Source organism: Nodosilinea sp. LEGE 06152, assembly GCF_015207525.1.
GTDB lineage: Bacteria > Cyanobacteriota > Cyanobacteriia > Phormidesmidales > Phormidesmidaceae > Nodosilinea.
Genome location: NZ_JADEWR010000005.1, coordinates 57672 through 114729, shown reverse-complemented (window position 1 = coordinate 114729; position 57058 = coordinate 57672). Strand labels below are relative to the sequence as shown.

Here is a 57058-nt window from a genome sequence, read left to right as displayed (position 1 = left end):
ATTTTCAAAAGACCTGGCAAGCCCTGCTGACGGCCCCGCTGAGCTATACCGATGTGTTTTTGGGCGACTGGTTTTGGGCGGCTACCAAGGGCAGCATTGCTGGAACGCTAACCGGACTAGTAGCGGTGATTGCCAACCTCTACGACCTCCCTAGCCTGGTGCTGTCGCTGCCGCTGATCGTGCTGGGCAGCCTGCTGTTTGGGGCCTTTGGCCTGCTGGTGGCCGGGGCGGTCAACAAGGTCGATCAGGTAAATGTGCCAATTTTTCTGGTCATTATCCCCATGTTTACCCTCTGCGGCACCTACTTTCCGCGCGATACGCTGCCGCCGCTGCTGGCTCGCTTTGCTAGCTTTCTGCCCCTGGCGTCGCTGGTAGATCTGCTGCGCTGGCCCCTGGGGTTACCGCCCTGGTGGCCCCTGCTGCTGCTCTGGCTGATCGGCTGGATGGTGGTGATGGCGCGGCTAGCTGCCCTGCGGATCTATCCAAGATTGTTTAGTTAATGCTCGTTCATAAAAGTTTAAGCGTGAGGATGTCTCTTTCAATACTGTAATTTATGGTTGCTGTCCCTAATAGTACTTAGGGATGATTGCCGTAGACTTCGGTCTTGAGTTATGCTCCAGAGCATTAATACGTATGGCGATGAGTCAGTGATGAATTTCGTTGGCGGTTGCATTTCTAAACCAGCTTTGGGAGCAGCATTGGCAGATTTGCTGCCCCCTGCTAAGGTTTTGCTGTCCCAGAACGTTGACGCCAACGAAAAGTTGACTCTTGTGCTGTACAAAGCGCATTTATTGCTCAAAACGATAGCTTGCTTTGTGGCCGATCAGGAGGCAGGCGGTCAAAGGACCGTAACGGTTAAGCAAAGCCTAGACAGCAGTGGTGAACTCGGCAAGCCGTTCATCGACACGGGAACTTTAGCTACAGGTTACACAGCAATCTATTTGAGGCCGCTGACTCCACCATAGCTGTCTCGATCATGACAGCAGGAGAGAGTGCCAGGTAGCCTAATCCAGGTACTTTAAAGCCCTGACGGAGTGCGTTTGAAAATTGGGCTTGAACTCATTTTCTAGCATTCTTTAGACCAAAGCTTTTGTTCTTTGCTGTCTGGGGATACTTGCAAGCCCCAGGTGCTCAAGTCATTTCTGAAGTTGGGGAATATTCTCGCCAGCTTAGCAGGATCAAAATGGCTTAAGGCTCTGTCTCTTGCACTACAGCCCCCTCAACACAAGCTTTTACAGCGGTTCGTTAGGCGACCGGGGATTGCATCTTGTTGGCAGCGTGAACCTTCAAAAATTTGACGACAACAATGAATACTATTCTTGAGCAAAAATTGCCTGAGCAAAAGCCTCGCCCAAACTCTATTTGGGTAAAGCGTAAAACTCGCGTTCTTACCTCACTTCTTGGCCCAATTCCACTCTCGCTTGGCAATCGTCTGCGGTGTCTGTTTTACCGCTCAATTTTGGGCGATTTGGGCGAGGGAGTCTACCTTGGTACGGAGCTAGAACTAGGGGGAGCGAGGGGAATTTTTTTGGGAGCAGGTTCAGCGATAGATAATAGGGTTCGCCTAGATAGCGGTGAACCTAATGGTCGCATTATTTTAAGGCTACAGGTCTTGTTAGACCGCGGCGTTTCCCTCGAAGCATTGGGCGGGAGCCTTGAGATTGGAGAACAAACCTGCATAGGTCCCTATGTTTGTATGGCAGGGCCGGGCAATATTCAGATTGGCAAAAACTGCATGATTGCATCCCACGTCAGCATTTATGCTAACAATCATATTTTTACTGATCTTCATACTCCAATTGGCGATCAAGGCGTTTCCTGGACAGGAATTGTAATTGAAGATGACTGTTGGCTAGGGACTGGTGTAAGAGTGCTAGATGGGGTCACCATTGGTCATGGCAGCGTCGTTGGGGCTGGGGCTGTAGTGACTAAAAGCCTTCCACCTTTTTCAGTTGCAGTAGGTGTTCCGGCTAAGGTTATGTACAAACGGTCTGATGCGACCTCAAAATCAGTAGCCGCATAACCAAAGCTGCCGCCGTGCTCCTAGACTGGCGTTAGGCTGCTAACGGCCATCCGTTTGCAGGATCACTTGCTGCTTGGCGAGTGCTGTGTCTTGCCAACGATGGTGTAGTTAGGTGGCCTTGCAACTCGCTCTAAGGTGTTGAACGACCACTTCAAACTGGGGTGCCTGAGTCTGAATTTTGCCCGGTCGGGTTCTCAGTAAATGGGCAACGGTACAGCCAGCGGTTAAAACAGGTACATAGGATTTATATTTCAGTAGCTCTGTTTTATGTCGTCACCTACATCTCAACCCGGCTGCCCGATTACCAATTTGGTGAGCCAGTGCATTCAAGCCCGCGTTATTACCCAAGCGCAGTATCAGGAGCTAACTACCCTGGTGCTGGCCGATGGCACTGTCGATGAGAGTGAGCGCAAGCAGGTCAACCGCCTGTTTGACGCGATTCAGGTGGGGCGGGTGAAGATTGCTGGTTAGAGAGTGGGTGGGTAAGTTTTACCTGCTATCTACCCGTCTACCCGCCCACACACCTACTCGGTAATTCGTCCGGTCAGGGGCGAACTGGCGATCGCCTTTCCCTGCACCGGAATGCGCCCAGCTCGGTAGGCGAGGCGTCCGGCTAGGGTGGCGAGACCCATGGCGCGGCCCATGGCGACGGGGTCGGCGGCTTTGGCGATCGCGGTGTTAATCAGCAGCGCGTCAGCTCCCATTTCCATCGCTTCGGCGGCTTCGCTGGGGGTGCCAATGCCCGCATCGACAACTACCGGCACCGTGGCATTTTCGATAATGATTTGAATGTTGGCGGCGTTGCGAATGCCCTGACCCGATCCAATCGGTGAGCCCAGGGGCATGACGGTAGCGCAGCCCGCCTCTTCGAGGCGCTTGGCCAGCAGCGGGTCGGCGTTGATGTAGGGCAGCACCGCAAAGCCTTCTTTGACCAGCTGCTCGGCGGCCTCTAGGGTACCAATCGGGTCGGGCAGCAGGTACTTGGCGTCGGGGATGACTTCGAGCTTGACGAAGTTGTTGTCTTCCTGGCCCAGCAGCTTGGCCATTTCGCGGCCCAGGCGAGCCACGCGAACGGCGTCTTCGGCGGTTTTGCAGCCCGCCGTGTTGGGCAGCATCCAAATTTTCGACCAGTCGAGGGCTTCAGCTAATCCCTCGTGGCCGGGGGCGTTGGTCTGCACCCGCCGCACCGCTACGGTGACAATGTTGCAGCCGCTGGCGGCGATGCTCTGGCGCATGGTGGCAAAGTCGTTGTACTTGCCGGTGCCGGTCATCAATCGCGACGAAAAGGTGCGTCCGGCGATCGTCAGGAGGGAATCGCCAGGGACGGGGGCCAGATCGGTATCTAGAGTTGGAGCAGGGGCGGGGGCAACATCGGTGAAGGTCATAACCKKAGGGGGTAAAGAAACGGAAGACGGGGTGGGATAGGACGGCGCAGCGGTATGGAAGCGCCGCCAGGAGAAGGCATCCAGGCGTGGGTCTACCGTGCCCATGACTGTCTGAGCCACCAGCTGAGCGGTGATGGGGGCCAGCAAAATGCCGTTGCGATAGTGGCCAGTGGCCAGGGTAAGGTTGACGGCAGGACCAGGGCCAAGGATGGGCCACTCGTCGGGGGTGGCTGGGCGGTAGCCCCACCAGGTTTCGTCGAGGGTAAAGTCGGCCAGCTGGGGCAGCAGGGCGATCGCATTCCCCAGCAGCTGATTTACTCCCCCGGCGCTGTTGTGTGGCGCAAAGCCCGCGTCCTGGCTGGTGGCCCCCAGCACAATGCGACCATCGCGGCGGGGCACGATATAGATGTCTTCGCCAAACAACACCCGCTGTAGTGGCTGGGGGGTGCCATAGCCAGGGGGCACCCGCAGACTGGCCATTTCGCCCTTTTTGGGAAACACCGGCAGGGGCAGTAGCTCGTGGGTCCAGGCTCCGCTGGCCAGCACCATGTGGTCGGCGCTAAAGTCGCCCGCCTCGGCGGTGCAGACTCGCTCCACCCGGCCCTGGTGCTGCTGTAGGGCGATCGCCCCGGTGCCCTCGTGCAGGCTAACGCCCAGATCGATCGCCGCCTGCCGCAGGGCCTGCACCAGTAGTCGATTGTCAACCTGGCCCTCGTCGGGGTACCAGAATGCGCCCTGAACGGTGTCGCTGAGGCCGGGCTGATAGTAACTCAGGGTGGCTGCACTCAGCCACTCCTGGGTAGGCGGGTCGGGAGCGGTACGGCGTGGAGCCAATATGCCGCAGGGCCAGTAGCCCACCGACAGCCCAGTCAGCGCTTCGAGCTTGCTAACCCAGGTGGGGTAGAGGCCCAGACTGGCAAGGCACAGATTTGCCATGGGGCCAGGGGCTATGCCCTCGGCCTGGGGGGCCAGCATACCAGCGGCGGCATGGCTGGCGGCCTGGGCAAAATTACGGCTGAGCACAGTAACGGTGGCTCCCTGCTGCCGTAGCTCCAGCGCGATCGCCAGACCAATGACGCCGCCGCCCACCACCAGGACGTCGCTTCCCTGATTTACCATGCCGTTCAACTCAAGTGCTCACTGTCATTTTAGGCCACCTGAGTCCGCGACGGTTGCAGTGTGGCTTTATGAGCGATGGGTAAAGCGATCGGTGAGCCGCTACCACAGCGCCGGGATAGAGTCTAACTCAGGGTCAGGAGCCGGGCGAGCCACTTCACCGGGCTGCACCAAACCCGGCTGAATGGGGGCGATATCGCCCGTAGCCGCTGGGAAGGTAGCGGCTCCACCTGGGCGCGGAATCACATTGCCAGAGGCAGGGCTGCCGCCGTTGGCCCCTGCGGTACCGGTAGTGTTTGGAGAAATGGTGGCGCGATTGCTGTTCTGGTCGGTAAAGGTGCTGTTGCCCGTAGCCGAAATGCCGTTAGTGCCCACCTCGCTCTGGCGCTGCACCAGCCGCCCAGCCTGCTCCAGGGGCACGCTACCTAGGTCGCCGCCATTGCTCTCAGCCGTTGTATTGCGCTGGCTAGTCAGTTGTGCTCCCTGGGAGCGATCGCTCAACAGCCGATTGAGCCCGCCAGTTAGCATTACTGCGATCGCCGCCAGAATGCCGCCGATAATAAAGCGATTCATGGCTGTCCTCACCCATACCTACGTTCTATCATCGCGTAAATTGTCCCAATTGACACAAAAAGCCAGTTTTTAGCCCTTTAGGAAGGTTCTATCTCAGCAAAAGTCTCCTTTAGGGTTGAAATTCGGCCCGTTGGGTTTGGTGCTATAAAACTCTAGATTGCTCTATAAATAGCTATCCCTTCGACTTCGCTCAGGGACCGGCTATGGCTGTTTTTATCGTTGGGGGTGCCGCGCTAGCGGCATGGACGATTGGTATTTAGTTGAAACACGCTTAGGCTGGTTGAATAAACACGACTTCCAGCTTCAGGTCGTTGAAGTCATCGAGGGAGTCTTGATCTTCAAAGGCGACTTCGTAGCGGTTTCCGTTGGCGTAGCGCGTGCGCTTAACCCTAACGCCAAAGGCGTCTCGCCAGGGGCTGCGGGCGTTTAGGCGGTTGTCGCCGTCAAAATAGTAGGTAAACACGTCCGCTTCCGGCGGAAACGAATACCAGCGGGTGGGGTCGTTGTTGGTCACTTCCTGCCGCAGTTCCGACTCGGGGGGAAGCTGGTTGATGGGGCGGGGGCCAGCGTTTTCTTGGTAAACCCGCATTCGTTGGCGAAACAGCGCATCGCCACCGTAGATGCGATACCACACCTGATGGGGAGTAGCGATATTGGTGGTGTAGACCGAGTAGGCGGTTGCCGTGGGCATGGTCACAACCTCGTACTCGCGCACCAAATCACGCAGAGGCGGAGCCTGCTGGGCAGGAGTTCGAAGCCCCAGGGGCACAGCCAGAAGCAGCACCACCCCAAGGGCCACAACGAAACCGTAAACTATGCCGCGCCGTTTCATGCTCTCAGCCACCAGGAGGTTTTGCCCAAAGAATAACGCAGTTTTTCGGTTTAGGACGCTAAAAAGGGCTGATAACGTCAGCGTAGACCGATTAAAACATTGGTGAAGTCTTGATAAATCAGGCCTGGTTTTTGATCTCGCCGAGGGCGAACGACTTAACAGGGTTAAATGGGGCAGCTGCGCACAACGCAGGTGCTCTCTAGCTACGGGTTGTGCCGCCTCAGGCGCTGAGAATCTGCCTGCCGGAAGCCTGTCGAGCGCGTCTAGATCGCAACCAATCAGACTACTAACGCAGGGGCAAACCGCGTTTGCTCAACTCAGTCGGAGGTAGCCTAATAAACCTGAGTTCGACCGCTAAAAAGCGGCTTGCGGCAGGGCTTTGAGCTCATAATCTGGGAGTCCCAAAGAGGGCTTGTCGGGGTGGTAGGCGTAGGCAATCAGGCCTGATACCAGATTGACGAGGAAATTGAAGGGACTGCGGTGCCGCGAATGCTCGATCTGGCAGAGGTTCTTGAGTTGGTCGTTGACCGTCTCGATAATGGGACGCTTGCGCAGCAGAATCTTGTTGAGCAGCGGCATTAGTGCGTTTTTCATATTTTTACGGCGTTTGGTTATCAACTCCAGACCCCGCTCAAGGAGCGACTCAAAGAGGGCCTGCGAAACGTACCCTCGGTCTCCAAACAGCTTTCCGACTAGGTCCTGGGTCATATTGGGAACTGGCTTGCGGTCGTCGGTATTGCCTGGCGTTAGCGCAGCGGCCAGCAGTTCACCGTGGTCGTTAATGATGAGGTGTAGCTTGAAGCCGAAGTACCACCCCACCGACGATTTGCCCCAGCCCGCTAGTCCTTTGAAAGTCTTATGAGCCTTAGCCCGCTTGATATGGCAGACAGCTACCGAGGTGGAATCAATGAAACTGATGCCGGTGACCTCGCCAAAACACCGGGTGTTGAGAAAGCTCACTAGTGCCATAAAGCTCCATGGCATCAGCTCGACGAACCGGCTATAGCTCACTAAATTGGGGAAGGCATCTTGCCAGTCGGCCAAGACTTTTTGCTTGTAAAAATCCTTAAACGTCCGGTAGCACGAGCCATGGAAGGCGATGACGATAGTCATCACTTCGCTGATGCTCAACCGCGACTGATAGCTTTTCGGCTGGCCGTCGTACGGCAACCGGGGAACATCTCGCTCACAGAGCCGCTCAAACTCGCGATAAAAGTCGTCAACGTCGCAAAAGATTTGGGTCAAGTCGAGGCGCGCTAGACTCAAAGACATGGCTGAGGTGCTTAGAATTCAACACTTTGAGCGTAACCCTCAGCCTTTCTTTCAGCACTTCACTCGTTGTCGAACTCAGGTCAAACAGGCAAAACCAGATGACCAGGAAGCCATAAAACCAGATGACCAGAAGGTAATGCGGCCAGAAAACCAGGCATCTGATAAACCAGAAAGCCAGATTGAGGATGCCCCAGCACCGGTAAAGCCCGTGGAAGAGAGGCAGGTTAACCTTTGCGTCAAGGTACCAGAGTCCTGGCGCAAGCACTGGGCCATTCAGGCCAAGGTTCAGGATGTCACCATGACCACTGTGATGGTAGAAGCGCTCACCGAGCGCTTCGGTTTGCCAGATAACCAGACAACCAGATAATTAGAAGCCTGGCTTGGGTGAAGATGCGATCGCATACGGTTGATCCGGGTGAGAAACTTAGTCGACATCAAAGTGGTGAAGCGCTCACCGAGCGTTTTGGTTTGCCGGCTAGCCAGAAAACCAGGTAACCAGCAATCTGGTCACCTGGTTTGGGTGAGGGTGCGATCGCATGCGGTTGAGCCAGGGTGGAAAACCTAGTCGGCAACGAAGTTGTGATTTGTGCCCATTTAGTTTGTTTGTATTATCTGACTAGCTGCGCGCGCAGGCAACTATTCGACCCGCTAATCTGCGATCGCCGACCGTTAAGCTGCTGTATCGAGTAATTTCATACTTATTGCGTGGAAGTACTTCTGCAGCCGCCTGGCTTTAAACGATAAAGGTATACAGAAAAGTGTAAGGTGAACAATCTGACTCGGTGTATTATACAGAAAGTTCCTTGAAAGCTTTTGAATAAAGAGATAGACAAACTATTTAGGCCTGTCATCTTACCTACCAAATCTTAAAGAGTATTTACCCATGGGTGTTTTCTAGATTAACTTTGATTTTTTTGGGCACAGAAATTTAGCACCAGAGCGTGGTTGAAGCGAACAAATTGGTGCGACGTTTCGCAGTGTCCTAAGACCTTGTTAGGAAATGTCAGCAGTAATTTCTTTGAAGTTTTCGGCATTAATAGGTTAATACTCGGCACGATCTAGCGTCATTTTCTGAAGCATTAGATTTTCCAGCCTAAGCAGCTCAAGAAACATTTCTTACCAAGATATCTACTAAGCGCGCTGGTTTTTCATAGCCATTTCCAAAGAGAGCTTTGAGTTTATTTCAAGAGGTCTGTCGGTGAAAGTAATGTATTTTGCTGATCTACTAGGAACCTTTGCTTTTTGCGTAACAGGCATAATGGGAGGTATCCATCACAAAATTGATGTGGTTGGGGCTTTTTTTTTGGCTCTTGCCACCGCAATGGGCGGGGGAATCATTAGAGATATGATATTAGGAGTGGAATCAAGCACATTTAATGACCCGTACCATCTAACTACAGTTTTTATTGGTGTTATTTTTACTTATTTATTTATAAACAAGATAAAGGACAGGTATCAAGTTTTTATTTGTCTTGATGCGCTAGGACTGGCCGTTTTTACTGTAATTGGCGTGGAGAAAGCCATTTTATTAGAAGTTCATTTCCTGGGAGCTATTCTTGCAGGTACACTAACTGCGACAGGAGGAGGAGTAATTAGAGATACATTGGTCGGTGAAATTCCTTTTATATTTCATAAAGAGATATATGCAGCCTCGTCTTTATTGGGAGGAATAATGTTTTATCTCGTACACGAGTTTAATTTAATGCCTCTTTCTTTGAATATTTCTCTATCTGCCGCATTAATTTTTGTAATTCGTCTATGGGGCTATAAAAATAATGTACAAATGCCACGCTTTCGTCGCTGAATCTTTTACGGAACTGTGAATAAGTGAAGTAAGCTATTATGCTAATTGATCAACTCTGTACCCAGATTCAGCGACTTGTGCGCGCAGGCAACTACTCAGTACACAAACCTTCAAAAGGCTAATGTGATTTCTACTATATTTGGTCCGAAGTGGACACCTAATGCTTTACAGGACTGGTTCCGCGGTGTCTAAGAACGTAGCCTCGACGTTTCATCGGCAGCAGGGCCGTATTATTGGACGACAGACAACTTATGCTTGAAATCACACACCCCAGTATCACTATATGCCTGTGGCTACGGTAGGGTTGTCTGATCATGGAGGTGGCATCCACTGGCCTTGGCTAACCAGACGAAGATCAGTACCTGTCATGTTGGTGTGGTAGATCCATAGGGGTTGCTGCATCGACGTGCCGGAGATTGCCTGATTGACCAAGATTTGCACCGCCCACCCTGGACGAATATCTATGCCAGAATTGGGGGTCTCTTCACGGGTATTCAAACAGCGATCAAAGAAGCGAGCCTCTGCCCAGAGCAGGTGCAAACTGGAGACGGGAATTCCAGCATCCTCTGCAACTTGGGTAAGGATTCTCTGTTGTACGGCTTCTGATAGACTTTGCAACCCATCGGGTTGGGGTACCCAGGAACCGACCTCGGCCCCCTGCGGGATATAGTAAACCAGCCGGAGTGACTCGGAACGCCCCTCTCCTGCAACAACAACTCGCCACCCAAATACATCAATGCGATGGCAGATGCCACGCAGCGGGCGAGAAGGGCCAGAACCACCGCTACATTCGTTCCAGGTGACAGGCTCAATCGATTCAACCTGGGTATCGATGTCGGCTATTGCATCTGAAGGCATTTCAAGCATCAGTTCAGGGGTGTTGAACCGTTCCCGAGCATCCTCGATCACCGTATTGGTCAGCGTATTAGAAAGGCTACCGATGTCAGTGTGCGATCGCAGGTCCTTCTCAATGGTTGGTCGAGAGGCTGCGATCGCTGGGTGTCCGATCACAGGGAATGAGGGCAAGGGCGGGACATGGGCAAGACCACTGCTGGCGATCGCAACCGATAACCCAAGTGCTCTGTAAACGAACCGTTTAACCTGCATCGCCACACATCCTTCGATAACCACTTTGTCAGGAAATACGACCTGAACCTATTGCTACCGTAAATAGAAACGGTTGCTAAATAGGGGTGGTTGCTAGAACTGCAACCACCCCTGACCTGCCGTTGTTATCGCCTGAGTTAGCCTTTGCCAATCTGCGAAATGTTGGCTGTAGCCCTTTCAACAGCGTGATATTCGGCGTCTAAATCTTCTAAAACAGCTGCCGCTTCCTCAATGTTTCCCGAAGGAGCAAGCTCTTCAAGCTGACGACAAAGCTGACTTAGCCTCAGAATACCCAGAGACGCGCTGCTAGATTTGAGGCCGTGGGCAAGGCGCTGAAGTTCATTGAGATCCTGCTGAAGAACAGCAGTTTTCATAGACTTCAGGAGAGGCGGTGTGTCGGCAAGATAAAAACTAATTAGCTCGGCAATAATTGTTCCATCATCGTCTCCCATTGCCTCACACAGCTTCTCCAAAACGAGGGGGTCAAAGGTTACGGCAGACGGAGCAACCGATGGCTCAGCGGCCGTTTCGTCACAGGAGTCAGACCGTTCTGAAGACGGCTGCAGGGGACGGCACTGACTCAGAACTTGGGCCAGTTCTTCAAGACAAATGGGTTTGCTGATGTAGTCGTGCATGCCAGCATTGAGGCATTTTTCGCGATCGCCCTGCATGGCGTTTGCCGTCATAGCAACGAGGTGAGGACGAGCCTGGGGCAGAAAGATCTGATGAATTCGACTGGCCACTTCTAACCCATCCATCTCGGGCATCTGTACATCTAGGAGAACAACATCGTAGGGCTGTCGCTGCAATGCCTCTAGCACCTCCAATCCATTGCCCACAACGTCTGCCCGATATCCCAAACGCTGCAGCATCAGTAGAGCCAGCTTTTGGTTTACCAAATGATCTTCTGCCAGCAAAATTCGCAGCGCCTGTTTTGAAGCTGATTCAAGCGAAACCTTAGGGTTAGGACACGACTGCGGTATTGAGGGCAGCTGCGACTGGAACAGGTGGGTTAACGTAGCGTGGAGCTGCGCAGGCTTGATGGGCTTGTTGAGAAAGGCAGCAAAGCGGCTTTGATCGGGTTGAGCCAGGTGCTCGGGTTTACCCATTGAGGTCAACATGACCAGCGGCAATTGTGCACAGCCCGGCAGGGATTGAATATGAGCGGCTAGCATTAGACCGTCCATGGTCGGCATCTGCATGTCCAGAATGGCCAGATCGAAGGATTGGTTTTGCTGCAGCATTGCCAAAGCCTCTGCCCCCGATGCTGCGCTCACAGAACGCATTTGCCACCGGTGGGCATACTGGCTCAAAATTTGTCGATTGATGGCACTGTCATCGACAATCAGCACTTTCCTACCGGCTAGAGAACCTGGACTGTTTGAGGGGGCGGGGCGGGGGCTCGCTTCAACGGTGAGGGTGAAGTAGAAAGTCGAGCCTACTCCTGGCTGGCTTTCGACCCACATTTTGCCGCCCATCAGCTCGCTCAACCTGCGGCTAATCGCTAGGCCTAGCCCTGTGCCGCCATACTGGCGAGTTGTAGACGAATCGACCTGGCTAAACGCTTTAAAGAGCCGCTCCTGCTTGTCTTCTGGAATGCCAATGCCCGTATCGCTTACTGCAAATTGAATTTCAAACGTCGGATTAGCCGATTTACGGTGAGCTGTATTGAGGAACAAAGCATCTAGCTGTCGAGCTTTGACAGCTACGACCACGTCTCCTGCTTGAGTGAATTTGATGGCATTGTTGAGCAAATTGACCAGGATCTGCCGCAGTCGAGTAACATCTCCCACGACCAGTTGAGGCACGTTAGAGTCGGTCAAATGGGCCAACTCTAGACCTTTTTGGACCGCCTCTGGAGCCAGCAAATCCAGGGCTTCTTCCAAACAGGTGATCAGATTAAAGGGCTGTTGCTCTAGCTCCAGCTTGCCTGACTCAATTTTTGAAAAGTCTAAAATGTCATTGATGAGAGTTAGCAGTAACTCTCCGCTAGAGCGAATGATTTCAATGTACTCGCGCTGAGTTGCCGTTAGGCCCATATCCAGCAGCAGCCCGGTCATGCCAATGACGGCATTCATGGGGGTGCGTATTTCATGGCTCATGGTGGCCAGAAAATTGCTTTTGGCCTGGTTTGCCCGGTCGGCTACCTGTCTTGCTTGCTCTAGCGCTAGGTTTTGGCTTTGCAGCTCTACCTCAGCCTGTTTGTGGGCCGTAAAGTCACTGACTGTGCCAATGAAGCCGTTGATCTGACCGTCGCTACTAAATAGGGGCATGGCCTGACTAAAGACCCAGGCCACCGAGCCATCCGTTCTCAAATATCTAAACTCCAGGGCAAACTCCTGTTGGGCCTGGAAAGCCTTTTCCCATTCGTCTAGAACTCGCTGTCGATCTTCGGGGTGAACAGCGGCGGCCCACCCATTTCCTAGAGCTGCCTGGGGAGAGAGCTGAGCTACCTGGCACCAGCGATCGTTGACGTAGGTACAGCGTCCCTCAGCGTTGGTAAGAAAAATCCCGACGGGGGCAAAGCGCGACAGCGTGCGGAAGCGCCGTTCGCTATCCTGTAGGGCCTGCTCTGCCTGTTTGCGCTGCATGAACTGACCGATCTGGCTGCCCGCCGCCATCAGCATGGTCATCAAATCGGGGTCTAGGGGCTGAACTTGGGTGCTGAAGAACACCATGACGCCCAGCACGCTACCCCCGTAGATGATAGGAAAGCCAAAGGCGCTGTGCAGCCCTGCTTCGGCGGCGCAGCCTGCTCTGGGGCAGTAGTCTGCCTGAGGTACGTCACTGATCCAGTTAGGCGCTTTTTGCTGCCAAACACGTTGGGGAATGCCAACTCCAGTTGACAGGGGAAACTGCTGGGTAAGGTGGATAAAGTCTTCTAGCGGTGCCTGGTGCTGGCACCAGGTGGAGATACTCTCTAACTGGTTGTTCTGAGTATTTACTCGCCAGAGCTCACCAGTGGCCCAACCGAGGCCGCCGCAAATGGCCTGCAGCATTCTGGCAATCCCAGATTCTAAATGCCCTGCTTTAGCCAGAATACGAGCGATCGCATACTGGGTTTGCAGGCGCTGTTCGGTTCGTTTGCGATCGCTGATGTCGGTAACGCTGCCCTCATAGCCGACAAGCTGCCCTTGGGAGTCATACAGCATGCGGGCGTTTTCTAGTATCCAAATGATATCGCCGTTCTTGCAGTAGACCTGCGACTCGAAATTGGCAACCCAGCCCTTTGCCTGCATTTGACGCACAAACCGCTGGCGCTGGGCAGGCCTGACGTAGAGCTGGTGCTCTATATCAATGACCGTAGCCATCAGCTCCTGCGCTGAGGCGTAGCCCAAAATTTGGGCCATCATCGGGTTGGCCTTGAGGTAGCGCCCCGCCGTAGTCGAGCGGTACAATCCTTCGACCGCATGCTCAAACAGGTCGCGGTACTCGGCTTCAGTCTGCTGCCGTTCGGCCATGGTCTGAGCCAGCTGGTTGAGACTGCGCCGCAGCTTTAGCTGGCTCATAACCTGCTGGGCGATGGCAGACAAAGCTTCTAGCTGTGGCTCCGTCAAATTCTTAGGAATGTGATCGAGCACGCAGAGGGTGCCCAGGGCGTGGCCCTCGTCAGTTACCAGCGGCACCCCGTGATAGCTACGAATATGAGGGTCTCCCAGCACCAGAGGGTTATCGGCAAAGCGCTGATCCCGAAGCGCATCTGGCACCTTAAAGACATCCGGCTCAAGGATGGCATGGGCACAAAAGGCCACATCTCGACTGGTCTCAGTAGCACCCAGACCAACTCTGGACTTAAACCACTGGCGATCGCGATCCACCAAACTAATCAGCGCAATGGGCGTTCCACAAACGTAGGCGGCCAGCTTGGTTAAATCGTCAAAGGCAGCCTCTGCCTCGGTTTCAAGGATGTTGTACCCCATTAGCGCTGCAAGCCGTTGATTTTCATCCGGTGGAAGGGGAGCCTGCATGGTCGAAACCTCTTACGCGTTAGGGGCAGCACAGTTCTATCGTCGCCGCTAGAAACATTCCCTAGCCACGTCATCTCTATAAGACTTCCCGCGATCGCAATAGGCCCAACCTCGCCTTGTCACAGGGATTGCCCCGTCAAGCGCCCATCGCCTTGTGCCCATCGCCCTTTGAAGAACGGTCTAAAACCTCGCCCTGACCTGGCTGCGAAAACTGCGGTTGCTGTAGGTGCTGCCCCCGGTTCCGGCAGCTACCGTGCTAAAGGCATAGCCCAGGTCTACCTCTACCTGGTTAAGTTGCACCGTACAGAGCGCCTCATAGCCGTAGGTGAGTGACCATTCGCCCAGCAACCGCTGCGGCCCCAGAGTCCCTGCGACTCGGCAGGCTAGGTCAGAAAAGACCTGTCCCCGCCAGGCCAGTTCGGCATTGGTAACTAAAAAATCCGGCGGAGAAAAGTAGCCGTTGGTTGCCTCCACATCGCGGCTAAAGCTCCAGTTGAACAGGTTGGCCGCCACTGTAAACTCTCCCAGGCGCTGCTCTAACCGGGTAAAAGACTGCTGCTCCCAGTTGCCGTCGTTAAAGTTGCCGAGCCGGAGCTGGGAAAAGAGGCTGGTATTGGGCGTAATCTGCCAATACAGGTTAGGCCCGTAGCGCCAGGCCGTAATCTGGTTTTGCAGGCTAGTCGCGTTGAATTTGTAAGGCCCCTGGTTGAGGTTGAGCGATAGGGTGGCGCTATTGCCAATGGGAACCGTGGTGCTGGCCGTCAAATTGAGGGCCAAGGGCAGGCGGTCAAAAACATCGACACCCGCGCCCAGAGTGGTTGTAAAGTCGCCCATCTGGCGAGTCCATGCCGCTCTCAGGGGAACATTCAACACCCGATCTACGGCAGGCTGAGTGAAGGAGTTCAGCCCGGTGGAAAAACTGAGGCGATCGCCGTTGGCCAGCCGTCCGGTCACTGTGGGTTCAAAAAAGCGATTACCCTGGTCGAAGTTATTGAAGTCATCCCTAAAATCGACGGTCAGCGTCTCGATCTGCCAAAGCGGCGCTCCTGGCTCCGGTGGTGTGGCCCCTTCACCGGGCGGCGTAGGCGGCGCGGGCGGCACGTACAGACCGGGGTTGAGGTTTTCGGGGGACGAGCCGAGCAGATCTGCGGCCTGAGATGAGTCTGTCTGTAAGGAGCCTGCCGTTGTAGATAGCAGGGTCGGGGGCCTAGACAAGGAAGCAGGCGCTGCTATGGCAGAATCGTCAGGCAAGTCTGCCAGTACCTCCGGCTGAAGGTCTGATTCGCTCCCAAACTCGCCTGCTGGAAGGCTTTGAACAGACTGCGCCCAGCCTGGGCAGAGCCAGACCATCCACAGCAAACTAGATACACCAACGCAGCGAGCGTATCGAGAAATAGGGGCCATAGGATTAGCAACTCGACGGGTGGGCTGCTCCTTAGAGAACCCATTAATTTAATTCAAAAAACCCCCTATACAGAATATTCAACCTGGGTACTCTTGGAAGGGCATTTTAGACCCTTGCTGCGAAAGCAAGGCTGGTCTATCCCATCGGTAATTCGCTTACCCTTGTCATTTTTCCTTTCAGTAGGTCCTTGCCCATGAGCGGTGCCGCAGCAGTTTTAGCAGATCAAGTTCCTCTAAAGCGCAATCGGCGGATGCGGCTGCGCGATCGCACGCTGCTTTTTCGCTATCTAGTGGTCGTCAACCTAATTTTGGGGGGCTGGTACCTCTACTGGCGGGTGACTCAGTCGATTAATGGTGCCGTGCTGTGGCTGGCTATACCGCTGCTGGCCGCCGAGATCTACATGTACTTTGGCGGCGTGCTGTTTTTGGTTGGGCTCTGGCGACCGATTGAGCGCCAGGTGCGATCGCTGGGTCAGCTCATGCCGCCGCTGCCCCGCGATCAGTATCCCACCGTCGATGTCTTCATTACCTGCTACAACGAGCCAGCCGATATCGTAGAGCAGACCGCTCTGGCCGCCCTGGCACTCGACTACCCCGTCACCCAGCTGCGGGTTTACATTCTCGACGATGGCAACTCCCCAGAGCTGCGGCAGCTTTCAGAGCGGCTGTGTCTGACCGACTTACAGTCACCGCCCCTGCAGGCCGCCACCGCCGCGCTAGACGCTCAGCGCAACGCCCTCGTTGCCCGCCTGCACCAGGTTCAGGCGCTGCAGCAAGATATCGCCGAGGTCGAGGCCGCGCTCAGCCACCATCGGCTGCAGGTGCCGTCCCGGCCTGAGGTTCTACCAGAGGTGATGGCCTGGTTTGATCAGGTGCGCCCGGTCGGTGTGCCCGACTCAGTTTGGTTGGGTTGTCAGACAGCTTTAGGGGAAGGGTTTGACAATGTGCTGTGCCACGCCCACCGGCATTTACCCGCCGAAACGCCCATTGATCTGGAGGTAGCCATTCTCAATCACGTGGTGCTCCTGCGCCTGTGGGACCGGGGCAGCCCCTTTGACCTGGAGGGCCATCTGCTGACGCATACGGCCGTTGACGACTGGGCTGAGCGCGGTCGGGGCCTGAACATTTTGCGGCAGACAGTGGATGATTTGGCCTACTTCCGGGGGGCCGATGACCGCAACTGTCTGGTCTTAATCAAGCGGTATGCGCCGCAGCGACAGGAAACCCCTGCTCACGAGAGTGATCCCTATCAGCTGCTGGGCCAGCTCCATAGCCTGCATCAGCTGCTGCTGCTGAACCAGCCAGAGCAGCCCAGCGTTACCGCCATGCTCAAGGCGCAGGTGCAGTCGCTGCAGGCCGACATCGATCGCAAGCATCACCAGCTGGCCGACATGGCCCGCTGCCGCTACATCGCTCGGGTCAAACCCCAGGGTCGTCCCCACCATGCCAAGGCGGGCAACATCAACCACGCGCTGTTTTCGGGGGAGACCCACGGCGATTTTGTGTTGACCTTAGACGCAGACCACATCCCCAAACCCCAGTTTCTCCAGCGGGTGCTGCCCTACTTTTTTGAATTCAACCTGGACCGGGGTCAGTACGATGGCAACCGGGTTGCCTTTGTGCAAACGCCCCAGGCTTTCTATAATTTGCCCCCCGGCGACCCCTTTGGCCACGATGCCCACCTGTTCTACGGCCCCATTCAGCAGGGCAAGGACGGCATGAATTCAGCCTTCTACACCGGCACCAACGCCATCCTGCGGCGGGAGGCCCTGGTCAATATGGGGCTGCAGCACTTTGCGACCGATTTCGCTAAGGATGACCAGCGGCTGGCAGAGTTCGATCTAATCGGCGGGCTCTCCAGCATTAGCATTACCGAGGATATGAATACGGCCATGCGGCTGCATTCGGTAGGCTGGCGCTCGGTCTACCACAGCGAAGTTTTGGCTGAGGGCCTAGCTCCCGACGACCTCAGTTCTACCCTTAAGCAAAAGCTGCGCTGGGCTCAGGGCACCATTCAGGTGATGCTGCGCGACAACCCGCTGCTGAAGCCGGGCCTGTCTTTTTGGCAGCGGCTACAGTACTTCCAAACCATGTACAGCTATTTTGTGGGCTTTTTTATTGCCGTCTTTCTAGCCAGTCCAATCATCTTCTTTTTTACGGGGCTAATTCCGGTAGATAGCTTTGGCCCCCAGTTTGCGCTGCATTTTGTGCCCGCCTACGTGGTCAACCGCCTGACGTTTGTAGCCGCCAGCTGGGGTATTCCGCTGCGAGAGCTGTGGCGCAATGAGCAGTATGCGATCGCACTTTTTCCCCTCTACATTCAGGCGGTGTGGAGCGTGTTCACCGGGCAGCCGATCAAGTTCCAGGTTACGCCCAAGCAGCGCCAGGCCGGGGTTTACCTAGGGCTGGTGCGCGTGCAGCTGGTCTTCTTTGGGCTAACCCTAGCCGGCATGCTCTGGGGCCTGGTGCAGCTCGGGCTGGGGCACTGGTCCGATCCCTGGGTATATCTAATCAATAGCCTTTGGGCACTCTATCACCTGGCATTGCTGTGGGTGATTATTCGCGCGGCCTGGTGGCAGCCCAAAACGCCCATTTAGGCAGGTCTTGTCTCTCTGTTATTCTCGCTGTTGCTAATTTTTTCAAAACCTTTCGAGGAGTCCTATGACAATCGCAGTTAAAACCCTAGAACCTGTTGGCATGCTGGACGGTGCCGCGGCCCACGACCTGAAAAATCAGGTGTTGGATGTCATGCGCCAGGGGGCAGACGGCGTACTGCTCAATCTGGCCGGCATCACCTATATGAATAGCTCTGGCATTGGGGCGCTAGTGTCTACCTTCAAAGCTGTGCGCGAAAATGACAAGCAGCTGTATATCTGTGGGCTAACCGATCAGGTTCGAATGATTTTTGAGCTAACTAAAATGGATCGAGTATTTAATCTCTACGCAGATGTTGCCGATTTTCAGTCGAAAGTGGCCACCGCAAATTAATTAAAGCTAACGTTTGATACCAATCGTCCATGCCGCTAGCGCGGCACCCCCAACGATAAAAACAGCCATAGCCGGTCCCTGAGCGAAGTCGAAGGGATGGCTATTTATAGAGCAATTCCTGTTTGGTTAACCCCCGATACCTCAGGGCGAATGCCATTCGCCCCTACAGTTCGGCCTTTGCGGAATCGGGGTTGTGCGGTCCAAATTAGATCTGATACCAATCACCCATGCCTTTAATGCGGCACCCCCAACAATGAAAATAGCCGTAGCCGTTCCCTAAGCGGAGTCGTTGGTGTTCGCGAAGCGGGTGCTGGGCACTCAGCCACCCCAAAGGGGCTAGGGATGGCTATTTTTAGAGCAACAGCCATGCCGCTAGTGCGGCACCCTCATCGATAAAAAAGCCACAGCCGTTCCCTGAGCGGAGTCGTTGGTGAAGCCGCCCCAAAGGGGCTAGGGATGGCTATTTTCAGGGCAAATCCGAGTCACAAAACCCCGATTCGAAACCGATACCTCGTAGGGAGCATTGCAGTGCAATGCCCCTACAAACCGGGGGGTATACGGACAGAATTTGGTATGAGCCCGGTCCCTGGAACCGTTCTGCCACGTAGAACGGTTCCAGGGACCGGGCTTTAAGTCTGCTATCAACTTTGGGGCAGTGCGATGGGCTGCTGCCCCTGGGCTTGGTAGAGCAGGCTTTCTAGCACGATGGCGTTGGTGTTGACGTTGAGGGCACGGTTGGGGCCGAGGTCAGCATTTTCGTAGCGGCCTGAGAAGTAACCGAGACGAGTATCCGCCAAGGTTTGCACAGCCTGGCGCAGCTGTTGAGTATAGGCTGCTTCTGGAAACAAGGCCGCCCAGGCGAACGCTGCCTTGGTGCTGAGAAAACGCAGGCGATCGTAATTTTGGCCTCGTACATTCACAGCGGCCCAGGGACGACCGTCAGCATAGACGCTGTAATACAGAAAGTAGGGCTGGCGATCGAGGGCATCTTCATTGACTGCGGTGAGAATGCCGGTTTTGCTGTAGCGGTTGGTCTGGGCTTGCAGCAGATTGTTGACCTGGCTGAGTTCAGAGTCGGGCCAGCCTAGCTCTAAGCCCCAGAGCAGGTAGGGGTCGTTAGTTAGGAAATTGCTGGCTCCAGAGGAGCTGCGATTGCGCTGATCGACTTGCAGCGAAACTCCCTCTACCGTCACAGGCTGGGCGGGCGGGCTGTGCAGCGCTTTGTCGGCCTCAATGCCCCACAGCCGCAGACTCTGGGCAGCATACTGCTCATAGCCCAGGCGACCTTCCTGCCAGTATTGCAGGCCGTTGTTACCTGCCCCGCTGCCCCAGAGCCAGCCGTCGTTGACCAGCTTTTGCAGGTCGTAGCGGGCGACTACGGCATCGATGCGGGCCGCATACTCCGGGTAATGGGTTTTGAGAGTGTGCAGGCTCAGCAAATAGCGGCCCATATCCAGGGCCGACCAACCGCTGCTGCCCTGGCGATCGGGGCGGTTGTTGAGGGTTCGCATCTCGGCAGTGGCGGTGCTGTAGGCTTTATTGGGTAAACCTGTAGCCGGTAGGGGCAGGGTTTCGAGGGTCTGCAACAGCCGCTCCATGCGGCTGTGAAACGACTCTTCTGAGATCAAACCCAGCTGGCGACCGGCATGAATGCCAAGCAGGGCACTGCCCTGATCCCAAAGCGTGCTCCAGGCCATGCCGTCCATGCCGTTGACCAGGCCAGTAGACGCGTTCCAGTTCTTCTCAAAGTAAGCCCAGGCCCAGCGGGCAGCCGTCTGGTCGTCAGCCGATAACGCCTGGAGTCGGGGAGTAGACATGGCCGGAGTCACAGGGGCGGGAGTAGCGGCGTCAAGGCGAGAGCTAGCGGCAGGCCGTGATGAGGTCGGAGTTGTGGCGGTCGGGGAGCGGCCAGGCAGACTGCTCCAGTAGGTCCCTGTATTATCTGTAGTCAGACTAATTTGAGTGGCGGGGGAGGTCGGTAAACCCTGCCCCTGAGCACTGCCATTGCGAACGGCTTGCCACCAGGGGGAGGTATAGACTGCGCTGGGCTGGATCAGCGGTGCCGACCCCATATTGCGGTGCAGAATTGCCTGCAAGATCAAGCTGTTGGTGCTGCTGGTAAAGCCCAGGGCAGGGCTGCCGTCGGCCTCATAAATGCCTTCGTAGTAGCCCTGGTTGGGGTCAAAGCGATCGCCCACGGCTTGAGCCAGCGTTTGGCCGTAGGCGCTGTCGGGAAAAAGGGCAGCGTAGGCCAGGGCAACGGCGGTACTGGTAATTCGGCCTGAAGAAGTCGGGCTGCCATCATCGGTAACGGCCTGCCAGGGTTGACCCTTGGCCACTAGCGGGCTGTGGACCACGTAGGGAGCCTGGTTGATCAGGGCTGTGCCCGAGGCGCTGAGGCGGCCCGTTCGCTGATGACGGTTGCCTTCTGCCTGAAACATGGGCTGCAGGAGCGATCGCACCTGTGGCTCCAGGCCAAACTCTAGCCCGTAGAGGACAAAGGGCGTGCTGGTGATGCTTTGCTGGTCGGCCTGAGCGCCAGCGCGCTGGACTGGAACTGCCTGCCCCTCTAGCTCGGTGGTGACGTAGCGATCGCCGGGGGCCGAGCGGCTGGCCTCAAACCCCCATAGCTGAAAGGCGCGGGCCGCATACTCTTCGTAGCCGAGCTGGGTGGCGGGGATGATTTGGATGCGATCGCGGCCTCCCTGGCTCCCGGAAAGCTCTGCCTTGGCGACCTGCCCATCGCGGATTACCCGCAAAAACGACCAGTCCAGCACCGTCTCATCGACGGCATTGGCATACTCCGGGTGGCAGGTCTTAAGCTGATGCAGAGCTGAGAGCAGCCGCCCCACATCCGGCCCAGACCAGCCGTTGCCGTTAGGGTCGTCATTGCCGCCGTAGCTGATGGGTTCTAGGGTAAGCGTGCTATAGGCCCGATGGGGCAGCTCTCCTGCGAACAGAGGCATCTGCCGCAGCGCCCCCAGCAGATGGCGAACGCGCCCATCAAACTGGCCGTTGTCAAGCATGCCTAAGCTCTGGGCCGAGTGCAGCGCAGCGAGGTAACTACCGGCTCCCCAGAGCGTAGCCCCCGCCATGTCGTTGCGGTCTGGAACCAGGCCCGTCGACGTAGCCTGGGCCTCAAAATACTGCCAGGCCCGGCGGGCAGTCTGAGCATCGGATGCGCTCAAAGGCAGGTTCACCCTCGGACAGGCAGAGGGCTGGGGAGAGCCAACCGGGGCAATGGGCGCAACCGAAATTGCAGCCTGTGAAGGCACCGTTGAAGGCTGCTCAGTGGCCCCAGGAGCACCCGGAGTTGCAAATTGGCCGCCCCTGAGAATAGGTTGAGCCCCTCGCGCCTTGTAGTAGAGGATTTCCAGAATTAGTCCGTTGGTGTTACCCGTCAAAATTTCGTTGACTGGCGGCTCCGGAGCAGACAATCCCGATTCGAAAACACCCGCGTAGTAGCCTTGCCCAGAATTGGTGCGGTCTTTAACCGCGTCAAAGATTTTCTGAGCATAGGGATCGTCAGGGTAGAGGTAGCGCCAGCCAAAGGCAGCTTTGGTGCTAAGCGTGCGGAACTGCGGGTAGGGCTCATTTTTCTCGGTAATCACGGCCCAGGGCACGCCGTTAGCGTAGACCGTGTTGTAAAGAAAGTGGGGCGGGCCGTCGATATTGTCTTCTGAAACGGCGGTTAGCAGGCCCGTGTCTTCGTAGCGGCGCTTTTGGACCTCAAACACCCGTCGCCCAAACTCCTCCAGCCCGCCCTGCAAGCCAAACTCAATGGCGTCGAGAATGTAGGACTCACTAACCACGTAGTTATTGGCATTGGTGGTTTGATAGTCCCGCTGATCTACCGGAATTTGCAGGCCATAGATGTCTACCAGCTTGAAGGGTTCGTAGGCCAGAGCCTGGGGCACGTCAAATCCCCACGCATAATAGCCTCGCGCTGCATATTCTTCATACCCCAGTCGGCCTTCCTGCACCTTCAGAGTGCTGTCATCGGGCAGCACGGTTACGCCATAGAGCTGGCCGTCCTGCACCGAGGCCGCTACGTTCCAGCTAGAGACAACGCCCGACAACCAATCACTGTATTGAGGATGGCAGGTGCGCACTACGTCAAAGGCGGCCAGCATGCGGCCCAGATCTAGAGCCGACCAGCCCAGACCGCGCGGAGTGGGGACATTGCCGTAGTTCGTCATCTCGCCCGTGGCGCTGTTGTAGACCTTGTTGGGCAGCGTGCCTTCAAACAGGGGCAGTTGGCTCAGCGTGGTGAGAAATTGATTTAGCCGACCGTCAAATTCAGGCTGATCAATCAACCCCAACCACCGGGCGGCGTTCAGGGCAGTAAGGTAATTACCCAGGTCCCAGAGAGTACTGGATGGGTAGCCTCCAGCTGCGTTGGATAGGCCGGTCTCAGCCTGAACATTGTTCTTAAAGTAGTTCCAGGCCGACTGGGCATAGGCCTGCTCCTCTGGGGTCAGCGGTTGAGTAATGGCGGCACACTGGCCCGGTTCTACCTGGGCCTGGGCGGGACGGGTCCAGCCTAAGGACCACCAAATAGGCAAAAACAGGCTTGCTAGAAACAAGCCTGCCAAGCGCATCCACAACCGTCGTCTAAACTGCGACATAGGTAAATCTGAAGTACAAAATTGAGGTCAAAAGCACTGAGAGGAGCTGCTCAAAGCAGGTTGAAGCGCAGACCTGCTAGAGCAAGGGAGCTATGCCAAAGGCAGCTGTTCAGGGAGAGTTGCCCCCTGGGCTGTATAAGTAGCTTCACTAAAAACATGTGTTGAGCGGTTGTCGGGGGCAGAGAGGCGATCGCCGAGCCACCCTAGTCCCAGGATTAGCCCTGCCGCAGTAGCAACGCCCCCTACAACCGGCAAAACCGCCCAAATCAAAGGAGGTGCTTCGAATTCACTGTCGTTCATGGCATCTCCTGCGGTACTGGCACCCTAGTCTACCCAGGCCCGTGCTCAGCCAAAACGCTGGGACAAAGTCTTTTTAAGTTAGGCTCAGCTCTGGTGGTTCAACTTTGAAGCGCAACAGAATGGGGAACACTAACCTGGCTAATTGGGTAGGTTGCAGGTGGGGCCGAGGGCTGTTCACTCGATGCCCCCTTGGATTCCTCTAGTTCCGGGCAGAAAGATTGAGTACTGGCCAATGTCTACAGTCACACGTTCGACAACCGAAGCTGCCAAGGTCTTGGTCGTAGATGACGACCGGGTCATTCGCACAATCTTAGTCAAGCTGTTGCAGAAGGAAGGCTACCAGGTAGTTGAGGCAGAGACCGGAGGAACTGCCCTGACCCAGTATCAGCAGTTTCTGCCTGACCTGGTGTTGCTCGATGCCCAGATGCCCGGGCTAGATGGCTTTGGCTGCTGCAAAAAAATTCGGCAAATGGCTTTTGGCGAACATGTTCCTATCCTGATGGTGACCGGGCTAGAAGATGATGACTCTGTGGTACGCGCTTTCCACTCTGGGGCTACAGATTATGTCACTAAGCCTATTCGGCCTTCGGTGGTCGTGGGTCGAGCTCGCTATCTGATTCGGGCTGCTCAAGATCGTAAGGCGCTGGTTCAGAGTGAGGAACGCTATCGCTCTCTAGTGACCAACTTACAGGAGGTCGTTTTTCAGCTAGATGAGGCCGGAAATTTAACCTTTCTCAATCCGGTGTGGCACAAATTCACCGGATACAGTGCCGAGGATAGCCTGGGAAAACCCTTTGTCGAGTTTCTGCATCCGGCGGAGCGTAAACTCTATTGGCAACAGTTTCGTCGAGCCTGCAAGTCGTCCACCCAGTGCTATCAACACCGCAGTCGCTGCGTTACGCGTTCTGGAGACTGGCTGTGGGTAGAGATGCAGCTCTGTGCCAATTTAGATGCTACAGGCGCTGTACAGGGAATTGCCGGGCGGCTGACCAATATTAGCGATCGCACCCGTCGTGAGCAGTATCGCCGGTTAGAATACGCCGTCATGCGGGCGATGACTAATCACGCCAATGTCCAGGTGATGATGAGCCACATTCTACAAATTGTCTGCGGTAACCTCAACGTGGAGTTGGGGGAGTTTTGGCAGCTCGACTCATCAGGACAGCTACGCTGCACCCAAACCTGGCATCTCAAAACCGAGCAGCTTACTGATTTTGCCAAAACAACTCAGGCCCTCCAAACTCGCCAGTTTGATGCTGAAGCAGGCGTAGCCGGTAAAATTTGGTCCACTGGAGCTGCCCTTTGGACGGACAAGCTCAACGAGCATGTTCATCAAAGCCGTCAGGAGGCCGTTAGGCAGGCAGGATTTCGTTTAGTTCTAGGATGTCCGGTGAGCCACGGCGATGAGAACCTAGGCGTTTTGATCTTTTTCTCTCAAGATGCTCGACCTGCCAGTCAAGACCTGCTGCGGGGACTGACAATTTTGGCGAATCAAATTAGCCAGCATATTTTGAGGCAGCGGGCTGAACGTGAACTGCAACGCCAAAACCAGATATTACAGCTGGAGCTACAGCGAGCTGCCGACTATGTTGCTTCCCTTTTGCCAGCACCCCATCAGGTCTATCGAAGCCAGAACAAGCAGGCTTCCATCGCTATACATACTCAATTTCAGCCATCTAGCCAGCTTGGTGGCGATGCCTTTGACTACTACTGGCTAGACCCCGACCATCTGGCGTTTTACATTCTAGACGTTGCCGGGCATGGCATTAAGGCTGCTCTGCTGTCGGTATCTGTCCTCAACATTCTGCGCAAGCAGTCCCTTAATCACGCTGATTTTTACCAGCCCGCCACTGTAGTCGCAGCCTTAAACCGCATCTTTCAGATGAATGATAACGGCGAGGACTATTTCACCTTATGGTACGGGGTGTATTGCAGTTCCAAACAACACCTCACGTTTGCATCTGCCGGGCACCCTCCTAGCGTGCTGATCAGCCCTTGCGAATCTCAGGCCAAGATAAGTCACCTCGATAGCGATGGAATTGCAGTAGGTATGCTGCCTGATTTCCCTTTTGCTTCAGGCCAATGTGTCATTCCGCCACACAGTCGCCTATTTCTCTTTAGCGATGGTGCCTACGAAGTGATCAAAGAGGATGGCCAGCCGCTTCTGAGCTTTGAGGGTTGGGCTCACCTCCTCAAGCAGTACTGGCATTCGGGTCAGGATGATTTGTCTATTTTGATGAATCAAGTGCACCGAATTAACGGAAATAAAGCTTTGCAGGATGACGCTTCGGTGATGGAAATTCGGTTTTCCTAGGAGGGCGTTTAAAGCGGGTTAGGGGTGTAGAACATTGGCCCAGACCGGATAGACTCGCGCTGCCGGTTCACCCAGTTGATAAAGCTTTTGCAACGCCTATTGATCGCCTGCTCGTTGGGGGACACTGGCCGCCGTGACTACAACCGCCATCATCAAGCCCAGGGTGTCGACCACTAGGTGGCGCTTTCGCCCTTTGTTACTTTAGCCACGTCACAACCGACGGAGCGATGCACCATCGGTGTGGTAGGAATGCTTTGACTGTCGAGGATCACTTCTGAGTTTTGCGAATGAGTTGGTTGGTAGCTCTAGTGAGGCTAGTGGGACTGGGGGGTGAGTAGGGCTGGGGGGTGGGAGTCAGCGACGAGGTGGCCGTCGCGGAAGGAGATGGTGCGATCGCACTGTCCGGCCACCTCGCGATCGTGGGTCACCATGATCACTGTCATGCCGTCGCGGTTGAGGTCGGCAAAGATATTCATCACGCTTTGGCTGGTTTGGGAGTCGAGGGCTCCGGTGGGTTCGTCGGCGAGCAGGAGTTTGGGGCGGTTGACGATGGCGCGGGCGATCGCAACTCTTTGCTGCTGCCCGCCGGAGAGCTGGCTCGGGCGGTTGTGAAGGCGGTTGCCGAGACCCACTTTTTGCAGGGCGCGGGTAGCACGCGACCGGCGCTTAGCTTTGGGCAGGTTGGCATAGACCATGGGCAGCATCACATTCTCTAGGGCGCTGAGCTGGGGCAGCAGGTAAAACTGTTGAAACACAAAGCCCAGGGTGCGGTTGCGAATTTCGGCCAGGGCATCGGCTCCCAGGCTGTTTACGGGGTGGCCGTCGAGGCGGTAGGTGCCCGCAGTGGGGCGATCGAGGCAGCCAAGAATGGCCATGGCGGTCGATTTGCCCGACCCCGATGGCCCCACAATGGCGCAGTACTCCCCCGCCTCAATGGTGAGGCTGACGGGGTGCAGGGCATGGACCGTGAGTTCGCCGCTGCCGTAGGTTTTGCTGACGCGATCGAGTTCGATGAGGGCCATAGGTTAGCTCCGCAGGGCAACGATGGGGTCGAGCTGGGCGGCGCGGCGGGCGGGCAAAATGCCAAACACCAGGCCAATGCCGCCCGAAACCGAGAAGGAAAGGGCGATCGCTGTCCAGCTCACCGCCGCCTCCAGCGGGCTCAGCAGCGCCACCAGCCCGACGCCGCCAGCGCCAAACATCACGCCCACCAGGCCGCCCGTCACCGCCAAGATCACCGCCTCAATGGTGAACTGGGCCATCAGGTCTGCACCCTTGGCCCCGATCGCCTTGCGCAGACCAATCTCCTGGGTGCGCTCGGTGACCGACACCAGCATGATGTTCATAATACCAATGCCCCCCACCAGCAGCGAAATGCTGGCCGTAAACCCCAGCAGCAGCACCAAAATATCCGACACGCTAGCCGCCGTTGACAGCAGTTCTTGCTGACTCTGCACCGTAAAGTCGTCGGCGCGATCGCGCAGCTCGTGGCGCAGGCGCAGCAGGTTGGTGATCTGGTACTGGGCGGCGCTGGTATCGGCTTCGCTGCGGGCCGACACGGCGATCGTCTGCACCGTGGGGCTGGTTTGGCCTACCTCCAGCCCCGTAATCTGGCTCACCATCGCCTCAATGGGAATATAGACCGCCTCATCCTGGTTCTGGCCAAAGGATGACCCCCGCGTCGCCGCSACCCCCACCACCGTAAAGCCCACCCCATCAATGCGAATCCGTTGGTTGAGCGGGTCTTGACTGCCAAACAAAATCTTCGCTGCCTCGCTGCCCAGCACCGCCACCGTTAGCCCCCCCTGGGCATCTACCGGGTGCAAAAATCGCCCCCGGTCCACCGTCACATTCCGCACCACCGGATAGTCTGCCGTAGTGCCAATCACATTGGCCTGGGTCTCAGCCGCACCCTGGGTCACCCGCAGCCGCTCACTCTTCTCCGGCGACACCGCCCGAATCGCCAAGACTTCGGTAGCGATCGCCTCCGCATCCGCCAGCGTCAGCGTATCGGCCCGCGCTACCCCCGCCTGCGGCCCCCGCTGCGCATCCCCCGGGGTCACGAACAACACATTCGTTCCCAACGCCTCAAACTGCCGCGTCACAAAACTCTGCGCCCCCTGCCCCACCGCCACCATCGCAATTACCGACGCATTGCCAATCACAATCCCCAGCATCGTCAAGCCACTCCGCATCCGGTTAGCGTTCAGGGTCTTGATCGCCATCGTCGCGTTTTCGAGAAGATTGAGAGACATAGGGGGGGATGGGTAGATGGGTGGATGAGTGGGCGGGTGGGAGGGTGGATGGGTGGATGGGTGGGAGGGTGGGAGGGTGGATGGGTGAAGGGGTAGGCGGGTGGGAGGGAGAGGGGGGTGGGGAAGGTTAGAAAGATGAGGCGGGTGAGGGAGGTTAGTTGCAGTTGCTCACAAGCCCATTTGCAGAACAGGAGTTTAAACCGATGATCAGTCCATCCTTTCCGTGGGGTGAAGGGCGGCGGAACGCCTTTCTCGACGGGGGTCTGGGGCCTGCGAAATGGCCCCAGCAGCAGTTCTGGCTTTTGAGCAAAATTGTGCGCCGCCTCAACCCGGCGGCGGCGACGGCGGACTAAACGGCGATCCTCCCCCCTCCTCCATCGGCATATCCAAAAAAACGCGATCGCCCCCCTCCACCCCCGTCAAAATCTGCGTCTTCCCCCCCTGCGTCAGCCCCACCGTCACCGGCCGAAACACCGGCTTGCCAGCGGCATCCGCCACCCGCACCCCCAGCTGGCCATTCTCAGTCGCGATCGCCACCGTCGGCACCAGCAGCGCCGCCGCCACCGTCTCACCCACAAACGTCGCCGCCACCGTCATCCCCGATCGCAGCCGATTCTGCCCCGTCTGCAGCTCCACCGTCACCTGAAACACCGTCACATTGTTTTCAACCAGTGCCTCCGGCGCAATCCGCTTCACCCGGCCCTGAAACGTCTCCTGCGGAAAAGCATCGGCCACAATCTCAACCGTTTGCCCCACCGCCACCTGGCCAATGCTCGCCTCCGCCACCTCCACCTCCACCTCCAGCCCCGCAGACAGGGCCAAAATTGAGCTAGAGGTCGCCGAAGCCGTCGCCGATGCGCTGGTCGTCGGCGTCACGATCGCCCCCACCGTCGCATAGGTCTGCGTCACCACCCCGTCAAACGGAGCCCGAATCGTCGCCTCGCCCAGCTGGGTTTGAACAATGTCGACCTGGGCTTTGGCCGCCGCCACCGCCGCCGCCGCCGCCGCAATCTCTTCAGGACGAGAGCCGCTAGCGGTTTCAGCCAGCTGCTGCTGGGCCTCGTTCAGGCTCGCTGCCGCATTGCGGGCCTCAGTTTCGTACTGATCTAACTCGTTTTGAGAAATCGCCCCCTGGGCCGCCAGATCCCGAAAGCGATCGCGCTGACTGGTCGCCAACGCCACCTGCGCCTGCGCCGAGGCCACCTGTGACTCAGCCCGACGAATCGCCTCGGGCCGATTGCCCGCCACCGTGCGATCGTACTCAGCCTCAGCCTGGGCCAGCTGGGCGCGGCGCTGGGCCAGCTCGGCCTCCAGCGTGCCCACCTCCATGCGGGCTAGCACCTGCCCCGCCGCCACCACGGCCCCCTGATCGACATAGAGCGCTTCCAATCGGCCGGCGGTTTTGGGGCTCAGATTTACCGTAGTCACCGCCACCACGCTGCCCCGCCCGCTCACCCGCACCGTCAGTTCAGCGGTTTCGACCGGCTGGGTCACGGCGTCGAGATTGCTGCTAGCTTCACGGCCTGGGGATGGCAACAATCCCACCCGTGGCCCAATTATCGCGACTAGACCCAGCAATCCCAGCAGCGCCAGCAGCCAGACCCACAGGGGTCGGCGCTTTGGCTTCGCTACCGACTCGCCGAGATCAGGATCAGGCGATGACTCCTCCGCAACCGGAGCTGTCAAAAAAGGCTCTGCCATAGGTTCTCTATCTACAATCGTCGTTGGGAAAGCTTCTCTTAGCCCCGAAGCTGAGGCCAAGAGAAGCCGGGAGTGATGTTTAGGGAGTGGAAAGTAGTCGATGCACCCAAAGGCCGATGGAAACGCTGCCTAGAGGCGGTCAACCAGCCCGATAGACTGGAGCTGCTCCAGCTGTTCGGCGGTAAAGATGGTCTCAAATTTGGCCATCATCACCTCACTTAGCGTAGATAGCTGAGCTTCCTGGCTGTCGCTCAAGTCGAGCTGAGCCAGCCATTCCTGGGCATTGCCCGCATCAGACTGACCCGTCTGATCGGCCCGCAGTTCCTCCAGCTTCGCCAGCTGCTCCTCGGTTAACACCGCTTCGAACGAGCTTTTGTAGTCTTCCATCACCGACTGCAACTGCTGAACTTGGTCACGACTGAGGTTGAGGTTGCGCATAGCCTGGGAGCCAGCGCTAGAACTCACCCCCGCCCTAGGGCTGGCATTGGGCACCATTTGGGCGATCGCCAGGCCGCCCCCCAGCAGCACTGCGGCACTGAGACCAAGCAACAATCGCCCGGCAGTGCGAAGGGCTAACACATTAGGCATAGTTTGATTTCTCCATAGCAACGCAACCGTGGAACACACAACCAACCCCCTAGGCGCTTTCGCTTTCGGGTAGCCCCATCCTAGGGAGATGCCCCCCGTCTGCACCTGAAGCAAAGCTCCCAAACCGGCTAGGGCAAATGTCGCTGTGAGGGTGCCCTGGAGCTAGGAGGTTTGTCCTACTGGAGCCGGGCCGCAATGGGATGTCAGCCTCTAGTCACGGCCGATTGGTGGCCTGTACAGTTGAAGCAGCCAAGCCTGTTTGGACGTTAATTTTCGGACGCCACTGTGGTGAAATCTGCGTTTCTACGAGGGCCAAAGCCCGCCTCCCCGAGGGAATTGCCTGGGGCTGACCTGAGCCACCCCTCGCCGCTCCGACAGCTGCTCTACGTCGAGTGGGTGCTGCTCGGTATTGCCGTCTGCTTAACCCTGCCCTCCTTTGTAGTGGACTTTGAAACCGGGGTAGCCTGGTTAGAGGTGTTGACCATTGCCCTGCTGGGCCTGATGGGGCTATGGCGACCGCCGCAACGACCCCAAAAACTGTTCTACACCGCTATAGAGCTGGGTTTGCTGCTGCTGCCGGCGATGACCACTAGCCATATTCCTGCCATGATGCGCATTTTGCCGCTGCTGGGATTGGTCGTGGTGGTGCGCAGCTGCCAGCGCTTTAGACGGTGGGGGCAGGTCGGGGTGGTGGGCATTATTTTTGGGCTACACGGGACGATCGCCATTATCTACACCGGCACGTCTCTGCACGAAGACATCAGGCAACGCATTATTCCACCCCCGCAGCAGTTGCATCTCCACATCTTTCAAACCAACGCCATGATTGTGTTTGGCCTGGTGCTGGTGTTTGTGTCGCTGCTGGTCAACGCGCTGCTATCGGTTTACCAAAGCCAGCAGGAGCTAGCGATCGCCCACGAGCAGCTGCGCGCCTACGCCACGCGGGTTGAAAACCAGGCCACCCTCCAGGAGCGCAACCGGATTGCCCGCGAAATTCACGATTCCCTGGGTCACGCCCTCACGGCCCAAACCATTCTGCTAGAGAATGCCCTGCTGTATCTGCCAGCCCAGGCCGATCTGGCCAGAGGCTACCTCACCACGGCCAAAGACTCAGCCTACCAGGCGCTGCGGGATGTGTCGAAGTCGGTTTCGGCCCTGCGCAACAGCCCCTTGCAGGGCCAATCGCTGACCACGGCAGTGCCCCTTTTAGTGGAGGAATTGTGCCAATCGGCGGGCATGGGAACCGACTGCTCGGTCGAGCTGCCCGAGCCGCTGCCCGACGACATCAAGCTGGCCCTATTTCGGATTGTTCAAGAGGCGATCACTAACGCTGCGAAGCACAGCCAGGCCACCGCTATGCAGGTCAAGCTGAGGGCCAACGCCAGCCGCGTCTACCTCCAGGTGCTCGACAATGGCCAGGGCTTTGACCCCAGCAAAAACACCACGGGCTTTGGCCTGCGAGGTATGCACGAACGGGCGATCGCCCTGGGCGGCACCTGCCAAATCTGGAGTGCCCCCGGTGCAGGCTGCCGCATCAGCGTAATTCTGCCGCTGCCTGCGGCGATCGATCATCCCGCCTAAGCATTCCGCCTAGGAGTCCAGTGCAGCCACCCATCTACTCCCTCAACCCCCTCACCCCATGATCCGACTCCTCCTCGTCGACGACCAAACCATCATCCGCCAGGGCTTGACCAACCTCCTAGAGGCTCAACCCGACCTCACCGTGGTCGGCATGGCCGAAAACGGTCAGCAGGCCGTCGATCAGGTCGCGGCCCTCTACGCCACCCCCCGCCAACCCGACGTGGTGCTAATGGATGTGCGCATGCCCCAGGTGGATGGCGTCGCCGCCACTCGTCAGATCTGCGATGACTTTCCGGGGGTGAAGATTTTGGTGCTCACGACCTTTGACGACGACGAATATGTGCAGCAGGCCATGCGCTACGGGGCCAAGGGCTACTTGCTGAAGCAGACCCCGGTAGAGCAGCTGGCGATCGCGATTCGCGCCGTGCACCAGGGCTACACCCACATGGGGCCAGGGCTGTTTGAAAAAACCCAGTTCCCTGCGGCCCCCGCCGAACTGCCCGCAGCGCTAATTCCTCCTGAGCTGGCGGGGCTGTCGCCCCGTGAGCAGGAGGTGCTAAAGCTGATTAGCAACGGCCTTAGCAATCGCGAAATTGCTGCGGCTCTGTATATTTCTGAGCGCACCGTGCGCAACCACGTTACTAGCATTCTGAGCCAGCTGCAGCTGCGCGATCGCACCCAGGCGGCGCTCTATGCCAGCGGCTTTTGGCCCCAAGTAGATGGCCTTAAAGTAAAGTAGCGAAGCTGCGATTTGCCCCCGTTGAGTTCTCATGAGCTATACACGCATTTCTGGAGCTGAATTGCTAATTACCAGGAGCGAGCTGGTCATACCCTCCATAGGTCAGGCACTTCAGTCTTTCTTCGGCAGCGGTATGGTTGCCTGCGCGCGCAGCTATCCAATCCATACATACAAACTCAATTACCCAAAATCGTGTAAAGCATAAGGTGTCTATTTCGGACACCTTATGCTTTACACGATTGGTTTCACGGCATTTAGGAATGTAGCCTCGACTTTTTGGTCACCACAACTAAGCATCTAAGATTCGAGTTCATCAAAACTGCTGCGAACCTGTTTCAAGAGTTCTGGTACCAATGCGTCCAATGCTTGATTAGCCTCATGCTCCTTACTGACCTGTTTAAGAGTGCTGAGCTCCTCTAAAGTGTTTTCCAGCTTCTTGAGAAGCTGGCGTCTTCGAAAAATAGGAACTGAGTTCCTATTTTTCTGGGAGAGTTCCTTTTTTTCTTCTCCAAGCACTCTGCGTACATAACGAGTAGAGACTCCAATAGCTACGGCCAGAGCGGGACCAAGCGCCTTCTCTCCCTTTTTAGGACGACCACGAGTCTCCTTATAATTTAGCTCTCGTAAACGGGACGCTAGTTTCTCGATCTGGTCACGGGAGTAGTTAACCCGCTTTTCGTTTTCGGCCAATTCAACCTGCAGCGCTTTCTCCGGTTCAGCTCCTGCGTCAAAGGGCATAATTCGAACAGGCACCAAGTCATCAGCAAAGTGCTCGGCAAATTGTTGAGGCTTATGTTCTTTGAGATATGCAACTGCCGCTAAACGGTGGGCACCGGCGAGCAGAACGTCTTGGCTATCAAGAACTAGCGGCTCAATCAAGCCAAGTGCAGAAATAGACTCAGCCAACTCTTCAACATGATTAGGTCGTAATGGCCGAGTGTCTGTTTCCCGTTTACGGATTTGCTTTAAGTTTAGTAGCGAACGACGACCACGATCTTCCTGGGCTTTCGCCTCTGCCACCTGGTCCCGGTGGTGAATAGCTTCCGCAGTATCAACAGCGCTGCTAAAGACATCAGTCGCATTTCCCCGTTTCCTAGGCATCCTTCACCCACTCCGCAATTTTTTGTAGATCTTCTGCGCCCTTGCACTTTGGGTCATACTCCATCACCGGCACCCGTTCTGCGCTGGCCCAGGCTAACGTCGTGTCTTGCCGAACAACCAGACGCTTTGTATGGGGATAGGCCGACACCAGTTGGGCATCAAGTGCCTGATCCATAGAACGCCGCAAATCAATCATGCTAAGCACTAAGGCGTAACGTCTGGCCCCCCGCCGACCTTTTTGTTGACGCGCATTGAGCTCATTAATGACTCGACCCGCCCCCATTACGGCCAAGGGATGAGCATTAGTACAGACCAGAGCTATGTCGGCAGCTACCAATCCCAGTCGTTCCAGATACTCAACTCCGGGGGGACAATCAAAGAGAATCACGTCGTAGTCGAGGGATTCAACCACATCTGCGAGGTCTTCAGGATCTGAAGACTGAACGCCGTAACTGGTTAAATCTGGGCCACCCGGGAGCACATGCAAATTTTCCAATGCTTTGATTGGGATAGACGGCTGACCTAGCAACAATTGAGCAGTTCCTGCAGCTGTGGGGTCAGTTCCTAATACATAGGCGGTGTTGGACTGGGGATCCAGATCAACGATCAGTACCCGCTGGCCTTGGCTTGCGAACACAGATGCTAAGCCACAGGCAACCGTTGTTTTTCCAACTCCGCCCTTACGTCCACTAACGGCTATCTTGTAAACCATGGATGCTTTCCTATCTTTGTCTCAAAGGATTGATCACGGCGTTATCGATGTCTTTTAATCACCACACAAAACATTCACTAAGAGGTTGAATCTCCCTCTATCCGAGCCTCCAGCATCCGTCGGGTTCGCTCCAGTTCATCCACCAAAAGCTTTTCGTTAGGCAAGACCATTTGGTACTCTGCGGCCATTACTTTGTTGGCAAGCCCCTCTAGGGCGTAGTGCGCAATCGCTTCATCCTTCTTGTTACAGAGAACCAAGCCAACAGGGGGATTCTCGCCAGGATACATCCAATGCTCACGGGCATAGTTCAGGTAGAGATGCATCTGTCCAGCATCGGCATAACTGAACTCTCCCAGTTTTAGGTCAACAATCACGAGACAGCGTAAGCGCCGGTGAAAGAAAACTAGATCGACCCGAAACCACTGGTCTCCGATCCGTAGCCGCCGCTGACGACCCATAAAAGCAAAGTCTCCGCCTAGTTCAAGCAGGAAGTGCTCAATGTGATGGATGAGAGCAGCCTCTAGATCACTTTCTGAATACTCATCCTTGAGATCTAAAAACTCCAGGACGAAAGGATCTCGAATCTCTTCCTCCGGTGTCACAGCATCGCCAGGGCGTATTGCGGCAGAACTCTCAACCATCGCGGCTTTGTTACGAGCAATCAGCGTTCGCTCGTAGAACTGTGTCGCAATTTGCCGTGCCATCTGGCGTCCTGACCAGCCATGCTTCAGGGCCTCTGCTTCATAGAATGCTCGAGCCTGAGGGTCTTTAATCGAAATTAGTTTGACGTAGTGGGACCATGGCAACGGGAATTGTCCAGACATTGTCTGGATTATTGAAGCCAACTCCTTAGAGGCAGTGGGTTGTATCGCCTGCGCATAAGCCAGGTAGAATGCCCGCATCTGAAATAGATTGGAGCGGCGGAACCCTCGACCAAAGCGATTTGTTAGATCTTCAGATAATTTCTCTACTACCGCAGTTCCATACTCAGCTTTCATCTGTCCGCTTTGTTCTATCTGAACGATGCGTCTTCCGATCTCCCAGTAGGTGGTGGTCATAATCGAGTTAACAGAACGTGCTGCTGACTTACGGGCTGTGTCAAGCAGCTCAACAATTCCAGTGACTAAGCCAGAATAGGCACCTTCGTCGTCTGAGAACAAGGACGTTTGTTTTTGATCAGGGGGCTTAACCACGGGGTCATTCAACTCTGTACCGTCTGTAGATAGTAAAGCAGCAGCAGTTGCTGCTCACTATCAAGTTCAAGCCAACGCTTCCCATTAAAGCGATCCGAAATGAACTGACAAATCATTTCATAAGACCACCCCAGCTTATGGACTTGGTGCTGTACCTGGGACTGAAGCTCTAGATCAGGGAGATGAGACTCCTGTGGAAAAGAGGTTTCATCCCCCCGCACCCCCCTTTCCAGAGAAAAAGAATTCAAATCCGACCCCACGCCACTGGCGCAAAGCGCCTTACCCTTCATATTTTTCTCCAAGGGGTGTAATTCTTTGATTTCCCCGGGTTCTGGCGATTCTGGGATTGCTTCAGAACTTGCCTGCTCAGGGGCTAGAAAGCTTGCTAACTGGGCTATTACACCCTCTTGGTGCTTGGGATGCCAGAGACTGAGGTGCTTATAGAGGGTTTGCTGGCTGACCTTGGCCCCCCGGGCGATCGCCTGGGCCCGTGCCGTGATCTGCTCGGGCAGTTCTCCTGCCTGCTCTAGCTCCACGTAGGCGGTACGAATGCGGTTCTGGGCGTCCTCGGTCTGCCTTTGGTTAAAGGGAACCAGGGTGTTTTTGGGATGGCTGGTGTCGCGGCTGGGGGGGGTGCCCAGGGGCCAGTAGTAGTTCTCAACGGCTCTGGTCCAGGCGATGACTTTGCGCTCAATGTCGTGCTGGTGGCGGCAGTACTGCTCGTAGCCGGGGCAGTGGAGGGCGATGCGCAGGGTGTAGTCAATCAGGGCCTGGCTCTGAAGACCCTCGAAGACGTGGCCATAACAGGCAATGGTTTTAAGCAGATGGTTGGTCTGGCCGTGGGCGGTCCAGCCTTCGGTAATTTCGAGGTCGAGGTCGTGTCGCCAGCTCTCGACGGGGTGGCTGCGGCGCTTGGGTCGCTTGCGGTGGTTGTCGCGGCCAAGTTTCATGGCATGGCGCAGGGTGTCCATGTCCTGGTGGCTGGCGGCACCATCCCAGAGCCAGAAGAACCGGGCCAGGCTGCTGCCGATGGGATTGAGGGCATCGTCGAGCAGGCAGGAGCCGCTGCCGGGCTGCAGGGGCAGGCGGTGCCCCATGTATTCGATAAAGGTTTGAACGCCGTAGGCTTTGACGTTGGGGAAGATTTCGAGCTGCCCGGCCTGGAGCCGAAATCCTTGGGCTTTGAGGCATTCCTTGAGGGCAACGGCCAGGTTAAAGGTATTGACCCACTCGGCAAAGGGAATGTACAGGTGCAGGCCGCCGCTCCAGCTGGAGCGAATCAGCAGGGTGCGGGTGATGCCGATGGTCTCTAGGGCAGCGCGAATCTGAGCGACGCCTTTGGCGGTACAGTAGTCGCCCCCGGCATCAAGGTCGAGCAGGGCTTAGCGGGTGTCGTGGGTGAAGCGGACGCCGATCAGCTGGTTGGCGTCTTGCCAGTGGTTCCAGAGAACGCGGGGCCGCAGCGGGTAGTCTTTGATAGTTGTCCAGGCGACTTTAGCGGTGGCGTCATCTGGCAGATCGGCGCGGATGAAGTTCCAGCGGTAGTGGCCAAAGATTTCACACAGCCGCTGGCCTGTGGGGTCAGCGGGGAGGGGTTCAGAACGAGGAGTCTTACGCGACTCCTCGCCCCATCCTATAGATGCGGTCATAGGGGCCTCTCTCTCCTAAAAAAGAGCAATGGATATTGCCCCGAGAGAGATCCGGTGTTACCATAGCCGCATAACATTTACTGCGTGGCTTGGGAACTGGTCCTCTCGGGTTTTCGCTTTTTAAAGAGCCGGTGGCATTTGCTGCCGGTTCTTTTTGCCTGTTAAGGGTCTGGTCAGGACGCTTAACGCTGATTTACGCGATCGCCAGGGGGTCAACCCAGCAAGGCGTAAATCATTGCCGGATCATAGTACAGGTGTCTAAGCCGGGCAAGGCAAACGCTAAAAATTGGGTTTGATGGGTGTTTTGGGGTTGGTATCGGCCTCCTAACGTGCAACAAAAGACTGTAGTTACCGCTCAGTTGGCGGTAGTTGCCAGGGCTCTAGACCAGCGTTGAAGAGCTGCTGTTCTAGTTGAGCTACTTGCTCGTACAGGGCATCGCGTTCTGCGTAGGCTTTACCTCGATCAGAAGTTTGTGGCGTATAACTACTGACCTGTGGAGCTTTGCAGGCATTCAGGCGCAAAAAGTTTGTTCCGTTCTGCTGAAAAGTCCCAACCGCCTCAGCCGCGCTGGCGATGCTCACCCGGCGACTACCATCGGGCATCTGAAACCCAGCGATCGCCAACGGGTCGAGCGTAACTGTGGCGCGCTTGGCCTTATCCCCCATGGTCATCCGGCCACCCGTTGCCACAGGCGGGCAATCTCAGCCAGCAGCACCTGAATGTTTTGAGTGAATGCCCGGTGCTCTGTTGAATTAGCCTCACGGACTGCCCGCATCTCTGCGCGGTCGGCCCTGGCTTCGGCTAAAAACACTTCAAACCGCTGATCGGTTTCCTGCTGCTGCCGGCCCAGGTCGGCAATCATCTGCACAGTATCGGCGATCGCGTCTTCCATGCGCCGGTTGGTATTAGCCGCCGTGGAGCTGCTAACCTCTTCGGCTTCAGCTATGCCGTCCTCAATGCGAGATGACCATGCCTCAATAGCACGGGCGTTGCTGTCGGCGATCGCACGGGTTTCGCGCAAGCCAGCGGCATTCTGCTCAACAATAATCTGAGTGCGGGCCTGGCTCTCTGCCACGGTGGCCAGCAAGGCTTCTACACGGTCTAGGCGATCGCTGCTGTAGGTCATTTTTCATCCTCCAGTGTTGTAGCCGCAGGAATAGCTCCAGCCTCTTCAGCCTCTCTCACGGCTTTCTCTATCAAGAAATTGCACAAATTAGCAACAGGCCGACCTTCAGCCTTAGCCCATCGTTCCAGCTTCTCGTGAATCGTGTCTGGCATTGTCAGCCCGACGCGCTTGCTCATTGATTCATCGCCAGTCATTTTTCACCTTCAGTGTACGAGCAAGTTGCGAAACCGAACCAAACTAAACACTACAGTAACTTATTAGTTCAACAAAGTAACTTATTTGTGCTATCACTGTAACCATTCGTGGAACGCAACCGGAACAACTTAGTTCCACCAAACCGCTCAAGTATTGGTTTGCCGAAATTTTGACCTGTAACCAAGAGGTGTAACGACGTGGAACGTGAACCGCTATCGATTCGCAAGTTCGCTGAGGTCTGTGGGGTATCGCATACTGAAATCGGCCGCAAGATGACGGCCCTGGGTATCTCAGGCACACCCCAGGGCAAAGGATTGCCCACCCTGCTCAGCCCTGCCGAACAAGACAAAATTGCCGCTGTGCTATTCATTCCTGCCGAACCACCTGCCCCGCCTGCTCAGCATGTGGATGTGTTGGGCAGTGGCCTCTCGGTCTACACACCCCCGCCGCTAGCTATTCGGGGTGTCAACAGCGAGCTGAGCCGTCATCTGCAACAACAGCAGCTCACCCAGGCGCTAGGAGCGTTTAAGGGCAATCAGGCCAGCTTTAGAAACGCTCTGCTGGGCATGGCGGCTGAGTCAGGGCGTCAATTAGGCCACGAGATGGCGATCGCAGAGATGAACGCCGCCCTGGCCACCCATCAGCAGCTGCAAAACACGGTGGGAAAAGAACTGGGCGTCGTCACAGATTCGCCCGATACCGCCGCCTAGCTCTGTTGGCCCTGGCTACGGCCGGGGTCGTAATCGCCGTTTTATTCACGCACTAATCCCACACAGCAATCGCCGATTAATTCCTACCTGACAGGGTGTCATCATGGTTTTTCGAGCCGCCCTATTGGGGCAAGCGTGGCAGAAATATCGATCGCAATCGCCCCGGATGCAGTGGGGCATTCCCTTTGCAGCGGCCGCCCTGGGCGGGATCGCCCTGACCATTTATTTGCCCTACCGGAGCAGCCAAAGCCCTCCTGCACCACGGGTTCCAGGCGCTTATGACTTCACGGGCACTGACCCATTAACCCTAGCAGGCATGATGGGCAGCGAAGAACCTGAAGCCGTTGCCAATGCGTTAATCCAGATTCTTCCCGCCTACGACCTGTGGCTACAGGATCAGATGGCCAAAACGCTGGATTACCCCATCGCCAAGGAAACCGAGAGGCTGTTAGGCGAGGCCCGCAAAGAGGTGGCGACGGCCTCTCTAGATACCAAAGACTCTGTGGGCGATATCGACCTCAGTGGGTGCGTTGAAACCCTGGAGCCAGTGCAGTGCATCCTGTTGCGCTACGCCGGCGACGGCATCCGGCAGATGAACGACGCATTGCAGACCAATGATGCCTACGCCCTGACCCAGGGGCTGGTACGCTACCACGCCGCCATCAGGGGTGTATTCCCGCAAGAGTACGTGCGGTTCGACGGCTCAGAGCTGACCCGTGGGCTCACCGGCCAACGATTCGCCATCATGCGCCTGAAAGAGTATCAGCCCGCCGCACGCAGCCCGGTCAATCCACTGCTGATTAACCCCCGCACCACCCCACCAGACCTCATTAAGGAGTCGATGGAGTAGGTTTATGGCGCTTTACCTTGGCAACCGACAACAGCAGATGCTCAGTATGGGCCTCACCCTCAGCGGGTTAGCCGCCCTGGTGGGGGGCGGAGCCTTGGCGTGGGCCAATCCTCAGCTCTACAACCCCCGTGTCTATGAGGATGCTTGGGTATCGGGGCGGATGCAGGGCGAGCTGGCGTATCAAGCGCCGACCGACCGGCGCGGCCAGGCGCTGGGGCAAGCGCTAATGGCCTTTGGGTTTGTCCTCGGTGGCAGTGGCCTTTATCTGGCCTCTGGTGACCCCGCCACCCTACGCCCTGAAGAACTCCCCAGCCATCGTGCCGATGGGCTGAAAGGCCGTGGGGCTAACGGTTCTCCAGGTGAGCTGGTGCCTGAAGATGCGGTTATAGCCTCGATCAAAACCAAGATCATGCACCTGGTGGGGGCGAATGAATGGCTCCGGCAATGCCTGATGGCCCCGACCGTGGTGATCATCGGCGACAGCGGCAGCGGCAAAAGCACAATAGCCAATGCGATCGCCGTGCTCCGGTTCATTCTGTGGGGCTGGCCGGCCTCCATCTTTGACCCCCACGCCAAGGAGAACATGCAGTTCTCTACCTGGCTAGTGGGGCGGCTCTACGGCTTAGGTAGTGACCCCGAGGGGTCGATCCGCGAAGGGCTCATGCAGGCGATGAAGCCGTTTGAACCCTTCGCCCAGGACAACAAAACCCGCCACACCCTGATCTGCGACGAGTTTACCGGCTGGTCTGACGGTAGCTATCCCGGACTCGCGCCCATTGCGCAGCCCACGCTCAGCCACGCCAACCGCACTACCCGCAAGCAGGGCCACGGCATGATCGTGCTGCTGCACGGAGACAAAAAGGGTACGGCGGGCGGTGAAGACTTGGGCAGCGGCATTCTGGAGTCGGTACTGAGGTTTGCCGCTGTCATCAAGGTGGACGGCAAAACCGACGATTGGGGCAACCCCTGCTGGGCTGGAACCGCCCGATTTAAGCCGCCTGGTAAGCCCTACACCGAGGGCGAAATGAGTCCGGTGGTGGTGCCCGAGCTGATCAGTCCTGGTCGGCTCAAGCGCGAGCTTGGCGATCTCCTAGAGTATCTGGGCATTGGCCTGGAAAAGGACCCAGCGCCACCCGCCCCGGTCATTCCCCAGCAGGTGCAGCAGACCGTAGAGGCCGCTTTTAATCCCGAAGCCTGGCAAGCGATCGCAGAGCGGCTTTACCAAGGTCCGGTCGCGGCCGACGGGCCAGGCCTTGAGTCTCTGCCCGATTGGGAGGCCATTCGGCCCATCGCCGAGTTGCGCTCGCTGCTCCTGTTCTGCCGGCAGAAGGGCTGGCGCACGGCTGATGTTGGCCGCCTCAAAGGCAGCTGGGGTAAGACCAACAAGATCACCAGCCGCGAGGCTATTAGACAGTTAGTCGAAGCCGCGATCGCCGCCAATGTAGCGGTGTGGTCGGCCAAGAATCGGGACGGCGAGGGTTCCGAATTTCAGATCTTGCCAGGATGGCAATCTTGGCCCACCTGGCTTGAGTAGGGACGGTGCTGGGGACTGTGGGGATATTGGGGCCACAAGGGTTGCAGCGTTCCCCACCTCTCCCCACCGCCCCGGGTTAGCACCAGTTTTTCACCACATCCACACCAGAGGAAATCATGGGTAAACATCACACTCCAGTTTTAGGCCCAAACGGTCAGCCTGTTTCTAGCAGCGGCAGTCGCCCAGCGCTGGATGACAAAGCTAAGGGCGTAATCGGCGAGATCAGCACCGGCTACTACCTGTGGTGGTGGTGCATTACGCACCCGGTCAAGCTGCTGCTGTACTCCATCGGCGGGGTAGGGGCTCTTGCTACGGCCATCCTGGTTTTGAACTTTGGCATCTCTTTAGCGGTTGGCGACGGTCCCTCCGTCATTCGCCCGATTCGGCGCGCCGACGTGGGCGACTGGGGCGATCGCGCTGGGCGCAACACCCGAGAGTTTCTGGAGCAGCGGCGACAGCCTGCCCCGGAGCAGTGAGAGCCGCAGCCGTTCTAGCCGCCCTGGTGGTATTGGCCCTCGATCTGGCCGCTCCAGGGCAGTACACATTCAAGTGGATTAACGATGGTCAGCCAGCCCTACAGCTTAACTATCCAACTCCCCCGCCCCAGTGACGAGGTGCGCGGATGGCTGCGCGCAGGGCTGCTGATTGCCCCAGCGATCGCCGCGATCGTTCACCCTGGGCTAAACCAGCGGGCCGACGATGTCTTGGCCAAGGGTGAGCTTCATGTAGCCTTGCCAGCGGTTCGCCTGTTTGGCAAACAGGTGATTCCCAGCAAAACCCTGTTTTACCAAGCTTCCCCCCTGGTGGGCAGCTCGATACCAACCGGGGTTAGTACCGGGCTCAGCGATGAACCTGTAAAGGTTGGCATGACGGTGGCTGGTTACCCAGTCACCTCCAACTTTGGTCCCCGTACCGCGCCGTGCGCAGGATGCAGCAGCGACCACAAGGGCGTAGACCTGGGTACCCCCACTGGCACCCCGCTCAAGGCGTTTGTGGCTGGCACCAAGGTCAGTTGTTGGTGGGATGGTGGTGGCGGTGGGCAGGTGGCCTCTATCTGGATTGGCCCCGAGTTCTACCAAGCGCTGCACCTCAGCAGCTGCAGGAATGGCACCTACGGCCCTGGTGAGGTTTACGCCCGCACGGGCAACACCGGCAGGGGCAACGGGGCACACCTGCACTGGGAACAGAAGATCGGCGGGTCAAAGGTACAGCCCAAGAAAGGAGTGCTCGAAGCGACCCTAACCGGCGCACCGCCCGCAGGCTTTGACCCCTCCCCATACCTGGGGAATGCTGGCGGCAAAGACTTAGCCCAGTTTGTGGCCAACTTTGAAGGGTTTCGCGAGTGCCCCTACCTTGACCCCGTTGGCGTTGCGACCATTGGCTACGGCACTACCCGTTACCCCGATGGCCGCGCCGTGAAGATGGGTGACCCCTGCATTACCGAGGCCCAAGCCGCCGAATATAAACAGGGTGACTTGGCTAAGTTCAACGCGATCGCCAAGGGTGCGATCGCCCGTCCCATGACCCCGTCCCAAGAAACGGCATGGACTAGCTTTCTGTATAACGTTGGCCCCGCTGGGGCACAGTCCACCGCTGTGCAGCGCTTTAATGCAGGCGACATTGAGGGAGCCGCTGAGGCTCTAAAGCAGTGGGACAAAGGCAAGGTCAATGGGCAAATGAAAACCCTGCCGGGGTTAGTCAACCGGCGGGCCGAAGAAGCAGAACTACTCAAGCAATAGGAGTTCCTATGGGTCGTCCCCTTTTGGCCTTAGTCGCGATCTCCCTCGTTAGCAGCAGCTGCACCATTCGCCCTACGGGTGATGGCGGTATCGCGGTGGCCCCGATGCAGGATACTCCCGTCAACATCAAAGCGTTGGTAACGCAGCCTGAGGCACCAACTCCCGAGCCCAGCCCAGTCCCAGCAGCGGCAGCGGGTCAATGCTCCCCCGCTACGATTGCCTATGGGGAATGGTTAGCCGCCCGCATTACGGGGCAAAAGGAGGGTAGCCGGGTTAATGTACGACCCCAGCCCTCTACCTCAGTTCACATCGGTAGCTATGGCTTGGTCGGGGAGTCAATTGCCGTCATGGGCGAGGCGATCCGACCCGACTGTTCGAAGTGGTATCACGTTCAATTCCCCACCTCTGGCTATCAAGGATGGGTGTTTGGGGATTTTGTATCGATTCAGAAATAGACAATGACCATCTCCTTACGCTGGCTCTACGGCGACTCCAACCGCAAACACCACCTGCAACCGGCGCGAGCGCACTGGGCTGCCTCAGCGCGGTGAACCCTGGGGGCAACCATTGAGCCTGCTGTAGCGCGATCTCGCAGCGACCAAACAAAACCCCCACCGGCACCGCTGGCCCGTGGGGGTTAGTTCTCAGGTTGCATCTACGATTCAGGACTCCTGCCCGCTGCTAGCCCATGGTGCCCTTGTCGGTGGGGGCGGTAGCAGGGGTAAGCTGTTTGGCGTAATATGAAGCCGATGGGGATGCTCTTAATGAAATTAATTCATCAGATTCTTGATCAAAACAACACCGGCAAGGATTTAACGCCATGTACTTCGACCGAGTGAACAAATTCCAGTTCCCGGTTGGTCACAATGCAGAGATTGGGCAGCCGTTCTAGCACGATGCTTAAAACAATTTTGGCCTCCAACCTGGCCAGCGGCGCACCTAAGCAAAAGTGAATGCCATTGCCAAAGGCCAGGTGAGGGTTGGGATCGCGATTGATGACAAACGCATCGGCGTGATCAAACTGGGCCTCATCTCGATTGGCCGCACCCATCCAAACGGTAACCATTTGCCCGGCTGGAATGGTCTGCTCACTGAGCTGAGTTTCGACCTGAGTGAATCGGGCCATAGCCTGCACTGGTGATCGATAGCGCAAGACTTCTTCAATTGCCAGCGGCAGCAGTTGAGGATCTTGTTTAAGCTGTGCAAATGCCTCTGGATAGTCGTTAAAGCAGAGCACAGCATTGCCCAAGAGATTGGTCGTGGTCTCGTTCCCGGCCACGAGCAGCACGATGCAAAAATCGACAAGTTCTTGCGCTGAGAGGGTCTCACCTGCTTCGTGGGCGGCAATCAAATCGCTAATCAAGTCTTGACTGGGGTTTTTACGACGCTCGACTAGCAAATGCCGAAAGTAGTCGGCCATAGCGGTTATCGCTTCTCCGTCGTTGACCACAATGCCGTCTGACCAGTGTTTAAAGTCGCTGCGATCGCCCACTGGCACACCTAAAATCTCAGCAATTACAATCACCGGTAACGGAATCGCTAAATGGTGCATAAAATCCATTTCACCCTGATGCTGAACCGTGTCAATCAACTCGTGAGTAATCTGTGCAATGCGAGGGGCTAGCGCCTCCACTCGTCGGGCGGTAAAGACTTGGCCCACGAGCGATCGCAGCGTGCGGTGCTTTGGTGGGTCAGTAAAATTCAAGCTTTCGGTAAAATCGGTTTGCTCAGGCGGCAGCGGAACCTTAGACGAGAATGTTTGCCAGTCAGAAAAGACTTGCTTGACATCGTTGTAGCGAAACACCATCCAGCTTTGGTGCTTTGGGTCGTAAAAAACCGGCCTGTTGCGGCGCATCTCGGCATACCACGCAAAGGGATTGCGGAAAAGTTCAGAATTTTGCACAGTACATCTCCTAAATAGTTAAAAGTTCTCAGGACAAATCGGGCCAGCCAAAAGCGGCAGCCTCAAACGGTGATTTTGAGCTAAACCCTAGGGGTGATGCTTAAAACCTAAGGGGCAGAAAACCAGCTCATGCCGGTGGTTATAGCGATGGCCGTCGCCACGCCGTATAGCGTGATGCCAATCAGTGAGAAGACTAGAATTTGCCGTGGTGCAATGCCAGTCAGCGGCCCAACAATGGCCACCGTCCAACTTCCCAAAAGGGGTGTCATGGGAATGAGAAACCAGGCACCATGGCGGCTTAAAACCTGTCTAACCCGCTGCCCGCCGCGTTTCTCTAAGCGCAAAAGCCAAACGCGCAGCTGAGGAATTTGCATGAGGCGATCGTAGCCCCACAGCAGCAGTGGAATGGGCACAAAGCTGCCCAGTACTCCCCAAAATACCGCTGAAACCGCGTCTAATCCCAGGGCCATGCCCGCCGGAACAGCCACGTAAACCTCGGCATAGGGAAAGAATCCTACTGACCATGTCGTCAGTGCTTTAGTCACGTACTCTATTGGTGACATAGTGATGATTCGGGATGGGATGGTAAGACATTGAGTCGTTAGAACCGATGGAAATGGGATTGTTCAACAGCAGGTTGCGGTAGAGACATTGCAGTGTAATGCCCCTATCCAGGATTGAATGGCAAACAGCACCGTGTCGAGACGAGCCGTTGATATAGGTTCAGGACAAGCGATGGTCAAAGACCGACTTTGGAGGGCTGTCGCACCGCTTTAGTCGCCATAAACCAGGCAAAGCCCAGCAGGATCGAGTACCCAGAAAATAGAAATGCCGCATAGCGTCCGGCGGTTTCGGGGTGCATGTTGCTCATTAAGTCAGCAAAGCCCGCCAGAATAGGAATCTCACCCAGCATGCCAGGCAGCGCAATGCAAACTGCGCCCTGCAACCAGTCTTTAGGCTCAATGCGCCGCCACCGCATCAGCCCCACAAAAACCAGCGTGTATAGCCCGCCAGTGCTGGCCACGTTGAGCCAATATTCCATAACCGAGCGCTCAAAGAAAATTGAGCCCACCTGTCGATAGGCCATAGTAGCTGCCGCCCAAATGCCAAACCCAGCCAGCACGAGGCTCAAGCGATCTTTCGTGTTCATGGTGATTACCTGTAAAACGGTGTTAACGTAATACACATTACGTTAATAGTAAATGTAATAGCCATTACGCTAACTGTCAATATGAGTCGCCCCACCGAACCCCAAAAGAAAGCTGAGTTGATAGAAAAGTGCCTGGAGGTGGCCGTTGAGACGGGCGCACTAGACGCTAGCATTAACGCGATCGCCAAGCGCATCGGCACCAGCGGGCGCATGCTGGTCTACCACTTTGGCTCCAAACAAGAGCTAGAGCGCCAGGTCATTGCCCGACTAGAGGTGCGTCTGCGCGAACAGCTCCAATCGCTGCAAAACACAGCCGTAGCCGATGCCGATACCTTTGCCGAGTCTCTGCTGGCAATGTGGCAGCAATTTACCACCCCAGAGATGCAGGGCTGGCTAAAGCTGACTATGGATCTCAACCTGCGAGCTATGCATGGCGATGCTGAAACTCAGCAGTTTCTGGAGCGCGAGGCCCAGCAGTGGATTGAGTCGCTGACGGCGCTGACGGGAGATGAAGCGGTGGCGCGATCGCTGTTTCACCTATTTCAGGGGGCCACTCTCGATTTTCTGGCGACCGGCAACGTCCAGCGCGGCGAGCAGAGCATCAAGGCATTTTTAGCAGGAATGCGATCGGTCAAACCGTCCTAGGAGGCCCCAAATCACAGCTTCGCTACTTTAGGGCCAAGATGTAGCGTGGCGTAAGTCGGAACGGCTAGCTGCGCGCGCAGGCAACTACTCAAACTCAACCTACAAGCCTTCATCAGGCTAAGACCATTAAGCACTCGGCTTGATTGATAGTCACCTCAGCTACCTTCCCACAGTGCCATTCTGCCCATTCAAAGTCGATATTTTAGGAAACAGGATTGTAGGCGGTTTAACGCCAATCTGAGCGGCCGCGTCTTCTCGGTTCGCCCCAGCGCATTGTTAGGCTATTGATTCTTCTACTCTCCTTCCAGCCAATCCCCTGGTTTCAATTCAAGTGTGAGCTGGGGCTTGGGGTTGCTGGCGGCGCTGACCCTACCGCATCGAGTTCAGTCCGAATACGTTCCCTTCAGTATCCATGCATAGCGCCACCCAGCCAAACTGGCCAATAGAGAATTTGGGGCGCAAGATTTTACCGCCAGCCGCGGCTACCCGTGTTTGCTCCTCGGTGCAGTCATTCACACTAAAGTAAATCATAGTGCCGCCAGGTCCGGGGCGGCCGTGGGGAGACTTAACGAGCGCGCCGGCTGCGCCGTATGCACCCATGTCTGCGGGAAAGCCCCGCATGATAGTTTCTCCGGTTGGATCGCCAATCGGCTCCAGCTGCTGCTGGAAGATGGCCTCATAGAAAGCCACGGCGCGGTCCATGTCTTCCACATACAAATCGAACCAGCCAATCGCGTTCACTTTTTTCATCGCAAGCTCCTTGGTTACAGGTGATGCGAGTATATCGGGCTTGCGCTGCGCGGTATTGTACGGATCAGACGCCGAAGCGCCTTCGATACTGACCGGGGGTATAGCCGATGGCCCGCCGAAAGGCATGGGTGAAGTGAGCCTGATCGGCATATAAATCGAGATAGTGCTTTTGGAAAGACTGCTGTACGCGCAGAACCTTGAGCAGGTCGTGCGGAGCGAAGCCGGTGAGGCGCTTGAGGGTGCGCTGCAACTGCCGAGGGGACAGCTCGAGCAGCGCCGCCATATCGGCCACTGACCGGATGGCGTCGAGATTCGATAGGATGCACGCCGTCTCTGGGTTGGCGTAGACATGGCCGTGCGTTATACACCACCACACGTGCTCAGACAGCACATGCGTCATATCTGCGAATTCAAGACTCACGAGTCGTCGGCTCGTCTGCACCAGCGGCAAGGCACCTCGGTACGGCGTACCGACATACCGATTCAAGATTTCGTTACGGTCCCCCTGCCACACACCCGGATAGAGCTGCACCCCTACATAGTGGAACGATGTACCCAGGTTGAGCGTCGTCGCCTCGGTGTGGAGCGCCGTGATCCCGGCAATCTGCGTGTCAACCAGGTTGAATAAGAGGTTCACGCATGCATCGGGCAGCGCGTGATACTGAAAGTCTTCCGGCAGCGTGGCAAGCGTCCGCAACTCCCAGAAGCAGTGGATCACTTGGGATAGGTCGTTGGGAGGTGGAAGCTCTGTGTAGCGCACAGCCGATCCACGAACCGAAAATCCGTCTCGAGTTGGGGAATACATGGCGATCAACTCCATCAATCACCCCGATGAACGAGGATAGGGTCACGCGAAGTTTCAAGGCGAGGTTTCCTAAGCCTAACGGTTCGCTTGAGCGGTTGCCGATAAGCTTGGTACAGCATTGACTAACTTCGCTAATCCGCTCCGAGCGAGTCGTTGTGCTGTAATACTTCAGATCACGATATAGCATTACTCCTTATTCTCACTATAAATTTGATGCCAATAATAGGGCTGCACTTCACGTAACTTTAGAGAATGATATTGAGTTGGATCTGCCTTGTCAGGAACACCCACTTCAACGTCTAGTCCCCAATACGCTAATCGCTCCTGACAAATACCGCAGGGCGTCAGGATGACAAATGGTTTTACTGTCTCTTCCTTAGATACGCAAACTGACGCGCAGATTCGCTCATCCAGTCGATGTGCCTCACAAATTGCCCCAGTTTCGTGGCATAAGCAAGCTGCTTCATTGAGGGCATCAACGTAAACACTCGTAAGAATACGCCCTGTTTCTGTGTACATTGCCGCAGCTCCAGACCATCCTTCTGGAAATCGGCTCAGAGCTTGTTGCTTTGCCGCATTCACTAATTGATCATCGACTTGGTACGACTTCATGCTCAACCAAAATGCTCATTTTGAAGAACTACTTCATCAATACTCTTGAGTTGGTTCGACTCAAGCACCAACCAATACTCTTTCGGTTTTTTTACTATTAGACCAGGCAGTACAACAACCCCGTTCACCTGCCGCTAGCAACCTTTAGGACTTACCAACCAACTTGATTCGGTCGGCGTACAACGGGATTCTTATACAGCAATGAGATGTCTCCAGAATTCATCAGTAAGTTGTGTTCCATCTGTATTCAGACATCTACTATGCTGATTCGTCTCTACAAAGCAACTGCATAGCCATTTGTCTGTACTCATCTAAACCTGACCTTAGTGCAAATTCCGCAACACCTATAGCGGAAGTGGTATTCAGTTCAATCACATGCTCTGCCATCCTCGACCATGCGTGTCCACCTGCCTCTGCATATGCCGAGATTAGCTTATTGAGAGCATCTCGACCAAACGTCTGGTAGTAAGCGACAAAATCTGTCGCCGGGTCAGCAACAGATGCCTCAGTCCAGTCAATGAATCCGGTCACTTGCGCTTGTGCATTAATCAGAATGTGACCAGCATGTAACTCACCATGAGTTAAAACGGTTTGTTGCATCCAAATTTCGTCGTTATGAAGCCAGGACTGCCAACGTTCCCATAACGCCTGACCCACGCCAAACTCCCTTTTAACGGCATCCATTCTATGCCTCATCCCAACACGTACTTTCTCGGCGGTTTTCGTAGGAAGACCTGCTGCTCGTGCTTTCTCAACGCTAATTTGATGTAAGGAAACAATTCCCTTAGCTAATGACTCATGAAATTGATCAGGTATGTTCGCTGGGTCAATCTCCCACGCGTAGGCTTTTGCTTCTGGATCAATCGTGCCTGCTGGCACACCATTCAATGCCCGGTAAGCAATCAGTTCGTTGGTGCAAATTATCCAGTGTGGCACGTCTACGCTAAGAAGCGGAGCAATCAGTTCCAGCGTTCGTTTTTCTTTGTCTATTGATGGTAGAACATCCTCTCGTCGAGGAAGGCGTAAAATCCAGCGGACTCCATCTGCATCTGTTGCTAACACCACCTGAAAATCAAGACCTGATTCATTGAATTGAATGGTACTTTCCTCGATTGTCAAACCGCTCTCATGAGCTAATTGCAGCACTTCTTGCCGTGATTTTACATTTTTGATCATGTTACCGTAAGTGATCGCGCACAAACCCATACGCTTTATCAAGCATACTACATCATACTACAAAACTGCGATGACTTGAAATCCAAACACTCACAAGTAACTTTTGGGTTACGTCCCCAGTCAAGACTTAGCTGTATAACGGCCCCAATCACCGGACACCGATAACCTTTGTAACTCACCGACTACTTGACTTTGTTCCGGTGCATTGGGATTGTTATGCGGCGATCGCTAAGCCATTGAAATCACTGGATAATTGTAACTTTCCCTGACAACTAAACCATCTTTCCAATAGCCGATCGAAAGTTGATTGCTTTTGTTGTCAATGATTTGAGCGCCACATTTAATAGTGAAATCATTGTACCAATTGGAAGCTACAACGAAGTCATAAGTATGATCGGCTGAGATTGCAATCTCCTGACTGATCAACCTAGACTCTCTAAACTCAACTAACATTTCGTTAAAAAAGATGGCTCTCCCTTGGCGACAAGCTTCCTTCCCCGTCGTAACTGTACCGTCACCCTCAATCATCACAATATTCTCAGCATAATATTTTTCTAATGCAACTGAGGTCTGAAATGTTACAACCAGATGGTTAATGTCTTCTAGCTTGGACTGTAGGTCTTCGAGAGTCATAGCAACAGATGTAATAACGTGTCTAGATACTTCTCCGGGAAGTTCTAGGACTGGTCAGTCTTTAATTGTGGATCAATCGTCATCAAACGAATTGTAAAAATTTGACCTCAATCAGGCAGAGCAATATGGCAGGGGTGAAAGCCCCGTTGGGTGAGATACTCAGTTGGTGTACAATCTGCAAATGCTCGAAAGTCATGAATTAAGTGTGCTTGGTCAAAATAGCCACAGGTAAAAGCAATATCCATCCAATCCACTGGTGTTCTAACGGATAGCATCTCCAAAACTTTCTGGAATCGCTGAATGCGACAGAACAGCTTAGGTGTTACGCCGACTTGATCTCGAAATAGTTGGTTGAAATGGCGAGAACTGAATCCGGTTTGTTCAGTGACTGCACGAATGGTTAAATTCGCAGATTGCCGAAACTGCTGTAATGCAAAATTGACAGCAGGATGGTAATTGGGCGATCGCAACATTTGCATCAGAAATTGTTCCAATAGCCGAAAGCGATTTTCTGGAGCGGATTCTTGTATTAAGCAATCGCGCAATTCTGCGGCACGAGTTTTCCACAACTCGCTTAATGAAACAATCTCATTATGAAGTTCTCCAGCAGGTAGATCAAGAAATACAGTTCCTCCTCCCGGACGGAAATGCACACCCATCATAGATATCGTGCGAGTGTCTTGAATCACGAAGTTTTTAGAGTGTGGGCCGCAAAGTCTGATGCCGCTGGTACTGCTGCGTTGTAGCCGACTTTGACGATCGGTGAGTGGAATTCTATCCTCATATAGATTAATGACTAATTCCATTGTCCCCATCGGCAGCAATCGGGTTTGCACCACCGATAAATTGTCGCCTTCTCTCATCCAGAAAAACTCAACAAACTGTGAGAGAGGAGATCGAGGCTGGTAAGTCTTATAAATCATGGTTTTTGCTGATTAATCAGCCTCAACGGTTAATCTTTAGACTACCGTGCCAACCGGCTCGTTGAGCCGGATAACTCGTAATTAGAGGGAAAGAGTCTGCCTAATATCCCCATACAGGATCTTAGGTAGAAATCTGTCTGCCTAAACACTCCCACAGGGATCTTAGGTGGAGAAATTTCAGCCTAAATGCCGAATATGGGATCTTAGATGGAAAAGTTTCAGTATAAATTCCTGGCGACTGGGGGGCAGACAACTTAAGATTTCCCTCTGGCTAATACAGAGTTACTTGTGAATAGTTCAACTCCACCAAGGTGTTTGCTTGATCGGTGCGAGATGCGATTCGGCTGAAATTATTTCACTGGACGGAGCCGTCCTGCGCTCAATGCAACGCCTGTGGCAGAACCGTGCGTCGGTTGCAAAGGGAAACACCCAGTGAAATAACTCTGAGTCCTGGAGTAGCTGCCCGTGCCACAGAGCAGCATCACAACATCTCTCGATAGCTTTTCCGTGAAAAGTTCCAAAATTGTCCAACGCGGCGTTGGACAATTTCTCCCCGGTTGTATCGGCGCAAGCCAGACCAGCTCGCTGCGCGCGTAGGCAACTATTTAACTCACAAGCCTTTAGCAGGTTAAGACCATTAGGCACTGGGATTGATTGCTAGTCACCTCAGCTACCTCTTAGCCGTGTCATTCTGCCCATTCAAAGTCGATGTTTCAGGAAACCGGTTGATTGCAGGAGGTCTAACGCTCGACATGAGCGGCAGCGACCGGCCAGCCGCTCAATGGGGGGTTAGGCAACGCCGTGGTGACGTAAAACAAGGCCCGTAGCAGCGAACGCCTCGTTTCCCGCCAGGCGACCAGAAACGCGCTTCACCACCTCAAACCCTTCGCTAAGGTACAACTTGAGCGCAGCCTCGTTGCCTTCGAGAACATCAAGAGAGACCGGACCACCTGCACAAGCGATAGCCTCGCGCACTAGCCGCCTTGCGATGCCACAACGCTGATGCCGCGGGCTGACGTAGAGCCACGTGATTTCACCTTCGGCGATTGCTATGAAGCCTACAGGAACACCTTCCGCTTCCGCGACATACACTTTGCCATCGAACAGGCCCTCTCCCTCTGCCGTTTGCTCAAGCGTGAGAAACGCTTCCAGCAACCCGCTCGCCTCGAGTTCTTGCCTGCGAGCTTCGTCATGGATCTCACATAGCTGCGGCCAGTCAGACGGCTCGTACTCTCGGATCCGCATACGGTGCCTAACTCTTAATTAGAGGAAAAAATTCTGCCTAATGCCCACACAGATGATATTAGGTGGAAATTTGTCTATCTAACATCCCTGTGGGAGTGTTTAGGCAGACAAATGTCAGCCTAAATGCCGAATACGGGATCTTATGTGGAGAATTTCAGTATAAAGCCCTGGCGATTGGGGGCAAACAACTTGAGATTCTCTTCTGTTTAGTATTGTCCCTCACCCTAGCCCTCTCCCAAGAGGAGATGGGACAAGACGTCCTCAACCCTTTTTCCAACGGAAGAAGAGTTGAGGGGTAATCATGCCTGGAATCAGCAACGCCAGTGGCTGAAGACCGCGAACATTCACTAGAAGGCACTATGGCAGCCTTGCTACCAGGGGCCAGGTACTTACAACAAAGACAACAACAGCCACAATTGCTAGGATTCCGTCAATTAAGTTGCCTAGCAGAGAGCCGACTACCGTGCCGAGGCTGGCTCGCAGGGCAACTTTAGCTTTAGACTCTCCATCGAGCTCTTTGCGGGTCAGATATTCTCCCAAAAAGGCTCCGGTAAAGGGACCAATCAGGATTCCTAAGATGGGGCCGCCTAGCGGCAAGGCAGGCAGCAGTCCCACAATGCCGACCACCAGGCCAATCAATGCCCCGAGCTGGCCCCACTTGCTAGCCCCAAACTGCTTAGCGCCCCAGTAGGCCGCCAAGAACTCAATAGCGGCACTGGCAATCAGCATGGCAAACACAATCAAGATGGGCCAGCCAATACCAGCAAACTGGGTGATGACTGACCAAATTAAAATTGCCAACAGAATCAGGCTCGATCCTGGCATGCCAGGAATCAGTTCACCCACAGCCCCCAGGGCCATAACCCCCACAAGAATCCAATACAGTTGTACGTAGTCCATGTTTTGACCTCACGGAGTTAGCGGAGACGGGGCGGCACGGTTTCAGAAAAGTTCTGTTGGCCCTCCTCTAACGCTGGGGGCACTCCCTGGGGATAGGTTTCTTGAATGAGCGCCTCTAAACGTTCAACCCGGTTGCCCGGATTGGGGTGGCTGCTGAGAAACTCTGGTGGTCGGCCCCCTTCACTCGCCTGATCTAAAATCTCCATCAACTCCACCAGTCCCTCGGGGTTGTACTTGGCGGCCGTCATGAAGTCAAAGCCCAAGCGATCGCTTTCTAGCTCATCCTGCCGCCCATAGTTCAGATTGACGAGCTGATTCACGGCCTGAGCAATCATCGCTGCCTGCTGACCGCTGGTGGGATCATCGCTAGCCGCTACCCCAACCGCATTGACTAAAGCCACCCCTAGCTGCCGCCGGGCCAGGTGCTCTGAGCCATGGCGGGCAATGACGTGGCCAATCTCATGGCCCAAAACCCCTGCTAACTGAGATTCTGCGGTTAGCTGGCGGAGCAGACCAGTGGTGACAAAAATTTGTCCTCCTGGCAAAGCTAGGGCATTGACGGTGTCGGGGTCATTCAACAGGTAAAACTCAAAAGGGTAGGGCGATTGGGCCGCAGCGGAACGGCTCACCACCTGTTGGCCCACCTGATCCACATAGCTCTGCAAGACCGGATCTGCGTGCAGTCCGCCAAACGACTGCACCACTTCCTGGCTGCCCTGCTGGCCTAAAACAACCTCTTCTTGAGGGGTTAACGCGACGCGCTGGCGTTCTCCGGTGATTGGATTTTCTGACACAGTTGTGACGTAATTGAACAGCCCAAAGAGGGCAAACAGCACCCCTATAGCCAGACGAACCAGCAACTTAATCACAACAATTGCCCCTCTCAACCCTGCTGACGTTACCGGCAATTAACCCTTCTGTCCTCTGGCGCTAGGCTGATACACGCAATTCACTAGGGCCGACAGCTTTTGCTCAGTCAAGCTCAAATAATGATGATTATTGGCATTGGGCTAGTCAAGAGCCCAGACACAATATCGCTCAGTTAGCAAGCACCCAACCAACATCTGCCGAGCGATCGCTTCACGTTTGCTCCATAAACAAGACGTTCAGCCTAAAAACAGCAAAACTGCTCAAGCTAGTTGTCCGCGCCACAAAACAGCATCACCCTCTCTCTCAGAAACCTTTCGTGAAACGTTCCAAAACTTGTTCAATGCAGCGTTGGACAATTACCCCCAGCGGCATCGGCGTAAGCTGGATTGGCTAGCTGCGTGCGCAGGCAACTACTCAATCCACACGCCTTCGGCAGGTTAAGGCCGGTGGACACAAACTTCTTGTACCACCTTAAGGCATACGCCTCAGGCCTCTTGCCTACTGCCTATCTAGGGTGTCCTCGTCGGTAGAGGCGATCGCAGAGGTAGCTGTTTGGAGTAAACGGAATTTCACATCGGCCCCTGGTGATCGCTGGAGGCATTTTGTTGGTTGCCGCCGCATAACTGTTCCCCAGCATTTTGGCCACATCCCTCGCAACCCGCCAAAGAGGCCTGATGATGGCTCACGGTTGAGTATGGTTCTCACCATAGCTGTATCCGCCCAGCCTTCTTTTCTCTCCCCGCCTTTCATTGGAGATTGTCCTAATGGGCAGTTTTGGCATAGATACTAATGGATGGCGTGGGTAGCGCTGACCCTACTTCATTGGGGTTGTTGTTCAGGATCGCTAGGTAGTTGCCACGATCACTAAACGCAACCCGATAGCCATAGCCACTGGGCCAGTCCTGAACTTCTCCAGTTTTCACACTGCCCAAGCGCGCTCCAGCCACCTGCCCCCCGAAAAAATAGCTATCGCCATCTGAACTTAGGCCAATAGCATCATCTGATCGATCAGCCGGTAGCTCAGTACTGGTCACGCGCGTGCCCGTTTGTGGATTCCAAGTGACAAGCCGTCCATCGTAAGGCGATCGCGTTAGCACATTGAGCAACCCATCGTTTCTAAAGACCATATCCATCCCCCAGAAGAGGACATCTTCCGGCGGCAGCGTCCTAGCGTACTCAAAAATGCCGCTCTGATTGAGTCGCCATAGGTCTACACGACCGGATAAATCATTTGGGTATATCTGAATGGCTAAAAATTGACCATTGGGGCTAAGGGCAAATCTACCGCTGGTTTCTAGGGATTGCACCGTTTCACCATTCGCCGTGTTCCACAGAGCTAGTTGTGGCGCAGAAGCGCCGTCTTGCTGCGGGTTCACAAACGTTATGATTCGCTGATTGTCATGGCTAAAGGCAATCTGACTCCCATCGATGGCTGACTCTGCCCTGCTGATTGTTTTTTTCCACAGCGGCTGACTTGCCTCGATAGTCCATGCCGTTAGTTCCACGGTGTTTGTGGGAGAAATTTGCCCGATCGCCGCTACCTTCGTCCCGTCCTTGCTGATCGCCGCCCCATCAAAACGAGTCTGATCGTCAGCGGTAATCTCGTTGATTAACGCACCTGTTTGCGTATTCCATATCTGAAGCTTTGCACCGTCTGTGGTCAAGGCCAGTAGCCGTTGTCCATCCGCGCTAAAGCTAAACCCTGCCGCTGCTGTTGGCAGGGTTGTTATCGGCGCTTTATTCCAGCGGGCACCGGCTGCCACAGGTTGCGCCCTACCATCGGTGACCAACGCCTGATAGACAAAAGCCGCAACCTCAGCGCGGGTCGCTGGGCGATTGGGCAGGAGCTGATCGAGGGCAGGATAGTTAACAACAATGTTGGCGGCTCTTGCAGCGGTTATGCCAGGGCGAGCATATTCTGGAATAGCAGCAGCATCTCTATAAGCAGACAGTTCCGCCACGCTACCGCCCTGATATCCCAATCCATTGGCGATCGAAATCAGGGCCTGTACGCGGAGTATCGGTTGATTGGGCTGAAACTGATTCCCCGGATATCCT

At 55.5% G+C, this 57058-nt stretch carries 53 protein-coding genes and 1 pseudogene (2 of these 54 only partly in view); 20 read left to right on the top strand and 34 right to left on the bottom strand.

Features of this window, described 5'->3' with window-relative positions; all coding sequences use genetic code 11:
• The 4 genes from IQ265_RS09755 to IQ265_RS09740 form a co-directional block, all read left to right on the top strand.
• On the top strand, window positions 1-500 hold the 3' portion of the coding sequence (locus tag IQ265_RS09755) for an ABC transporter permease (protein ID WP_194052846.1). The gene continues 280 nt to the left of window position 1, outside the view; the window shows 500 of its 780 coding nt (coding positions 281-780); its start codon lies off the left edge, out of view; it ends in the stop codon at window positions 498-500.
• A 111-nt stretch (window positions 501-611) separates the two neighbouring features.
• Window positions 612-965 carry a hypothetical protein gene (locus IQ265_RS09750; protein ID WP_194052845.1) on the top strand — a complete coding sequence of 118 codons (354 nt, stop codon included), beginning with the start codon at window positions 612-614 and terminating at the stop codon, window positions 963-965.
• 341 nt (window positions 966-1306) lie between these two features.
• Window positions 1307-2023 carry an acyltransferase gene (locus IQ265_RS09745; protein ID WP_194052844.1) on the top strand — a complete coding sequence of 239 codons (717 nt, stop codon included), beginning with the start codon at window positions 1307-1309 and terminating at the stop codon, window positions 2021-2023.
• A 267-nt stretch (window positions 2024-2290) separates the two neighbouring features.
• The gene (locus IQ265_RS09740; protein WP_194052842.1) at window positions 2291-2494 is read left to right on the top strand and encodes a hypothetical protein; all 204 of its coding nucleotides are present in this window, start codon (window positions 2291-2293) and stop codon (window positions 2492-2494) included.
• A 53-nt stretch (window positions 2495-2547) separates the two neighbouring features.
• Here the strand turns inward: IQ265_RS09740 and thiO are convergent, their stop codons facing one another.
• From thiO to IQ265_RS09720, 4 genes are all read right to left on the bottom strand, one after another.
• Entirely contained in the window at window positions 2548-4527 is a 1980-nt protein-coding gene (gene thiO, locus IQ265_RS30075; protein WP_194052840.1) for a glycine oxidase ThiO, read from the bottom strand.
• 99 nt (window positions 4528-4626) lie between these two features.
• The gene (locus tag IQ265_RS09730) at window positions 4627-5097 is read right to left on the bottom strand and encodes a hypothetical protein (protein ID WP_194052831.1); all 471 of its coding nucleotides are present in this window, start codon (window positions 5095-5097) and stop codon (window positions 4627-4629) included.
• 271 nt (window positions 5098-5368) lie between these two features.
• On the bottom strand, window positions 5369-5929 hold the full coding sequence (locus IQ265_RS09725; RefSeq protein ID WP_194052828.1) for a hypothetical protein: 561 nt from the start codon (window positions 5927-5929) through the stop codon (window positions 5369-5371).
• 354 nt (window positions 5930-6283) lie between these two features.
• Entirely contained in the window at window positions 6284-7201 is a 918-nt protein-coding gene (locus IQ265_RS09720; protein WP_194052826.1) for an IS982 family transposase, read from the bottom strand.
• Between IQ265_RS09720 and IQ265_RS09715 the strand changes: the two genes are divergently transcribed.
• Together IQ265_RS09715 and IQ265_RS09710 are read left to right on the top strand one after the other, a co-directional pair.
• On the top strand, window positions 7200-7568 hold the full coding sequence (locus IQ265_RS09715) for a hypothetical protein (protein ID WP_194053124.1): 369 nt from the start codon (window positions 7200-7202) through the stop codon (window positions 7566-7568). The genes IQ265_RS09720 and IQ265_RS09715 overlap by 2 nt on opposite strands.
• A gap of 840 nt (window positions 7569-8408) precedes the next feature.
• The gene (locus IQ265_RS09710) at window positions 8409-9005 is read left to right on the top strand and encodes a trimeric intracellular cation channel family protein (RefSeq protein ID WP_228037770.1); all 597 of its coding nucleotides are present in this window, start codon (window positions 8409-8411) and stop codon (window positions 9003-9005) included.
• A 312-nt stretch (window positions 9006-9317) separates the two neighbouring features.
• Here IQ265_RS09710 and IQ265_RS09705 read toward each other — a convergent pair whose 3' ends face one another.
• The 3 genes from IQ265_RS09705 to IQ265_RS09695 all read right to left on the bottom strand — a co-directional run bounded on the left by IQ265_RS09705 (window position 9318) and on the right by IQ265_RS09695 (window position 15295).
• Window positions 9318-10016, bottom strand: a complete 699-nt coding sequence (locus IQ265_RS09705; protein ID WP_194052815.1) for a hypothetical protein — start codon at window positions 10014-10016, stop codon at window positions 9318-9320.
• Window positions 10017-10249: 233 nt separating this feature from the next.
• Entirely contained in the window at window positions 10250-14080 is a 3831-nt protein-coding gene (locus tag IQ265_RS09700; protein ID WP_194052814.1) for a response regulator, read from the bottom strand.
• Window positions 14081-14260: 180 nt separating this feature from the next.
• Window positions 14261-15295 carry a hypothetical protein gene (locus IQ265_RS09695; RefSeq protein WP_194052812.1) on the bottom strand — a complete coding sequence of 345 codons (1035 nt, stop codon included), beginning with the start codon at window positions 15293-15295 and terminating at the stop codon, window positions 14261-14263.
• A 383-nt stretch (window positions 15296-15678) separates the two neighbouring features.
• Here IQ265_RS09695 and IQ265_RS09690 point away from each other — a divergent pair, with 383 nt between their 5' ends.
• Window positions 15679-18081: a glycosyltransferase gene (locus IQ265_RS09690; protein WP_194052810.1), complete on the top strand. Its 2403-nt coding sequence runs from the start codon at window positions 15679-15681 to the stop codon at window positions 18079-18081.
• A 64-nt stretch (window positions 18082-18145) separates the two neighbouring features.
• Window positions 18146-18472, top strand: coding sequence for an STAS domain-containing protein (locus IQ265_RS09685; protein ID WP_194052808.1), 327 nt, complete (start codon window positions 18146-18148; stop codon window positions 18470-18472).
• Window positions 18473-19113: 641 nt separating this feature from the next.
• Here IQ265_RS09685 and IQ265_RS09675 read toward each other — a convergent pair.
• A complete protein-coding gene (locus IQ265_RS09675; RefSeq protein WP_228037750.1) occupies window positions 19114-23100 on the bottom strand; it encodes a DUF3131 domain-containing protein in 3987 nt (1328 codons plus the stop codon).
• 532 nt (window positions 23101-23632) lie between these two features.
• Here IQ265_RS09675 and IQ265_RS09670 point away from each other — a divergent pair.
• Window positions 23633-25714, top strand: a complete 2082-nt coding sequence (locus IQ265_RS09670) for a SpoIIE family protein phosphatase (protein ID WP_194052806.1) — start codon at window positions 23633-23635, stop codon at window positions 25712-25714.
• Between the two features lie 120 nt (window positions 25715-25834).
• On the opposite strand, the pseudogene IQ265_RS09665 reads toward IQ265_RS09670, so the two are convergent.
• From IQ265_RS09665 to IQ265_RS09655, 3 genes and pseudogenes are all read right to left on the bottom strand, one after another.
• Window positions 25835-25941 (bottom strand): annotated as a pseudogene (locus IQ265_RS09665) (IS5/IS1182 family transposase); the annotation flags it as partial.
• Window positions 25942-26028: 87 nt separating this feature from the next.
• Entirely contained in the window at window positions 26029-26736 is a 708-nt protein-coding gene (locus IQ265_RS09660) for an ABC transporter ATP-binding protein (RefSeq protein ID WP_194052804.1), read from the bottom strand.
• A 3-nt stretch (window positions 26737-26739) separates the two neighbouring features.
• Entirely contained in the window at window positions 26740-27969 is a 1230-nt protein-coding gene (locus IQ265_RS09655; RefSeq protein ID WP_194052802.1) for an ABC transporter permease, read from the bottom strand.
• A gap of 203 nt (window positions 27970-28172) precedes the next feature.
• Between IQ265_RS09655 and IQ265_RS09650 the strand changes: the two genes are divergently transcribed.
• Complete coding sequence (locus IQ265_RS09650) at window positions 28173-28322, top strand: hypothetical protein (RefSeq protein ID WP_194052800.1); 150 nt, start codon at window positions 28173-28175, stop codon at window positions 28320-28322.
• Here the strand turns inward: IQ265_RS09650 and IQ265_RS09645 are convergent.
• Complete coding sequence (locus IQ265_RS09645; RefSeq protein WP_194052799.1) at window positions 28294-29670, bottom strand: efflux RND transporter periplasmic adaptor subunit; 1377 nt, start codon at window positions 29668-29670, stop codon at window positions 28294-28296. The two genes, IQ265_RS09650 and IQ265_RS09645, sit on opposite strands and share 29 nt — an antisense overlap.
• 129 nt (window positions 29671-29799) lie before the next feature.
• The gene (locus IQ265_RS09640) at window positions 29800-30258 is read right to left on the bottom strand and encodes a hypothetical protein (RefSeq protein ID WP_194052798.1); all 459 of its coding nucleotides are present in this window, start codon (window positions 30256-30258) and stop codon (window positions 29800-29802) included.
• Window positions 30259-30546: 288 nt separating this feature from the next.
• Between IQ265_RS09640 and IQ265_RS30070 the strand changes: the two genes are divergently transcribed.
• Both IQ265_RS30070 and IQ265_RS09630 read left to right on the top strand, forming a co-directional pair.
• Window positions 30547-31839, top strand: a complete 1293-nt coding sequence (locus IQ265_RS30070) for a sensor histidine kinase (protein WP_347404938.1) — start codon at window positions 30547-30549, stop codon at window positions 31837-31839.
• Window positions 31840-31897: 58 nt separating this feature from the next.
• The gene (locus IQ265_RS09630; RefSeq protein WP_194052797.1) at window positions 31898-32578 is read left to right on the top strand and encodes a response regulator transcription factor; all 681 of its coding nucleotides are present in this window, start codon (window positions 31898-31900) and stop codon (window positions 32576-32578) included.
• 297 nt (window positions 32579-32875) lie between these two features.
• Here the strand turns inward: IQ265_RS09630 and IQ265_RS09625 are convergent, their stop codons facing one another.
• The 4 genes from IQ265_RS09625 to IQ265_RS09610 form a co-directional block, all read right to left on the bottom strand.
• A complete protein-coding gene (locus IQ265_RS09625) occupies window positions 32876-33679 on the bottom strand; it encodes a ParB/RepB/Spo0J family partition protein (protein ID WP_194052796.1) in 804 nt (267 codons plus the stop codon).
• Window positions 33672-34391 carry a ParA family protein gene (locus IQ265_RS09620; protein WP_194052795.1) on the bottom strand — a complete coding sequence of 240 codons (720 nt, stop codon included), beginning with the start codon at window positions 34389-34391 and terminating at the stop codon, window positions 33672-33674. The genes IQ265_RS09625 and IQ265_RS09620 overlap by 8 nt, the downstream gene beginning before the upstream one ends.
• A 77-nt stretch (window positions 34392-34468) precedes the next feature.
• Window positions 34469-35551 carry a PDDEXK nuclease domain-containing protein gene (locus IQ265_RS09615; protein ID WP_194053089.1) on the bottom strand — a complete coding sequence of 361 codons (1083 nt, stop codon included), beginning with the start codon at window positions 35549-35551 and terminating at the stop codon, window positions 34469-34471.
• Window positions 35552-35592: 41 nt separating this feature from the next.
• Window positions 35593-36555 (bottom strand): hypothetical protein, encoded by a 963-nt coding sequence (locus IQ265_RS09610; protein ID WP_194052794.1) that lies wholly within the window; start codon window positions 36553-36555, stop codon window positions 35593-35595.
• Between IQ265_RS09610 and IQ265_RS09605 the strand changes: the two genes are divergently transcribed.
• Window positions 36538-36897, top strand: a complete 360-nt coding sequence (locus IQ265_RS09605) for a hypothetical protein (protein ID WP_194052793.1) — start codon at window positions 36538-36540, stop codon at window positions 36895-36897. The genes IQ265_RS09610 and IQ265_RS09605 overlap by 18 nt on opposite strands.
• Before the next feature lie 69 nt (window positions 36898-36966).
• Here the strand turns inward: IQ265_RS09605 and IQ265_RS09600 are convergent, their stop codons facing one another.
• The 4 genes from IQ265_RS09600 to IQ265_RS09585 all read right to left on the bottom strand — a co-directional run bounded on the left by IQ265_RS09600 (window position 36967) and on the right by IQ265_RS09585 (window position 38554).
• Complete coding sequence (locus IQ265_RS09600; protein ID WP_194052792.1) at window positions 36967-37233, bottom strand: hypothetical protein; 267 nt, start codon at window positions 37231-37233, stop codon at window positions 36967-36969.
• Between the two features lie 348 nt (window positions 37234-37581).
• Window positions 37582-37905 carry a hypothetical protein gene (locus IQ265_RS09595; protein ID WP_194052790.1) on the bottom strand — a complete coding sequence of 108 codons (324 nt, stop codon included), beginning with the start codon at window positions 37903-37905 and terminating at the stop codon, window positions 37582-37584.
• Window positions 37902-38360 (bottom strand): hypothetical protein, encoded by a 459-nt coding sequence (locus IQ265_RS09590; RefSeq protein WP_194052788.1) that lies wholly within the window; start codon window positions 38358-38360, stop codon window positions 37902-37904. The genes IQ265_RS09595 and IQ265_RS09590 overlap by 4 nt, the downstream gene beginning before the upstream one ends.
• Window positions 38357-38554, bottom strand: a complete 198-nt coding sequence (locus IQ265_RS09585; RefSeq protein WP_228037748.1) for a hypothetical protein — start codon at window positions 38552-38554, stop codon at window positions 38357-38359. The genes IQ265_RS09590 and IQ265_RS09585 overlap by 4 nt, the downstream gene beginning before the upstream one ends.
• Before the next feature lie 198 nt (window positions 38555-38752).
• Between IQ265_RS09585 and IQ265_RS09580 the strand changes: the two genes are divergently transcribed.
• The 6 genes from IQ265_RS09580 to IQ265_RS09555 all read left to right on the top strand — a co-directional run bounded on the left by IQ265_RS09580 (window position 38753) and on the right by IQ265_RS09555 (window position 43843).
• The gene (locus tag IQ265_RS09580) at window positions 38753-39265 is read left to right on the top strand and encodes a hypothetical protein (protein ID WP_194052786.1); all 513 of its coding nucleotides are present in this window, start codon (window positions 38753-38755) and stop codon (window positions 39263-39265) included.
• Window positions 39266-39368: 103 nt separating this feature from the next.
• Window positions 39369-40115, top strand: coding sequence for a hypothetical protein (locus IQ265_RS09575; RefSeq protein WP_194052784.1), 747 nt, complete (start codon window positions 39369-39371; stop codon window positions 40113-40115).
• 4 nt (window positions 40116-40119) lie between these two features.
• Window positions 40120-41649, top strand: a complete 1530-nt coding sequence (locus IQ265_RS09570; RefSeq protein WP_194052782.1) for an ATP-binding protein — start codon at window positions 40120-40122, stop codon at window positions 41647-41649.
• Window positions 41650-41765: 116 nt separating this feature from the next.
• Window positions 41766-42125 carry a hypothetical protein gene (locus IQ265_RS09565; RefSeq protein WP_194052780.1) on the top strand — a complete coding sequence of 120 codons (360 nt, stop codon included), beginning with the start codon at window positions 41766-41768 and terminating at the stop codon, window positions 42123-42125.
• Window positions 42126-42209: 84 nt separating this feature from the next.
• Window positions 42210-43388 carry a glycoside hydrolase family protein gene (locus IQ265_RS09560; protein WP_194052778.1) on the top strand — a complete coding sequence of 393 codons (1179 nt, stop codon included), beginning with the start codon at window positions 42210-42212 and terminating at the stop codon, window positions 43386-43388.
• An 8-nt stretch (window positions 43389-43396) separates the two neighbouring features.
• Window positions 43397-43843: an SH3 domain-containing protein gene (locus IQ265_RS09555; protein WP_194052776.1), complete on the top strand. Its 447-nt coding sequence runs from the start codon at window positions 43397-43399 to the stop codon at window positions 43841-43843.
• 335 nt (window positions 43844-44178) lie between these two features.
• Here the strand turns inward: IQ265_RS09555 and IQ265_RS30065 are convergent, their stop codons facing one another.
• From IQ265_RS30065 to IQ265_RS09540, 3 genes are all read right to left on the bottom strand, one after another.
• A complete protein-coding gene (locus IQ265_RS30065) occupies window positions 44179-45291 on the bottom strand; it encodes a cytochrome P450 (protein ID WP_347404937.1) in 1113 nt (370 codons plus the stop codon).
• Between the two features lie 107 nt (window positions 45292-45398).
• On the bottom strand, window positions 45399-45854 hold the full coding sequence (locus IQ265_RS09545) for a small multi-drug export protein (protein WP_194052774.1): 456 nt from the start codon (window positions 45852-45854) through the stop codon (window positions 45399-45401).
• A gap of 176 nt (window positions 45855-46030) precedes the next feature.
• Window positions 46031-46441: a DUF5367 family protein gene (locus tag IQ265_RS09540; protein ID WP_194052772.1), complete on the bottom strand. Its 411-nt coding sequence runs from the start codon at window positions 46439-46441 to the stop codon at window positions 46031-46033.
• Between the two features lie 81 nt (window positions 46442-46522).
• Between IQ265_RS09540 and IQ265_RS09535 the strand changes: the two genes are divergently transcribed.
• Window positions 46523-47086 carry a TetR/AcrR family transcriptional regulator gene (locus IQ265_RS09535; RefSeq protein WP_194052770.1) on the top strand — a complete coding sequence of 188 codons (564 nt, stop codon included), beginning with the start codon at window positions 46523-46525 and terminating at the stop codon, window positions 47084-47086.
• Window positions 47087-47455: 369 nt separating this feature from the next.
• Here IQ265_RS09535 and IQ265_RS09530 read toward each other — a convergent pair whose 3' ends face one another.
• The 10 genes from IQ265_RS09530 to IQ265_RS09485 all read right to left on the bottom strand — a co-directional run.
• The gene (locus IQ265_RS09530) at window positions 47456-47836 is read right to left on the bottom strand and encodes a VOC family protein (protein WP_194052768.1); all 381 of its coding nucleotides are present in this window, start codon (window positions 47834-47836) and stop codon (window positions 47456-47458) included.
• 64 nt (window positions 47837-47900) lie between these two features.
• Complete coding sequence (locus tag IQ265_RS09525) at window positions 47901-48656, bottom strand: AraC family transcriptional regulator (protein ID WP_228037747.1); 756 nt, start codon at window positions 48654-48656, stop codon at window positions 47901-47903.
• A 171-nt stretch (window positions 48657-48827) separates the two neighbouring features.
• On the bottom strand, window positions 48828-49253 hold the full coding sequence (locus IQ265_RS09520) for a cytidine deaminase (protein ID WP_194052767.1): 426 nt from the start codon (window positions 49251-49253) through the stop codon (window positions 48828-48830).
• Window positions 49254-49511: 258 nt separating this feature from the next.
• Window positions 49512-50429 (bottom strand): macrolide 2'-phosphotransferase, encoded by a 918-nt coding sequence (locus tag IQ265_RS09515; RefSeq protein ID WP_194052766.1) that lies wholly within the window; start codon window positions 50427-50429, stop codon window positions 49512-49514.
• Between the two features lie 228 nt (window positions 50430-50657).
• Window positions 50658-51062, bottom strand: coding sequence for a hypothetical protein (locus IQ265_RS09510; RefSeq protein ID WP_194052765.1), 405 nt, complete (start codon window positions 51060-51062; stop codon window positions 50658-50660).
• Between the two features lie 107 nt (window positions 51063-51169).
• Window positions 51170-51985, bottom strand: a complete 816-nt coding sequence (locus IQ265_RS09505) for a DUF6597 domain-containing transcriptional factor (protein WP_228037746.1) — start codon at window positions 51983-51985, stop codon at window positions 51170-51172.
• 789 nt (window positions 51986-52774) lie between these two features.
• Window positions 52775-53230 carry an N-acetyltransferase gene (locus IQ265_RS09500; protein WP_194052764.1) on the bottom strand — a complete coding sequence of 152 codons (456 nt, stop codon included), beginning with the start codon at window positions 53228-53230 and terminating at the stop codon, window positions 52775-52777.
• 357 nt (window positions 53231-53587) lie between these two features.
• Window positions 53588-54130: a DUF456 family protein gene (locus IQ265_RS09495; protein WP_194052762.1), complete on the bottom strand. Its 543-nt coding sequence runs from the start codon at window positions 54128-54130 to the stop codon at window positions 53588-53590.
• A 17-nt stretch (window positions 54131-54147) separates the two neighbouring features.
• Window positions 54148-54999, bottom strand: coding sequence for a M48 family metallopeptidase (locus IQ265_RS09490; RefSeq protein WP_194052761.1), 852 nt, complete (start codon window positions 54997-54999; stop codon window positions 54148-54150).
• Between the two features lie 762 nt (window positions 55000-55761).
• On the bottom strand, window positions 55762-57058 hold the 3' portion of the coding sequence (locus IQ265_RS09485; protein ID WP_228037745.1) for an S-layer homology domain-containing protein. Its footprint extends 428 nt past the window's final position; the window shows 1297 of its 1725 coding nt (coding positions 429-1725); the start codon falls outside the window, past its right edge; its stop codon occupies window positions 55762-55764.

Excerpts from the sequence above, each read along its gene's own strand:
- IQ265_RS09750 (WP_194052845.1), top strand. The coding sequence starts at position 612 with ATGCTCCAGAGCATTAATACGTATGGCGATGAGTCAGTGATGAATTTC.
- IQ265_RS09745 (WP_194052844.1), top strand. The coding sequence starts at position 1,307 with ATGAATACTATTCTTGAGCAAAAATTGCCTGAGCAAAAGCCTCGCCCA.
- IQ265_RS09740 (WP_194052842.1), top strand. The coding sequence starts at position 2,291 with ATGTCGTCACCTACATCTCAACCCGGCTGCCCGATTACCAATTTGGTG.
- IQ265_RS09730 (WP_194052831.1), bottom strand. The coding sequence starts at position 5,097 with ATGAATCGCTTTATTATCGGCGGCATTCTGGCGGCGATCGCAGTAATG.
- IQ265_RS09725 (WP_194052828.1), bottom strand. The coding sequence starts at position 5,929 with ATGAAACGGCGCGGCATAGTTTACGGTTTCGTTGTGGCCCTTGGGGTG.
- IQ265_RS09715 (WP_194053124.1), top strand. The coding sequence starts at position 7,200 with ATGGCTGAGGTGCTTAGAATTCAACACTTTGAGCGTAACCCTCAGCCT.
- IQ265_RS09720 (WP_194052826.1), bottom strand. The coding sequence starts at position 7,201 with ATGTCTTTGAGTCTAGCGCGCCTCGACTTGACCCAAATCTTTTGCGAC.
- IQ265_RS09710 (WP_228037770.1), top strand. The coding sequence starts at position 8,409 with ATGTATTTTGCTGATCTACTAGGAACCTTTGCTTTTTGCGTAACAGGC.
- IQ265_RS09700 (WP_194052814.1), bottom strand. The coding sequence starts at position 14,080 with ATGCAGGCTCCCCTTCCACCGGATGAAAATCAACGGCTTGCAGCGCTA.
- IQ265_RS09690 (WP_194052810.1), top strand. The coding sequence starts at position 15,679 with ATGAGCGGTGCCGCAGCAGTTTTAGCAGATCAAGTTCCTCTAAAGCGC.
- IQ265_RS09685 (WP_194052808.1), top strand. The coding sequence starts at position 18,146 with ATGACAATCGCAGTTAAAACCCTAGAACCTGTTGGCATGCTGGACGGT.
- IQ265_RS09675 (WP_228037750.1), bottom strand. The coding sequence starts at position 23,100 with ATGTCGCAGTTTAGACGACGGTTGTGGATGCGCTTGGCAGGCTTGTTT.
- IQ265_RS09670 (WP_194052806.1), top strand. The coding sequence starts at position 23,633 with ATGTCTACAGTCACACGTTCGACAACCGAAGCTGCCAAGGTCTTGGTC.
- IQ265_RS09660 (WP_194052804.1), bottom strand. The coding sequence starts at position 26,736 with ATGGCCCTCATCGAACTCGATCGCGTCAGCAAAACCTACGGCAGCGGC.
- IQ265_RS09650 (WP_194052800.1), top strand. The coding sequence starts at position 28,173 with ATGATCAGTCCATCCTTTCCGTGGGGTGAAGGGCGGCGGAACGCCTTT.
- IQ265_RS09645 (WP_194052799.1), bottom strand. The coding sequence starts at position 29,670 with ATGGCAGAGCCTTTTTTGACAGCTCCGGTTGCGGAGGAGTCATCGCCT.
- IQ265_RS09640 (WP_194052798.1), bottom strand. The coding sequence starts at position 30,258 with ATGCCTAATGTGTTAGCCCTTCGCACTGCCGGGCGATTGTTGCTTGGT.
- IQ265_RS09630 (WP_194052797.1), top strand. The coding sequence starts at position 31,898 with ATGATCCGACTCCTCCTCGTCGACGACCAAACCATCATCCGCCAGGGC.
- IQ265_RS09625 (WP_194052796.1), bottom strand. The coding sequence starts at position 33,679 with ATGCCTAGGAAACGGGGAAATGCGACTGATGTCTTTAGCAGCGCTGTT.
- IQ265_RS09620 (WP_194052795.1), bottom strand. The coding sequence starts at position 34,391 with ATGGTTTACAAGATAGCCGTTAGTGGACGTAAGGGCGGAGTTGGAAAA.
- IQ265_RS09605 (WP_194052793.1), top strand. The coding sequence starts at position 36,538 with ATGGCGCAGGGTGTCCATGTCCTGGTGGCTGGCGGCACCATCCCAGAG.
- IQ265_RS09610 (WP_194052794.1), bottom strand. The coding sequence starts at position 36,555 with ATGGACACCCTGCGCCATGCCATGAAACTTGGCCGCGACAACCACCGC.
- IQ265_RS09600 (WP_194052792.1), bottom strand. The coding sequence starts at position 37,233 with ATGACCGCATCTATAGGATGGGGCGAGGAGTCGCGTAAGACTCCTCGT.
- IQ265_RS09595 (WP_194052790.1), bottom strand. The coding sequence starts at position 37,905 with ATGACCATGGGGGATAAGGCCAAGCGCGCCACAGTTACGCTCGACCCG.
- IQ265_RS09590 (WP_194052788.1), bottom strand. The coding sequence starts at position 38,360 with ATGACCTACAGCAGCGATCGCCTAGACCGTGTAGAAGCCTTGCTGGCC.
- IQ265_RS09585 (WP_228037748.1), bottom strand. The coding sequence starts at position 38,554 with ATGACTGGCGATGAATCAATGAGCAAGCGCGTCGGGCTGACAATGCCA.
- IQ265_RS09575 (WP_194052784.1), top strand. The coding sequence starts at position 39,369 with ATGGTTTTTCGAGCCGCCCTATTGGGGCAAGCGTGGCAGAAATATCGA.
- IQ265_RS09570 (WP_194052782.1), top strand. The coding sequence starts at position 40,120 with ATGGCGCTTTACCTTGGCAACCGACAACAGCAGATGCTCAGTATGGGC.
- IQ265_RS09565 (WP_194052780.1), top strand. The coding sequence starts at position 41,766 with ATGGGTAAACATCACACTCCAGTTTTAGGCCCAAACGGTCAGCCTGTT.
- IQ265_RS09560 (WP_194052778.1), top strand. The coding sequence starts at position 42,210 with ATGGTCAGCCAGCCCTACAGCTTAACTATCCAACTCCCCCGCCCCAGT.
- IQ265_RS09555 (WP_194052776.1), top strand. The coding sequence starts at position 43,397 with ATGGGTCGTCCCCTTTTGGCCTTAGTCGCGATCTCCCTCGTTAGCAGC.
- IQ265_RS09545 (WP_194052774.1), bottom strand. The coding sequence starts at position 45,854 with ATGTCACCAATAGAGTACGTGACTAAAGCACTGACGACATGGTCAGTA.
- IQ265_RS09540 (WP_194052772.1), bottom strand. The coding sequence starts at position 46,441 with ATGAACACGAAAGATCGCTTGAGCCTCGTGCTGGCTGGGTTTGGCATT.
- IQ265_RS09535 (WP_194052770.1), top strand. The coding sequence starts at position 46,523 with ATGAGTCGCCCCACCGAACCCCAAAAGAAAGCTGAGTTGATAGAAAAG.
- IQ265_RS09530 (WP_194052768.1), bottom strand. The coding sequence starts at position 47,836 with ATGAAAAAAGTGAACGCGATTGGCTGGTTCGATTTGTATGTGGAAGAC.
- IQ265_RS09525 (WP_228037747.1), bottom strand. The coding sequence starts at position 48,656 with ATGGAGTTGATCGCCATGTATTCCCCAACTCGAGACGGATTTTCGGTT.
- IQ265_RS09520 (WP_194052767.1), bottom strand. The coding sequence starts at position 49,253 with ATGAAGTCGTACCAAGTCGATGATCAATTAGTGAATGCGGCAAAGCAA.
- IQ265_RS09515 (WP_194052766.1), bottom strand. The coding sequence starts at position 50,429 with ATGATCAAAAATGTAAAATCACGGCAAGAAGTGCTGCAATTAGCTCAT.
- IQ265_RS09510 (WP_194052765.1), bottom strand. The coding sequence starts at position 51,062 with ATGACTCTCGAAGACCTACAGTCCAAGCTAGAAGACATTAACCATCTG.
- IQ265_RS09505 (WP_228037746.1), bottom strand. The coding sequence starts at position 51,985 with ATGATTTATAAGACTTACCAGCCTCGATCTCCTCTCTCACAGTTTGTT.
- IQ265_RS09500 (WP_194052764.1), bottom strand. The coding sequence starts at position 53,230 with ATGCGGATCCGAGAGTACGAGCCGTCTGACTGGCCGCAGCTATGTGAG.
- IQ265_RS09495 (WP_194052762.1), bottom strand. The coding sequence starts at position 54,130 with ATGGACTACGTACAACTGTATTGGATTCTTGTGGGGGTTATGGCCCTG.